General features: G+C 72.3%; 22 protein-coding genes and 1 pseudogene (1 of these 23 running past the window's edge). 14 read left to right on the top strand and 9 right to left on the bottom strand.

Features of this window, described 5'->3' with window-relative positions; all coding sequences use genetic code 11:
• Window positions 1–157 precede the first annotated feature (157 nt).
• Entirely contained in the window at window positions 158–703 is a 546-nt protein-coding gene (locus A5767_RS05195; protein ID WP_156665127.1) for a hypothetical protein, read from the top strand.
• Between the two features lie 16 nt (window positions 704–719).
• Here A5767_RS05195 and A5767_RS05200 read toward each other — a convergent pair whose 3' ends face one another.
• Both A5767_RS05200 and A5767_RS05205 read right to left on the bottom strand, forming a co-directional pair.
• Window positions 720–1,085 (bottom strand): HNH endonuclease, encoded by a 366-nt coding sequence (locus A5767_RS05200; RefSeq protein ID WP_024101068.1) that lies wholly within the window; start codon window positions 1,083–1,085, stop codon window positions 720–722.
• 69 nt (window positions 1,086–1,154) lie between these two features.
• On the bottom strand, window positions 1,155–2,225 hold the full coding sequence (locus A5767_RS05205; protein ID WP_019289578.1) for a class I SAM-dependent methyltransferase: 1,071 nt from the start codon (window positions 2,223–2,225) through the stop codon (window positions 1,155–1,157).
• Between the two features lie 206 nt (window positions 2,226–2,431).
• Here A5767_RS05205 and A5767_RS05210 point away from each other — a divergent pair, with 206 nt between their 5' ends.
• From A5767_RS05210 to A5767_RS05220, 3 genes are all read left to right on the top strand, one after another.
• Window positions 2,432–2,818, top strand: a complete 387-nt coding sequence (locus tag A5767_RS05210) for a TA system antitoxin ParD family protein (protein WP_019289577.1) — start codon at window positions 2,432–2,434, stop codon at window positions 2,816–2,818.
• Window positions 2,815–3,384 carry a zeta toxin family protein gene (locus tag A5767_RS05215; RefSeq protein ID WP_019289576.1) on the top strand — a complete coding sequence of 190 codons (570 nt, stop codon included), beginning with the start codon at window positions 2,815–2,817 and terminating at the stop codon, window positions 3,382–3,384. Before A5767_RS05210 ends, A5767_RS05215 begins: the two co-directional genes overlap by 4 nt.
• 219 nt (window positions 3,385–3,603) lie before the next feature.
• Window positions 3,604–6,615 (top strand): Tn3 family transposase, encoded by a 3,012-nt coding sequence (locus tag A5767_RS05220; RefSeq protein ID WP_017682184.1) that lies wholly within the window; start codon window positions 3,604–3,606, stop codon window positions 6,613–6,615.
• A 68-nt stretch (window positions 6,616–6,683) separates the two neighbouring features.
• Here A5767_RS05220 and merB read toward each other — a convergent pair whose 3' ends face one another.
• The 3 genes and pseudogenes from merB to merA all read right to left on the bottom strand — a co-directional run bounded on the left by merB (window position 6,684) and on the right by merA (window position 9,300).
• Entirely contained in the window at window positions 6,684–7,328 is a 645-nt protein-coding gene (gene merB, locus A5767_RS05225; protein ID WP_010596911.1) for an organomercurial lyase MerB, read from the bottom strand.
• 71 nt (window positions 7,329–7,399) lie between these two features.
• Entirely contained in the window at window positions 7,400–7,843 is a 444-nt protein-coding gene (locus A5767_RS05230; RefSeq protein WP_010596912.1) for a MerR family transcriptional regulator, read from the bottom strand.
• An 18-nt stretch (window positions 7,844–7,861) separates the two neighbouring features.
• A pseudogene (gene merA / locus A5767_RS05235) lies at window positions 7,862–9,300 on the bottom strand (mercury(II) reductase).
• Window positions 9,301–9,428: 128 nt separating this feature from the next.
• Here merA and A5767_RS05240 point away from each other — a divergent pair.
• The 6 genes from A5767_RS05240 to A5767_RS05265 all read left to right on the top strand — a co-directional run bounded on the left by A5767_RS05240 (window position 9,429) and on the right by A5767_RS05265 (window position 13,960).
• Entirely contained in the window at window positions 9,429–9,818 is a 390-nt protein-coding gene (locus tag A5767_RS05240) for an ArsR/SmtB family transcription factor (RefSeq protein WP_026138108.1), read from the top strand.
• A complete protein-coding gene (locus A5767_RS05245; RefSeq protein ID WP_010596915.1) occupies window positions 9,818–10,117 on the top strand; it encodes a hypothetical protein in 300 nt (99 codons plus the stop codon). Before A5767_RS05240 ends, A5767_RS05245 begins: the two co-directional genes overlap by 1 nt.
• Window positions 10,114–10,620, top strand: coding sequence for a TlpA family protein disulfide reductase (locus tag A5767_RS05250; protein WP_010596916.1), 507 nt, complete (start codon window positions 10,114–10,116; stop codon window positions 10,618–10,620). Before A5767_RS05245 ends, A5767_RS05250 begins: the two co-directional genes overlap by 4 nt.
• Window positions 10,617–11,513: a cytochrome c biogenesis CcdA family protein gene (locus A5767_RS05255; RefSeq protein WP_010596917.1), complete on the top strand. Its 897-nt coding sequence runs from the start codon at window positions 10,617–10,619 to the stop codon at window positions 11,511–11,513. Before A5767_RS05250 ends, A5767_RS05255 begins: the two co-directional genes overlap by 4 nt.
• Window positions 11,510–12,889, top strand: coding sequence for a dihydrolipoyl dehydrogenase family protein (locus A5767_RS05260; protein WP_064851845.1), 1,380 nt, complete (start codon window positions 11,510–11,512; stop codon window positions 12,887–12,889). The genes A5767_RS05255 and A5767_RS05260 overlap by 4 nt, the downstream gene beginning before the upstream one ends.
• Window positions 12,890–13,006: 117 nt before the next feature.
• Entirely contained in the window at window positions 13,007–13,960 is a 954-nt protein-coding gene (locus A5767_RS05265) for a tyrosine-type recombinase/integrase (RefSeq protein ID WP_017682183.1), read from the top strand.
• A 41-nt stretch (window positions 13,961–14,001) separates the two neighbouring features.
• Here A5767_RS05265 and A5767_RS05270 read toward each other — a convergent pair whose 3' ends face one another.
• Window positions 14,002–36,063 carry a non-ribosomal peptide synthase/polyketide synthase gene (locus tag A5767_RS05270; protein ID WP_064851846.1) on the bottom strand — a complete coding sequence of 7,354 codons (22,062 nt, stop codon included), beginning with the start codon at window positions 36,061–36,063 and terminating at the stop codon, window positions 14,002–14,004.
• Between the two features lie 543 nt (window positions 36,064–36,606).
• Here A5767_RS05270 and A5767_RS05275 point away from each other — a divergent pair.
• Complete coding sequence (locus tag A5767_RS05275) at window positions 36,607–37,194, top strand: hypothetical protein (protein ID WP_064851847.1); 588 nt, start codon at window positions 36,607–36,609, stop codon at window positions 37,192–37,194.
• Window positions 37,195–37,218: 24 nt separating this feature from the next.
• Here A5767_RS05275 and A5767_RS05280 read toward each other — a convergent pair whose 3' ends face one another.
• Entirely contained in the window at window positions 37,219–37,560 is a 342-nt protein-coding gene (locus A5767_RS05280; protein WP_006554803.1) for a hypothetical protein, read from the bottom strand.
• 232 nt (window positions 37,561–37,792) lie between these two features.
• Between A5767_RS05280 and A5767_RS05285 the strand changes: the two genes are divergently transcribed.
• Window positions 37,793–38,131, top strand: coding sequence for an RNA polymerase-binding protein RbpA (locus A5767_RS05285; RefSeq protein ID WP_006554802.1), 339 nt, complete (start codon window positions 37,793–37,795; stop codon window positions 38,129–38,131).
• An 82-nt stretch (window positions 38,132–38,213) separates the two neighbouring features.
• Here the strand turns inward: A5767_RS05285 and A5767_RS05290 are convergent, their stop codons facing one another.
• Window positions 38,214–38,552 carry an RNA polymerase-binding protein RbpA gene (locus tag A5767_RS05290; RefSeq protein ID WP_006554802.1) on the bottom strand — a complete coding sequence of 113 codons (339 nt, stop codon included), beginning with the start codon at window positions 38,550–38,552 and terminating at the stop codon, window positions 38,214–38,216.
• A 232-nt stretch (window positions 38,553–38,784) separates the two neighbouring features.
• On the opposite strand from A5767_RS05290, the gene A5767_RS05295 reads away from it, so the two are divergent.
• Window positions 38,785–39,126 carry a hypothetical protein gene (locus tag A5767_RS05295; RefSeq protein ID WP_006554803.1) on the top strand — a complete coding sequence of 114 codons (342 nt, stop codon included), beginning with the start codon at window positions 38,785–38,787 and terminating at the stop codon, window positions 39,124–39,126.
• A 24-nt stretch (window positions 39,127–39,150) separates the two neighbouring features.
• On the opposite strand, the gene A5767_RS05300 is transcribed toward A5767_RS05295, so the two are convergent.
• Window positions 39,151–39,738, bottom strand: coding sequence for a hypothetical protein (locus A5767_RS05300; protein WP_064851847.1), 588 nt, complete (start codon window positions 39,736–39,738; stop codon window positions 39,151–39,153).
• Between the two features lie 543 nt (window positions 39,739–40,281).
• On the opposite strand from A5767_RS05300, the gene A5767_RS05305 reads away from it, so the two are divergent.
• Window positions 40,282–57,671, top strand: partial view of a non-ribosomal peptide synthase/polyketide synthase gene (locus A5767_RS05305; RefSeq protein WP_064851846.1) — the 5' portion only. Its footprint extends 4,672 nt past the window's final position; the window shows 17,390 of its 22,062 coding nt (coding positions 1–17,390); the start codon lies at window positions 40,282–40,284; its stop codon lies beyond the right edge, outside the window.

Below are 57,671 nucleotides of genomic sequence, written 5' to 3' on the forward strand. Positions count from 1 at the left end.
TTCCGGGCCCGCCACCCTCGCACCCTGCCTGTCCGCCCAGCCGTCGTGAAAACGTCACTGTGACGTTTTCACGTGGTCTAGCGGGTCCCGCTGTGGACACCTATCTGCGTCGATATCATCGGCGCGGCAGTGACAACGCGATCCGGGAAGGTCGACCGTGACGCAACCACGGCTCCTGCGTTCCTGGGTGGTCTTCGCGATCACCACCGTCCCGTTCTATCTCTGGGGTGCACTCACCGACGGTGAATTCGACATCACCGGTGCGCGTCTGCCGGTCAGTGCGTTGATGTTCGTCTGCCCGGCACTTGCGGCCCTCGCCGCCGGCGGCGGGCGCGAGTCGGCCCGGCGGCGCATGTGCACGCTGCCGCGCGCGCTGTGGCTGATCGTCGCACTGTTTGTATCAGCTGCGCTGGTGCTGGTCGCATCCATCGTGGTCGCCGGTACCGGTCCGTCCGGCATCTCGGTCTCCCTCGTGGCGGTCGTCGGTGCGTATTTCGTTGCGGCGGTGTTCGAGGAACTCGGGTGGACGGTGGACGCTCCTGGCGGCGAGCGGGATCTGCTCGCCTGTCGCGTCCGCGGTGGCCGTCGGGGTCGCCGTGCTCGTCCTGACCTGTCTGCGGGTCGCGTCCCGCCGGGTCGAAGGTGCGGACTCCCCTCCTCCGCCTCGGACGATGAACCCAGAAACGTCACAGTGACGTATTAATCTCGCCTCCCGTGCATTATGACGCTCGCCGCAACCGCCGCAACTGCGCGGACAGATAATCCCGGGCACGGCGATGACCACCGACCCGGACGAGTTCGTCGGCGAGCTCCTCGAGCAGTCGTGACAGCAGCTCCTCGTCGGGTGACCAGCCCTCGCGCTGCCGGCACCGGTCGAGCCATTCGACCGGCGCGATGTGTCCGCGGTCGGCGTTGCAGCGTCGGCACGCGGCAACCTCGTTGGCGGTGATGCTCGGCCCGCCCTTCAGGCGCGGCACCAGATGATCGGTGGTCGGGGTGATCAGCCGCCCGAACTCCCGTCCACACCACAGGCACCGCCCATCCTGACGGTCCAGGGCGAGCGAGAGTCGGGTGACTCGGTCCATCCTCCGATCGTCGCCTATCGGCGCCGCCGTAGTCGCCGATGAGTCCGATCCGGTGTCCCGAAGACTGTTTCAGGGGCGTGCTTCGAGGACGAGGTTGAAGGGTGTTTCGGTGGCGCGGCGGAAGGTGCCGAATCCGGCTTCGGCCGCGACATCGGCGAGCCGTCGCTCCCCGGCCTGCGCGCCGAGCCCGAGCGCGACCGGCTGGTCGAGGGACGACGGGGTGCACAGCACCGTCGATGCGGCGTAGTACATCCGGCCGACCGGGTTGAGGTTCTCGGGCAGGCTGTCGCGGGCGAACGGTTCGACGAGCATCACCGCGCCGTCGTCGGCGAGCGCGCCGCGCGCGTACCGCAGTGCGCCGACGGGATCGCCCATGTCGTGCAGGCAGTCGAAGTAGCAGATCAGGTCGTAGTCGGATCCGGGGAAGTCGGTCGCGGAGGCGACGGTGAAGGTGGCGTTGTCGACGCCCTCCTCCGCGGCCAGTTCCGTCGCCCGCGCGATGGACGCGTCGTGGTAGTCGAAGCCGCGGATGGTGGACTGCGGGAACGCCTGCGCGAGCAGGGTCGTGGAGACACCGTGGCCGCAGCCGATGTCCGCGACGGTGGCGCCGGCGCGCAGTGTGTCGACGACCCCGTCGAGGGCGGGCAGCCACACGTCGACGAGGTTGGCGCGGTAGCCGGGGCGGAAGAACTGTTCGGTGCCGACGAACAGTTCGGGATCGTGTTCGTGCCAGCCGAAACCTTCGCCGTTGCGGATGCGTTCGGCGATGCGGCTGCGGTCCTTGTACACGGAGCCGATCAGGTGGAAGCCGCCGGCCAGGTAGACGGGGCTGTCCTCGCGGGCGAGGGTCATGGCGTGTTCCGGTGCCAGACTGAACGTTCCGGCGTCGGGATCGTAGGTGAGATAGCCGCTGGCGGTCTCGGCGGAGAGCCATTCGCGCAGATAGCGTTCGCGGATGCCGGTGCGGTCGGCGAGTTGTTCGCTGCTGACCGGGCCGGCTTCGTCGAGCGCGCGCCACAGTCCGAGTTCGGCGCCGATGAGCACCAGTGCGCCGTTCATGGCCGCACCCATGTCGACGACGAGTTGTCCGAGGGTCTGCTCGAGTCGTGCTTGGTCGGGTTCGTGCATCTCCGTGGTCATCACGCACCTCCTGGCGATGGGAGTACTCGCTCACGGTAGGTCGCGTGGCCGGTTCCGCGGCGACGGCTCGGGTTCGATCGGGTGTCGATCCGGGTGGCGGTGCGTAGCGGGAGGTCACGAACCGGGTGGTGGCGGGAGGATTCGGGGGTGCGTGGCGTGTTGCAGACAGCTACGCTTGTAGCAGACTGCAACATCAGGAGGCCGTCATGACGTCATCCACCGACAAGGTCACCCGCTTCGACGCCGAACTCGTCGACAGCGCCATCGCCGAGGGCGGCCGCCAGAACCGCACCGGACGCCAGCAACTCGAGTACTGGGCCCGCATCGGCCGCGCGATGACCGCCCACGAGACCGCCTCCCTGCACCGGGTGCACGAGGCGCTGGCCGGGACACGGGAGCTGAGCGAGCTCACCGCCGCCGAGGGACGGCTGTTCGACGCGGAGATCGATGCGCTCCTGGCGGACGGGCTGGCCCGCACCGACTACGCCGAGATTCTCGCCGCGCGTGGGGTCACCACGGTGGTGCTCGACGACGAAGGCCGGCTGGTCGAGCAGCGTCCCGACGGTAGTCGCCAGGTGCTCGACGACGCATGAGGCGTCTGGATCTGATCGTCGGTCCCAACGGTTCCGGCAAGTCGACGTTCGTCGAGTTGTCCCTCGCTCCCCTGCTGCCGCGCAGCGTGTTCGTCAATGCGGATGTGATCGCGCGGCAGCGCTGGCCCGACCGGGCGGAGGAGATGTCGTACGAGGCGGCGCAGCTCGCCGCGGCGGCGCGGGACCGGTTGCTGCGGCAGGGCCGGTCGTTCATTGCGGAGACGGTGTTCTCGCATCCGTCGAAGCTGGAGTTGATCGACCGCGCGCACGAGGTGGGGTTCACGGTGGTGCTGCACGTGATGCTGGTGCCCGAGGCGATGTCGGTGCTGCGTGTACAGCACCGGGTGGCCTCCGGTGGGCATGCGGTGCCCGAGGACAAGATCCGGGCGCGTTATCGGCGGTTGTGGCCGCTGGTGGCCGAAGCGATCGGCCGCGCCGATCAGGCGTCGGTGTACGACACGGCGTCCGGGACCCCGGTGGTGGTGGCGCGGTTCGCCGGCGGGGTGCCGGTGGGTGCGGTGCGCTGGCCGGGATGGGCGCCGGCGGCGCTCACCGGGCTCGGCTGAGAGATCCGGGCCCGGTGGGCGGATGCGTCGAGGTCAGTTCCGGCGGTCCCCGTTGCGTCCGGCGACCTGCAGGGGTCCCGGTAGTAATGGCGCAAAAAACAACGAGGTTCGCGTAGCGCCTGGTCGGCGGTGATTTCTCGGTTCGGGCTGCGGGCCGGGGTGGTTGGTGCTTGGCTTGGCTGCCGATGAGGTTGGTCGGCGTTTTGGAGGCTGGGGTTCGTGGCGACGCGGGTATTCGCGGACGAGGAGTTGCAGCGCCTGCGGGAGTTCCCGGAGATCAGTCGTGAGGAGTTGTTCCGGTACTTCACGCTGACCCCGGCGGATCTGGCGTTCGTTGCTCCGCAGGGCAGGGGCCCTGCGGTCCGTCTGGGCCTGGCGGTGGCGTTGTGCACCTTGCCGTGGCTGGGGTTCGTGCCGGACAAGGTGTCGTCGGCGCCGCCGGTGGCGGTGGCCCGGTTGGCGGATCAGCTGAATGTCGATGCGGTGCAGCTTCGTTCGTATGGCAAGCGGGCGCAGACGCGGACCGAGCATGTGCGGCTGGTGGCCCAGTATCTGGGGTGGCGGCCGGCCGGGTCGATGGAGTTGAAGGAGCTGGATGAGTTCCTTCTGGCGCGGGCGATGGAGCACGATTCGCCGACGCTGTTGTTCCGGCTGGCGTGTGAGTACCTGATCTCGGCGCGGGTGATCCGGCCGGGCCCGGACACGGTGGTCCGCCGGGTCGCGCATGCTCGCACGCAGGCGCAGCGGGAGACCTATGACCGGTTGGCGCGCGAGTTCACGCCGCAGCGGTGTAAGGAACTGGATGCGTTGCTGGTCGCCGACCCGTCTATCGGGATGTCGCGGTTGCGGTGGTTGTCGACCGGCCCGGTGGAGGCGTCGGCGACCGCGGTGAAGGCCGAGGTCGAGAAGCTGGTGTTCCTGCGCAACCTGGGCGCGGATGAGCTGGATATGTCGGTGCTGCCGGCGGAGCGGCGGCGGTTCCTGGCGACTGTGGGCCGACGCTTGACGGGCCAAGCCTTGGAACGCCGGGATCCGCAACGCCGCTACCCGATCCTGCTCACGGTGTTGGCTCAGTCGGCCACCGATGTGCTCGACGAGGTGGTGCAGCTGTTCGATCAGGCGATCTCGGCCAGGTTGAGCAAAGCCGAACGCCGGATGCGCGACGAGCTCGCCGAGCGCGGTAAGGCCGGAGAGGATCGGCAGGGGTTGCTCGACGACTTGCTGGCCATCATCACCGACACGCAGATCCCTGACGAGGAGATCGGCGGCCTGATCCGGGGCGATCGGATCGGATGGGAGCGGTTGCGGGCCGCGGTCGCGCAGGCCAAACCTCGGCTGCCGCGCGATCACGGGCACCTGGCCGCTCTGGACAGCTCGTACTCCTATCTGCGGCAGTTCACCCCGCAGGTGCTGTCGACAGTCCGGTTCGCCGGCGGCACCGCGGCGATCGAGCTGCTGATCGGGGTGCACATGCTGCGGGAGCTGAATGCGACCGGTACCCGCAAGGTGCCCGACGACGCGCCGACGGGGTTCGTGCCGACGAAGTGGCGCGGCTACCTCGACGAGGCCCGCAAAGCCGGCAACACCACCGCCTATCGGCACTACTGGGAGCTGTGCGTGCTGCTGGGGCTGCGGGACGGGTTGCGCAGCGGCGACGTGTTCGTGCCGGGGTCGCGCCGCTACGCCGACCCGGCCGCTTACCTGCTGACCCCGCAGGCGTGGGAGCCGCAGCGTGACGAGTTCTGCCGCCTGGTCGGCAAGTCCGCTGATCCGGCCCGCGCCCTGGCGACCGCCACCGACGAGCTGCACGACGCTATGAGCGAGTTGGAGAAGGTGCTCGCCGACGGCGACGGCCCGGTCCGTCTCGATGAGGCCGGTGACCTGGTGGTCTCGCCGCTGTCGGCAGAAGACGTTCCGGCCGAAGCGGTGGCGTTGAAGCAGGAGTTGACGGAGATGCTGCCGTTCGCGCCGATCGTGTCGCTGTTGATCGAGCTGGACAAACGCACCGGCTACCTGGACTGCTTCACCCACGCCGGCGGTAAGCAGTCCCGCACCCCGGAGTTGAAGCGCAACCTCATCGCGGTGCTGCTGGCCTACTCCACCAACCTGGGTCTCACCCGTATGGCGGAGGCCTCCGGCATCTCCTACGACATCCTGGCCTGGACTTCGGAGTGGTATGTGCGGGAGGAGACGCTGCGGGCGGCGAACCTGACGATCATCGACTACCACCAACGCCTGCCGCTGACCCCGATCTTCGGGGCCGGCACCCTGTCCTCCAGTGATGGGCAGCGGTTCCCGACCCGTGGCAAATCGGTCACTGCCAGAGCGTTGAGCCGCTATTTCGCGAACGAAGGACTGAGCACGTATACCCATGTCACCGATCAGCACGCCACCTACGGCACGAAGGTCATCGTCGCGACGAGACGTGAAGCTCACTACGTGCTGGACGAAATCCTCGGCAATGCAACGGATCTGCCGATCACCGAGCATGCGACCGACACGCACGGCGTCACCCTGGTGAACTTCGGGCTGTTCGACCTGCTCGGGTTGCAGCTCTCGCCCCGCATCCGGGACCTGGGCCGGATCACCCTGTACCGGGCGGCGCCGCGAGCCCAGGTCGAGTCCGCGTTCCCGCACGCGGGCCCGCTTTTGACCCGGCGGTGCAATCTCGATCTGATCGCCGAGCACTACGACGACCTGCTCCGGCTGGCCGGGTCGCTGAAGTTCGGGCACGCCACCGCGTCGCTGCTGGTCGGCAAGCTGTCGGCGTCGGGCCGGCAGAACGCCCTCGCGGCGGCGCTCAAGGAGTACGGGGCGCTGCGGCGCACGATCTACGCCGCCCGGTATCTGTCCGACCCGGGCTATCGACGCAAGATCTCCCGCCAGCTCAACAAGGGCGAATCCCTGCACGCGCTCCGCCGCGACCTGCTCTACGCGCATGAAGGAACCGTGCGCGCGAGGCACCTGGAGGGACAGACCGAACAGGCATGGTGCCTCACGTTGGCGACCAACGCCGTCATCGCCTGGACCACGGAGTATTACGGTCTGGCGACCGAACAGATGCGGCGGGCCGGGCGGCGCATCGATGACGAGGTGCTGGCGCACATTTCTCCGGCGCACAGCGAGAACATCAACTTCTTCGGCGCCATCGAGGTCGACATCGACGCCGAACTGGCCCAGCTCGGCCCCACCGGGTACCGGCCGCTGCGGGTCCGCGACACCCTCTTCTGACCGCCGGCTACCACCTTCCGGGAGAGGGTGCTGGGGCGTAGCTGGGCACATCGGTGGCCTGGGTTGGGTCAGCGACAGCGTGGTGGTTCGGTGGCGGTGAGGACGCGGTCGCTGATCGGGCGCAGCTGGGCGTAGGCGTCGGCGACGGGCAGCACGAGCCCGGTGGGGTGCCGGCTCTGCCAGTCGGCGGCCGCCACGGCGGTGGCGAAGTAGCGGCCGGGGTTGCAGGTGGTGGCGCGGACCCGGGTCGGGTCGAGTTCGTCGGGGCCGGGTACAGAGATGACCGCGGTGGCCGGGTCGAGGCCGCTGACCCCGGAGGCCGGGTCAACGGACAGTCGGATGGTGGTTCCGGTTGCGGCGCAGGTGGATTCGACGGTGGCGGGGCGACCGATGATGGCGGGGAACAGCAGGGTGTCGGCGGCGCACCAGGTGTAGAGCTGGTGGCCGTCGACGGTGAACCGGTGCGGGGTGGGATTGAGGGTCAGGCCCCAGCCGAGGATGCGGTGCCGGTCGTCGTATTCGATGTCCGCGGCGGCGGGCGCGTTCTCGACGTCGGCGACGCTGGCGCCGGCGGCGGTAGCGAGCTGTTCGATGGTGATCGGTTCACCGGCCGCGAGCAGCCGCATCGCGGTGCCCATCAGGTTCGTTCCCGTATTGGCGGTGGAGTCGAACAGTGTGTCGACGATGGTGGTGGCGAACGGGTTGGTCGTCATCGCTGGTGTCCCCTCGGAGCGTGTAGTCACGGGTGTGGGATCGAGTGTCGGGCTTGCCACCGCAGGGAAGGTCAAGCGCCGCAGCCGCATGTCCTCGGATCCGGCACCCACGGCGGGGCGGCGGCTCGGTCGTGGCTGGTCGCCCGGGTCAACGCGTCGTGGTGGTGGTGTTCGAACTCGTCGATGCGGCGGCGCTGCTCGTCGAGGTCGCGGATGCGGTCCTCGATCCGGGTCCGGGAGCGGGCCAGTAGTTCGGCCAGCTGCGGTCCGACCGGCCGGGCGCTGTCGTCGCAGGTGGCGGCGAGCTGACGGATTTCGGCCTCCGTGAGGCCGAGGCCGCGCAGGGTGGCGATGACCTCGACGCACCACAGCGCGTGTTCGTCGAAGAGCCGGTATCCGGCCCGGCTGCGGCCGAGGCTGTAGATCAGGCCCAGGTCGTGGTGGCGGCGTAGTACTTTCGCCGGCACTCCGGTGCGGCGGGCCAGGTCTCCGATGGTCATCACCGGTGTGTTCATGACGGCTCGATCCGGTCCTCAGCCCGCGCAGCAGGACAGCTTGGCGACATCGGCGGTGAAGGTTTGGGCGGTGAGTTTCAGCGCTTCGGCCATGGTCAGATACGGCGCCCAGGTGCGGGCGAGCTGGTCGACGGTCATGCCCGCGGTGATCGCGTACCCGGCGGCGGTGATCAGATCCCCGGCACCCTCGGCGACGGCGTGCACGCCTAGCACCCGCCCGGTCCCGGCCTCGGCGACGAGTTTGACCACACCACGGGTGTCCCGGTTGACCAGGGCACGCGGCACGTTCGCACCGGTGAGCAGCCGCGACTCGGTCCGTAATCCGGCTGCGGCGGCTTGGCTGTCGGTGTGGCCGACCGCGGCGATGGCCGGGCTGGTGAATGTCACCCGCGGCAGCGCCGTGTAGTCCAGGGTGCGGCCGGCGTGCCCGAGGGCGTTGCCGGCGGCGAGTGTGCCCTGCGCCGCCGCGACGTACACGAATTGGGGGCCGCCGGCCACGTCGCCCGCGGCCCAGATCCGCGGGTTGCTGCTGCGCTGGTGGGCGTCGACGACGACGGCGCCGCGGTCGTCGGTGCGTACCCCGACCGCCGCCAGATTCAATCCGGGGGTGTCGGGGCGGCGGCCGGTGGCGATGAGCAGCTGGGCGGCCCGCAGTTCGGTGTGGCCCCGTCGGCGGTGCGGACGGTGACGAGTTTCTCGCCGCCCTCGGCCAGTGCCTTGTCGAGGGTGGCGCCGGTGAGCACGGTGATGGCTTCGTCGGCGAACACCTGCGCGATGGCCCGGGAGATCTCGGGTTCCTCGAACGGCGCCAGCCGATCCAGGGCCTCGATCACCGTGACCCGGGTGCCGAGCCGGGCGAACAACTGTGCCTGTTCGAGACCGATGGCGTTGCCGCCCACCACGATCAGCGACCCCGGCAGGACGTCGAGCTCCATCGCGGTGGTCGAGGTCAGATACCCCGCCTCGGCGAGCCCGTCGGTCGGCGGCGCCCACGGCGCGGCGCCGGTCGCGATCAGGTACTGATCGGCGTCGATCACCCGCGGGCCATCGGCCCCCTGCTCGACCCGCAGCACCGGTGCGTCGGTGGTACCGGTGAAGACGGCGGTTCCCGAGACGATCTCCCAGCCGTAGTCGGCGGCCAGGTCGAGGTACTTCTCGCCGCGAAGCCGGTCGACCAGCGCGTTCTTGCCCGCGATCAGCTCGGCGAAGTCCACCGGTGCCCCGGTCGCCGCCAGCCCCGGGAACCGGTCGGCGCTCGCCGCGGTGTGCCGGGCCTCCGCGGCGGCCAGCAGCGCCTTCGACGGCACGCAGCCCACGTTCACGCAGGTGCCGCCGATCGCGGCGCGCTCGACCATCACCACCCGTTTGCCGAGGTTGACCGCGGCGATGGCGGCGGCGAACGCCGCCGAACCGGAACCGATGATCGCCAGATCGGCGCGCGGGGATGTCGTGGTCACGGCGGGTTCTCCTTGCTGGGGGACTCCGGTCACGGAACAGGTTGCTATTCGCGTTGACGAATATCTCCGGACATCATACTATGCGCTTATCCGAATAGTTCAACTTTCTTCTTGTGGAGGCGATCCCCTTGCCCCGGTCCACGACCGCCGCCGTCACCGCGCCCGGTGGCGAGACGGCCTGCACGCACCTGGATGCGACGGCGAAGTTCTTTCGCGCGCTGTCGGATCCGACGCGGTTGAAGCTGCTGGAGTTCATCTTGGCCGCCGAGCGCACCTCCGCGGAGTGTGTCGAGCATGCCGGGATCTCCCAGCCGCGGGTGTCGGTGCACCTGTCCTGCCTGGCCGACTGCGGTTATGTGACCGCGCGCCGTGACGGCAAGAAGCTGCGCTACTCCGTCGGCGACCCACGCGTCGCGGACCTGGTGATGCTGGCCCGCTCCCTCGCCGCCGACAACGCCGCCGCGCTGACCTGCTGCACCCGCATCGACACCGCTCGTGTGAACGGAGCAGGACATTGATGAACGTACGCAACAACTCCACGGGGATCGGCGGCCCGCTCGCGGTGGTGGGTGCCGCCGTGGCCATGATCGTGTGCTGCGCCGGACCGGCCTTGATCGCGGCCGGTGCGCTCACCGCCCTCGGCGGTGCGCTGCGCAGTTGGGGACCGATCGTGGCCGCCGCGGTGATGGTCCTCGCCGCCGTCGGCTACACCGCGCGCCGTCGTAAGCCGCCGCAGCGAGGGACAGTCCGCGGACTGCTGGGCACCCGCCGATCGCATCAGCCCAACGCGTCGACCGATCGGAGTTCCCAGCCGTGACCACGCCGATCACCCGACGCACGGTGAGCGCGGCGCTCGCCGCCCTGGCGGTCACGGTGCTGGCTGCCTGCGGCACCGACACCGCCTCGCCCCGCGCCGCCACCGACCCCGTCACGGTCACCGCGCTGTCCGGGGCGCCGGTGACCGTGCCCAGCGGCAAGCCGACGGCGATGTTCTTCTTTTCGGTCGGCTGCGGTGAATGCGTGGGCGGCGCGAAGTCGCTGTCGCAGGCTGCGCGACAACTCGGTGACACCGCCGCTTTCGTCCTGGTCGACATGGATCCGGCCGAACCTGCCCAGGTCGTCACCGACTTCCAGCAGCAAACCGGGACCGACACCGTGCCCGCGGTCATCGACACCGATGCGACCCTGACCAAGCGGTACTCCGTGGCCGCCCTGTCGACCCTGCTCGTCGTCGACCCCGGCGGTGCGGTCGCCTACCGGGCCGCCGACCCGTCCGCCGATCAGATCACCGCCGCGCTGGCGAAGGCCGGGGACCGGTGAACGGGCTGCTGGCCTTGGCGTTCACCGCGGGCATGCTCGCCCCGGTCAATCCGTGCGGTTTCGCGCTGCTGCCGGCCTGGATCACCCACACCCTCGGCGACACCGCCACCGAACCGCTCGGGGTACGCACGGCGCGGGCGCTGCGAACCGGCGTCGCTTTTACCCTCGGGTTCGCGGGCACCCTGGCCGTGGCGGGGCTGGCCATCAGCGCCGGTGCCCGCGCGCTGATCAGCGCCGCGCCGTGGCTCGGTCTGGTCGTCGGTGTCGCCCTGGTATTGCTCGGTGTCGTCATGTTCACCGGCCGCGTGCTCGGTCTGCGACTGCCCACCCGAGCGCTGCGCCCGGCCACCGGGCCGGGCGGCACAACCGGGATCGTCCTCGCCGGGATCGGCTACGCCGCGGCGTCGCTGTCGTGCACGTTCGGGGTGCTGCTGGCCGTCATCGCCCAGGCCCAGGCCACCGCGGGCTGGGGTGCGCTGCTCGCGGTGTTCGTCGCCTACACCCTCGGCGCCGCGACGATCCTGCTGCTGGTCAGCCTCGCCGCCGCGGCCGCCGGTACCGCGCTCACCCACCATCTCGCCGCCCTCGCCCGGCACGGCACCCGCATCACCGCGACCGTGCTCATCCTCACCGGCGCCTACCTGGCCTGGTACTGGCTGCCCGCCGTCACCGGCGACACCACCGGCACCAACGGATTCGCGGCCCTGTCCACCACCGCCAGCACCTGGCTGCAGAACCACACACCACTGATGGCGACGATCGCGGCACTGACCGTGCTCACCGCCGCCGTCACCGTCCTCGCTCACCGCATGATCCGGCGCCGCGTTACCGATGCCGCACCCGTCGACTGCTGCACCCCGACGACCGTCATCGAGGAAGGGCGCCCGCAATGACCGAACGCTACGACACCCTCGTGCTCGGCGGCGGAATGTCCGGGCTGCCACTGGCGCTGCGCGCCGCCCGCCACGGCCGGGTCGCCTTCGTCGAGAAGGAACTGCTCGGCGGGACCTGCCTGAACCGGGGCTGCATCCCCACCGAGACGATGATCGCCTCCGCCGCCGTCGCCCATCAGGCCCGCCGCGCCGCCGAGTTCGGCGTCCGCGTCGGCGGTCCGGTCACCGTCGACCTGGCCGCCGTGGTGGAGCGTAAGAACACCCTCGTCGATTCCATCCGGGCCGGATCGTATCGGGCCGTCGAAAAATCCGCCGACCTCGACTTCTACCACGCCGCAGGACAATTCACCGGTAACCGGCGCCTCACCGTCGACGGCACCACCCTGACCGCGGACCGGATCATCCTCGCGACCGGCACCCGCACCACCCTCCCGGCCATCGACGGCTTGGATGCCGTGCCCTACTACACCTCCCGCACGCTGCTCGACCTCACCGAACTACCCGCCCACCTGCTCGTCGTCGGCGGCGGCTACGTCGGCTGCGAATTCGCGCAGATGTTCCGGCGATTCGGCGCCGAGGTCACCATCGTCCAGCGCGCCGACCGGCTGCTGCCCGGGGAAGACCCCGACATCAGCGCCGCCGTCGCCGACGGCATGACTGCCGACGGCATCACTGTCGCGACCGCCACCACCTGTACTCACGCCGCCGGGACGGCCGGCAACATCCGGATCGGCTGCACCGGCACCGAGACCGCCGAGATCACCGGCAGCCACCTGCTGCTCGCCACCGGGCGCACCCCCAACACCGACGCCCTGGGCCTGGAACACCTCGACCTGCAACCCGACCCGCACGGCTTCCTCACCGTCGGCGACACCCTGAACACCTCCGCCGACAACGTGTGGGCGATCGGCGACCTGCGGGGCGGGCCGATGTTCACCCACACCGCCCGCGACGACGCCGACATCGTCTACCGCACCGTCTACCGCGACCAGGACCGCACCACCACCGGACGTGTCGTGCCGCACGCGGTGTTCACCGACCCCGAAGTCGGAGCCGTCGGCCTGACCGAACCCGCCGCCCGCGCAGCCGGCTACGACGTGATCATCGGCCGCCAGAACTTCACCGGCGTTGCCAAAGCACGCGCCATCGGCAACACCCGCGGCCTGGTCAAATTCGTCGCCGACGCCGCCACCGACCGGATCCTCGGCTGCCACATCGCCGGACCCGACGGCGGCGACCTCGTCCACGAAGCCGTCATCGCCATGACCTGCGGCGCCACCTACGGCCAACTCGCCGCCGCCATCCACATCCACCCCACCCTCGCCGAAGCCGTCAACGCCGCCGCCGGCGGCGTCCACCGACCCGCCGCCGACTGATCCCACAGATAACACCCTGTTATCTGTGGCACCATGAAACCCGGCCTGCGACGACTCCGCTCCGGCGGTGCGCGAAGCGGCCCTGTTATCTGTGGCAAGCAGGCCAGGGAGGTCACAATGTTGTCGTCCGGGATCACCGTCCGCGCCGCCGGCGACGGCTTCCTCGACTCGATCCGCTCCCCGAACACCCGCCGCTCCTACGCCATCGCCGTCGATAAGACCACCGCCAGGCTCGGCGAGGCCCGGCCGCTGGCCAATGTCGCCGACGACGAGATCGGCGAAACCCTGGAAACTTTGTGGGGCGAGGCGGCGGTCAACACCTGGAACGCCCGCCGCGCCGCGGTCGCGTCTTGGCTGGCGTGGTGCCGCGAGCACGGACACCTCGCCCCGGCGGTCCCCGCGTGGGTGAAACGCTCCACCCCGCCGGACTCGGCCACCCCGGTGCGCTCGCGCACCGCGATCGACCGGCTCATCACCCGCCGCGACATCGACCTGCGGGATAAGACGCTGTGGCGGATGCTCTACGAAACATGCGCCCGCACCGAGGAACTGCTCCAGGTCAACATCGAAGACCTCGACCTGGCCGGGCGGTGCTGCCCGGTGAAGTCCAAGGGCGCCAAGCCCCGCACCCGCCGCCGCGGCGCCGCCCATCACGAGTACGCGCACGAGCTCGTGTACTGGGACGCGGGTACCGCCCGGCTCCTGCCACGCCTCACCAAGGGCCGCACCCGCGGACCGCTGTTCGTCACCCACCGCCGACCCGGACCCCGCAAAGCCGTCGCCGACCGCGACATCTGCCCCGACACCGGCCTGGCCAGGTTGTCCTACGGCCAGGCCCGCGCCCTGCTCGATGCCGCCACCGCCACCAACGGACCCGGCACCGGCTGGGACCTGCACGAACTCCGGCATTCTGGCCTGACGCATCTCGGCGAGGCCGGAGCCAGCCTGCTCGAGCTAATGGCCAAGTCCCGCCACCGCAAACCCGACAACCTGCGCCGCTACTTCAAACCCTCACCGGCGGCCATGCGCGGCATCACCAGCCTCCTCGGTCCCGACCGCGGCCACCGATAGCGGCCACCAACAACGACTCGTCCGTCTACCCGGACCAGGCGCTACGCGAACCTCGTTGTTTTTTGCGCCATTACTGCCGGGACCCCCTGCACCGCGACTCGTCCCCACCGGCGCAGCGCCGCGTCGCTCTCGGTCAGCCGGGCCGAGAGCACCGCGACGATCGTCTCCACCGCCCGGGCACTCACCATCTCGTGGTGATCGCAGTCGAGCCGGTACTGGTGGATCTCGCCGGCGATCACGTTGTGCCAGGCCGCCACCGCCGGGACCGGGGTCTCCGAGCGGGCCGCGGTGAAGAACAACGCGTCCCCGTCGAAGGTGTCCGGTTCGTGCCGCCGCGCGGCGCGGGCGGTGTCGGTCGACCCGGCGTGCAGCCGTTCGAGGTGGGCGGCGGTCAGGCCGGTGCCGCCCCCGAACGCCTCGTCGAGCACCGCGGCGGCGTGTTCGAAGCTCGGCTCACCGTCGTCGACGGGAAGCCCGAGATCGCGCAGCATGTCGCGGGTGCCGACGGCCGGGGACGCCCCGACCATCAGGTGGCTGTCGAGCAGGGCGAGGGTGTCGACGATCTCCCCGTCGCGGCGCAGTTCGACGGCGACGGCGTGCGCGACCACCCCGCCGAGCGACCAGCCCAGCAGGTGATATGGGCCGTGCGGCTGCACCCGGCGGATCTCCCGCACGTAGTGGCGGGCCAGCGCGGTGATGGTGTCGTGCCGCGGACCACCGGACAGGGCCGGCAACTGCAGACCGTAGACCGGCCGGTCGTCGTCGAGGCGGTGCGCGAGGGCGCTGTACGGCCAGGCCAGCCCCGCGGCGGGATGGATGCAGAACAGCGCGGTGCCGGTGCCGGGGCGCAGCGGCACGAGCACCCGGAACGCCTCGTCGATGCCGTTGCTCTCCTCGGACTCGCCGCTGCTCAGGTGTGCGGCGAGTTCTGCCGGGGTCGGATGGGTGAAGATCGACGCGATCGGCACCCGCCGCCCGAGTCGTTCCCCGAGCGCCGGTAGCAACCGGGTCGCCAGCAGCGAGGTGCCGCCGAGGTCGAAGAAGTCGTCGTCGACACCGACCCGGTCGAGGCCGAGATGCTCGGCGAACAGGTCGGTGACGAGCTTTTCGAGGTCGGTGCGCGGCGCCCGGTAGTCCCCGACCGGGGCGGTGAAATCCGGGGCGGGCAGCGCGGCGCGGTCGAGTTTGCCGGCCGGGGTGAGCGGGATGTCGTCGAGCACGGTGATCACCGCCGGCAGCATGTGCGGCGGAAGATGCTGCGCGACGAACGTTTTCACCTCGGCGGCGGTGATGTCGGTATCAGGGGCGAGGCGGAGGTAGGAAACCGGCACGGCCTGCCCGGACGGGGCGGTGTGGCCGAGGGTGTGGGCGAAGACCACCTGCGGGTGCGCGGTCAGCGTGGCGTCGATCTCGCCGAGTTCGACGCGGAAGCCGCGGATCTTGACCTGGAAGTCGGTGCGGCCGACGTAGTCGAGGCGATGATCGGTGGTCCACCGCACCAGATCCCCCGTGCGGTACATCCGCTCCCCCGAGCCGGTGGGATCGGGCACGAACCGGGCGGCGGTCAGCGCGGGCCGGTCGTGGTAGCCGCGGGCCAGACCCGGCCCGGCGACATATAGTTCCCCGGCCACCCCGGCCGGGACGGGTTGCAGCCGCCCGTCGAGGACCAGGGCGTGGAAACCGCGGCTGGGGGTGCCGATGGTGACGGGTTCGCCGACGGTGAGCGGCTCGCCGAGGGAGGTCATGATCGTCGCCTCGGTGGGACCGTAGGCGTCGATCACCCGCCGCGACGGCGCCCAGCGTGCCACCAGCTCCGGTGGGAGTGCTTCGCCGGCGACGAGCAGGGTGTGCAGTTCGGGGACGGTGTGCGGGTCGAGCGAGGCCAGCGCGGTGGGGGTGATGAAGGCGTGGCTGACCCGCTGTGCGCGCAGCACAGCGGCGAGCTCGTCGCCGCCGTAGACGTGCGGCGGCACGATCACCAGCGTCGCCGCGGCGCACAGCGCCATCATCTGCTCGAAGATCGACGCGTCGAAGCTCGGCGACGCCAGATGCGACACCCGGGCCGCGGCGGTGACCTGCAGACGGTCGCGTTCCTCCCGGGCGAGGGAGGCCAGGCCGCGGTGGGTGACCACCACGCCCTTGGGGCGGCCGGTGGAGCCGGAGGTGTAGATCAGGTAGGCCGGATGATCCGGGCGCAGCACCGTCGGCCGGTCCGCGTCGTCGATCGGTGCGAGCGGCCCGGCGGTGAGGTCGAGGTCGTCGAGGACGAGCCAGTCCACCTCGTCGGGCAGCGCGTCGCGGTGCGCGGCGACGGTGATGCCGATGCGCGCGGCACTGTCGTCGAGCATGAAGGCGATGCGGTCGGCCGGATAGGTGGGGTCGACCGGCACGAATGCCGCGCCGCTGCGCACCGTCGCCCACACCGCGGTGACCGATTCGAGCGAGCGCGGGATCGCCAGGGCGATCACCTGTTCGGGTCCGGCGCCGCGGTCGAGCAGGCGCCGCGCGAGCCGGTGCGCGCGGGCGTCGAGTTCGCGGTAGGTGACCTGCCGGTCGTCGTCGACGACCGCGACCGCGTCCGGGGCGGTGGCAACGGCGGTGTCGAGCAGGTGCGGCCACAGCACCGCCGGTTCGGCCTGCGGTCCGATGGCGGGCACCAGCGCGGTGTGTTCTGCGGCGGTGAGCAGGTCGAGATCGCCGACGGGACGGTGCGGGTCGGCGGCGATCGCGTGCAGCAGCCGGGTGAACCGGTCGGCGAAGCCACGCACCGTCTCGGCGTCGAACAGGTCGGTGGCGTAGACGAAGGCGGCGTCGAGGCCACCTTCGGCGTTCTCCCCGATGAGCAGTTCGAGGTCGAAGTTGCACACCGTCGGGTCGAGGGCGACGCCCTGCACGCTCAGGTGCGGCAGTTCCACCGCGGGCAGTTCGGCGGTGTGGAATTCGATGGAGACCTGGAACAGCGGTGAGTGTGCGGTCGAGCGGGTCGGGGCGAGCGCGTCGACGACCCGGTCGAAGGGCAGGTCGGCGTGCGCGAAGGCATCGAGGTCGCTGTCGGTGACGGCGGTGAGCAGCTCGGTGAACGACGCTTGCGCGGGCACCGCGGTGCGCAGCACGACGGTGTTGACGAACATGCCCACCAGATCGTCGAGGGCGCGGTGTCCGCGACCGGCGACCGGCGAGCCGACGGCGATGTCGTCGCTGCCCGACAGGCGGGCGAGCAGCACCGCGAACGCCGCGTGCACGGTCATGAACACGGTGCTGTGCCGGACGGCGGCGAGCTGCTGCAGCCGGGCGAGCAGATCGGCGTCGACGGTGAAGCGGGTGATGTCGCCGCGGAAGGACTGCTGCGGCGGCCGGGGTCGGTCGGTGGGCAGCGGCAGCACCTCCGGCAGCCCCGCGAGGCGCTGCTGCCAGTAGGTGGTCTGGTCGGCGGCGAGGGTGCCGGGGTCGTCCGGGTCGCCGAGCCGGTCGAGTTGCCACAGGGTGTAGTCGGCGTACTGCACCGGCAGCGGCCCGAACGCCGGGGTCTCGCCGCGGCTGCGGGCGGCGTAGGCGATCATCAGGTCGCGGGCGAGCGGGCCGGTGGAGCCGCCGTCGGCGGCGATGTGGTGTACGACCAGCACGGCGAGATGGTCGTCGCGGCCGAAGGAGAACACCCGCGCCCGCACCGGGATGTCGACGGTGACGTCGAATCCGGCGCCGAGGAAGTCGGCGATGGCGGTGTGCACGGTGTCCTCTCCGGCGGGCACCACGTCCAGCGGCAGCGGGGCGTCGGCGGCGGCGAGGATCCGCTGGTGCGGTCCGGCCGCCGACGCCGGGTAGATGGTGCGCAGGCTCTCGTGCCGGGCCAGCACGTCGTGCAGGGCGGCGCCGAGCGCGGCCGGGGACAGATGCCCGGACAACCGGATCGCCAGGGGGATGTTGTAGGCGGCGGAGGTCGGATCGAACTGGTTGATGAACCACAGTCGTTGCTGCGCCGGGGAGAGCGGGATGTGCTCGGGGCGCGGTCCGGCGATCGGGCCGGAGGTGGTGTCGGCGGTGGGTTCCTCGACCTCGGTGGTGGGCCGGTCGTCGAGGTGTGCGGCGAGCGCGGCGACGGTGGGGGCTTCGAACAGGGCGCGCACCGGCACGGGTCGGCCGAGCCGGTCGCCGAGGCGGGCGACGGCGCGGGTGGCGAGCAGTGAGTTACCGCCGAGGTCGAAGAAGTTGTCGTCGACGCCGAGTCGGTCGAGGCCGAGCACGTCGGCGAGTTCGTCGGCGACGAGCGACTCGAGCGGGTCGGTGGGTGCCGGACGGTCGCCGGTGCCGGCGGTCAGGTTCGGTGCGGGCAGGGCGGCGCGGTCGAGTTTACCGACGGGGGTCAGCGGGATCTCGTCGAGCACGCTGATGACGGTGGGCACCATGTGCGCCGGGAGATGCTCGGAGACATGGTATTTCACAGCGGCGTGGTCGATGTCGGCGCCGGGTGCGGGGTGCAGGTGGGCGACGAGGACCGTCTCTCCGCTCGGGGCGCGGTGCGCGACGGTGGCGGCGAATCCGACGGCCGGGTGGGCGGCGAGCACGGCGTCGATCTCGCCGAGTTCGACGCGGAAACCGCGGATCTTGATCTGGAAGTCGCTGCGGCCGACGTATTCGATGCGCAGATCCCGCCGGTCGAGGTCACCGACCCAGCGCACCAGGTCCCCGGTGCGGTACATGCGTTCGCCGGGGGCGCCGTAGGGGTCGGCGACGAACCGGGCGGCGGTCAGCGCGGGCCGGGCGTGATAGCCGCGGGCCAGGCCCCAGCCGGCCAGGTACAGCTCACCGACGGCACCGAACGGCACGGGTCGCAGCGCGGTGTCGAGGACGACGGCGTGCACCCCGCGCAGCGGACCGCCGAGGGTCAGTGGGTCGTCGACGCCCAGGGGGTCGCTGATCGCGGCCATGATGGTGGTCTCGGTGGGCCCGTAGGCGTCGACGAGACGCCGCCCGGGCGCCCAGGTGGCCTGCAGGTCCGCCGGCCACGCCTCCCCACCGACCGCGAGATCGGTGAGGTCGGTCGGATCCGCCGGGTCGAGGGAGGCGAGCGCGGCGGGGGTGATGAACCCGTGGGTGACCCGCTGCTCGCGCAGCAGCGCGCCGAGTTCGGCGCCGCCGACGATGTGCGGGGGCACGATCACCAGTTCGGCGCCGGACCCGAACGCCAGGAGGTATTCGAAGATCGACGCGTCGAAGCTCGGCGACGAGACGTGCATGACCCGCGCGCCGGGTCCGGCACCGAAGCGGCTGCGCTGGTCGCGGGCGAAGTTGTCCAGGCTGCGGTGGGTGGTGATCACACCCTTGGGGCGGCCGGTCGAGCCGGAGGTGTAGATCAGGTAGGCGGGATGATCGAGCCGCAGCGCAGCGGGGCGGTCGGTGTCGTCGATCGTGGTGGTGTCCTCGCCCGCGGCGTCGCGGTCGAGGTCGTCGAGCAGCAGCCACGGCACCGTGTCCGGGAGCCGGTCGCGGTGTGCGGTGGTGGTCACACCGACGGTGGCGCCGCAGTCGTCGAGCATGAATGCGACGCGTTCGGCCGGATAGCGCGGGTCGACGGGCACGAACGCCGCCCCGGTCTTGGTGATCGCCCACATCGCGGTCACCGACTCGACGGAGCGGGCGATGCCGAGGGCGACGAAGGTCTCCGGTCCGGCGCCGCGGCGCAGCAGCACCCGCGCCAGCCGGGTGGAGCGTTCGTCGAGTTCGCGGTAGGTGAGCACCCGCTCCCCCTCGCGCAGGGCCGGCCGGTCCGGGTGTGCGGCGGCGGTCGCGGCGAGCAGTTGCGGCAGGGCGACGTCGCTGCCCCCGGCCGGGCCGTGCACCGGCAGCAGCGCGTCCTGCTCGGTGGCGGTGAGTGCCGGCAGCGCGGTGATCGGGGCGGCCGGGTCGCCGGTGAGTGCGTCGAGCACAGCGGTGATGCGCGCGGCGATCGCGGCGACGGCGTCGCGGTCGAAGACCTCCGGCAGGTATTTCATGCGCAGGTGCACCGCGGTGTCGGTGTGCACGACCACCGACAGCGGGTAGTGCGCGGCGTCGCGGCCGGTGATGTCGGCGACCCGCATGCCGCCGAGGTCGGTGTCGCGGTCGAGACCGGCGCGTTCGACCGGGTACGACTCGAAGACGGTGAGGGTGTCGAATCGCACGGCGGCCCCGAGGTGCCGGTCGAGGGTGCCCAGGTCGAGATGGTGGTGATCGAGCAGGGCGACCTGTTCGGCCTGCACCCGGTCGACGAGCGCACCGACGGTGTCGTCGGGCCGCACGGTGATGCGCACCGGGACGGTGTTGATGAACAACCCGACCATCGCCTCGATGCCGGGGATCTGCGGTGGCCGCCCGGAGACGGTCGCCCCGAACACCACGTCGGTGCGGCCGGTGAGGGCGCCGAGCACCACACCCCAGGCGGTCTGCACGAGGGTGTTGACGGTGACGCCGCGGGCGGTGGCGGTGTCGTGCAACCGCACCGACAGAGCGGTGTCCAGGTCGAGGTCGAGGTCCTCGGAGATCCCGACGGTGGTGCCGGGGCGGTGCTGCGGGGCGAGCAGGGTCGGTTCGTCCACCCCCGCGAGGGCGCGGCGGTAGGCGTCGAGGGAGGCTTCCGGGTCGCGGTCGGCGAGCCAGGTGAGGTAGCTGCCGTAGTGCGGCGCCGGGGGCAGTGCCCGCTGGTCCGCGTCGGTGGCGTAGAGCATCAGCAGTTCCCGGATCAGCACCGGGGTGGACCAGCCGTCGAGCAGCAGGTGATGGTTCGTCAACGCCAGCAGGTGCCGGCCCGGGCCGGTGTGCACGACGGTCGCGCGCAGCAGCGGCGTGGTCTCGGTGTCGAAGCGGGTGCGTCGATCGAGGGCGAGCAGTTGCGCGGCGGCGTCGTCCGGGTCGGGGTCGTCGCTGGTGTCGGCGACGGTGAACGGCACTTCCACGTGGGTGGGGATGACCTGGACGTGTCCGTCGCCGGCGGCGGGGAACGCCGCGCGCAGCGCCGGATGCCGGTCGAGCAGCAGTTGCAGGGAGCGGCGCATCCGGCTCGCGTCGACCTCGCCGCGCAGGTCGAGGACGAGCTGCACGATGTAGGCGTCGGGGCGGTCCCCGGCGAGCAGGGCGTGGAAGAGCAGCCCGGTCTGCAGCGGCGCGGTCGGCCACACCGTGTCCAGGGGCCCGTAGCGTTGCTCGAGACGTTCGATGACGTCCTGGTGCAGTCGCACCAGCGGCAGATCCGAGGGGGTCAGGCCACCGGCGTGCGGGCTGCGGGTGTGCCGGGTCAGTGCGGTGGCGGCGGTGGCGAAGTGGTGCGCGAGGGCGGTGACGTCGGTGTCGTCGAGCAGCCCGGCCGGGTACGACCAGTGCACCTCGAGTACCGGCCCGGTGGGGGTGTCGGTGGTGACGGCGTTGATGTCGAGCACCGCGGCGGCGGGCATGTTCGGGCTCTGTGCCCCGCCGTGGGGGAAGCCGTCGATGGGCAGCCAGGGGGTGTCGGTGTCGGTGACCCCGGCGGTGGGGCGGCCGAGATAGTTGAAGCTGACCTGCGGCGTCGGTGCGTTCGCGAGTTCGGTGGCGGTGTCGGGGTCGAGATAGCGCAGCAGCCCGAAGCCGGTGCCGTGGTCGGGGACGGCTGCGAGGTGTTCCTTGACGGTCTTGACGGCGCGACCGGCGGCCGGGCCGGCGGCGAGCGCGTCGTCGAGGTCGATGCCGGTCAGGTCCAGGCGCAGCGGGTGGATGGTGGTGAACCAGCCGACGGTGCCGGACAGGTCGGCGCCGGCGGCGGCATTGCTGTCGCGGCCGTGCCCTTCGAGGTTGAGCAGCAGCTGGGCCGGGTGGTGGCCGCGGTCGCGGCGCCACGCCGCCACCGCGAGGGCGAGTGCGGTGAGCAGGCCGTGGTCGACGGCGCCGTGGAAGGCGTTGGGCACGGCGGTGAGCAGCGCCTCGGTGACGGAGGTGGGCAGTTCGGTGGCGACGGTGATGACGGTGGCGTTGGTGTCGCGGACCGGATCGAAGGGGCGGTGCCCGAGCGGCGGGTTCGGTCCGTCGAGCATGGCGCGCCAGAAGTCGAGTTCGGTGCGGCGGGTGGGGGCGGCGTCGCGCAGGGCGTGGGCCCAGCGGCGCACGCTGGTGCCGGTGTGGGGGGGCAGCAGCGCACCACTCGTGGCGCCGTCGGCCGCGGCGGCCGCCCACGCGGCGGCCAGGTCGGGGACGAGGATGCGCCAGGACACCCCGTCGACGGCGAGATGGTGGATGACGATGAGCAGTCGGCCGGCGCCGCTGGTGGCGTCGAACCACACCAGCTGCACCACCCGCCCGCTGTGCGGGTCGAGGCGGTCGGCGGCGGCGTCGAGTTCGGCGGCGGCCAGGGCGAAGAAGTCGTCGCTGTCCGCGGCGCTGGTCACCGGCACCCGGTGGATGACGGTGTCGACGTCGACGCTGCCCGGGGCGGGCACGTGCAGGACGTGCCCGCCGGGGACGTCCGGCACCGCGTGCAGGTGCACGCGCAGCATGTCGTGCCGGTCGAGGACCGCGGTGACGATCGCCCGCAGCGTCGCCGCGTCCAGGCCGGTGGGCAGGCGCAGCAGCAGCGCCTGCGAGTAGCGGCCGATGCTGCCGCCGCGGTCGAGCATCCAGTGCGCGATCGGCGGTAGCGGCATGTCCCCGACCCCACCGCCGGGCAGCTCCGCGAGCGTTTCGGTGGGGGTGGCGGTGCCGACGACGGCGGCGAGCGCGGCGGGGGTCTTGTGTTCGAACACCTCGCGCGGAGTCAGGTCCAGGCCGGCGGCCTTCGCGCGGGAGACCAGCTGGATGGACATGATCGAATCGCCGCCCAGGGCGAAGAACGAATCGTCCACCCCCACCGTCGGCAGACCGAGGACCTGCGCGAACAGTTCCACCAGCACCGTTTCGTGGCCGCGCGCGGGGGCGCGGGAGACGGTGGTGCGGGCGGCGAAGTCGGGGGCGGGCAGCGCGCGCCGGTCGAGTTTGCCGGTTGCGGTGACCGGCAGCGTGTCGAGCACCATCAGGGTGGACGGCAGCATGTACGCGGCGAGTTCCCCGGCGGCATGCTCGAGCACCACGTCGACGTCGAGGTCGTGGCCGGGTTCGGGTACCGCGTAGCCGACGAGCCGGTCGGTACCGGAGGCCGGGTCGGTGTGGACGACGACCACGGCGCGGCCGACACCGGGGGCGCGCAGCAGCGCCGCTTCGATCTCGCCGAGCTCGATGCGGAAACCGCGCAGCTGCACCTGGAAGTCGGCGCGGCCGAGATATTCGATCTCGCCGTCGCGGGTGCGGCGCGCCAGGTCCCCGGTGCGGTAGATCCGGTCGCCGGGGGCGCCGTGCGGGTCGGCGACGAACCGGGTGGCGGTCGGATCGGGGCGGTGCAGGTAGCCGCGGGAGAGCTGGGCGCCGGAGACGTACAGTTCGCCGATCACCCCGGTGGGCACCGGATGCAGCCGGTTGTCGAGGATGTGCAGGCGCAGCGACGGCAACGGTGGGCCGATCAGGCTTGCCGCGGCGGTGGCGGCGAGTTCGCGGGTGATGGTGCGGGCGGTGACGTGCACGGTGGTCTCGGTGATGCCGTACATGTTCACCAGCGTCGGGGCGGTGTCGTCGTGGCGCCGGTACCAGCGGTCGAGCTGCCCGAAGTCGAGGGCTTCCCCACCGAAGATCACCCGGCGCAGCGCCGGCAGGTCGGTGCCGGCGGCGCGGTCGGCGTCGATGAGCTGGTAGAAGGCCGTCGGGGTCTGGTTGAGCACGGTGACCCGTTCGCGGCGCAGCAGTGCCAGGAATTCCTGCGGGTTGCGGGCGGTGTGGTAGTCGACGACGACGAGCCGGCCACCGTGGGCGAGGGCGCCCCACAGTTCCCACACCGAGAAGTCGAAGGCGTAGGAGTGGAACAGTGTCCACACATCGGAGGCGTCGAAACCGAACATCTCGGTGGTGTCGGTGAGCAGGGTGACGACGGTGCGGTGCGGGACCATCACGCCCTTGGGGCGGCCGGTGGAGCCGGAGGTGTAGATGACGTACGCCGCCGCCTCCGGGTGCACGCGTGGCAATCCGTCACCGCCGCTGGGCATCTCGTCGAGGCGGGTGCGCACGGCCGGGTCGTGCAGGTCCACGATCGGCGGGGTGTGCGGGGGCAGAGCGGTGGCGTGGTCGGCGGTGGTGAGCAGGCACACCGGGGCCGCGTCGTCGAACATGTACGCGAGCCGGTCCGGGGGGAACGCCACGTCGATGGGCAGATAGGCGGCGCCGCTGTGCAATACGGCGAGCAGCGCGACGATCAGGTCGGTGCCGCGCGGCAGGGCGACGGCGACGAGCCGGTCGGGTCCGGCGCCGTGCTCGACGAGCAGCCGCGCCAGGCGCTGCACCCGGTCGGTGAGCTCGTCGTAGAGCAGCGTCCCGTCGGGGGCGGTGACCGCGATCGCCGCCGGGTCGAGTCCGGCGCCGCGGGCGTACAGATCGAGCAGCGACGCCGAGGCGGAGCCGAGCACGCTCGCCGTGGCCGGGCGCAGCGGCGCCGGGGCGGTGGGACGTTCGTCGTCGGTGAGCAGGTCGACGTCGCCGATGGGGCGGTGCGGGTCGGCGGTGACCGCGTCGAGCAGCCGCACCAGCCGCTGCGCGAAGGAGGCGACGGTGTCGGGATCGAACAGGTCGGTGGCGTAGGTGAACGCCGCGGGCATTCCGTCGCTCTCCCCTGTTCCGGTCGGGTCTGGATCCTGCAGGGTCAGTTGCAGGTCGAACTTGGCGACGGGCAGCTCCGGGTCGAGGGCGTCGACCTCGAGTTCGGGCAGCACCAGGTGGGCCCGTTCGGTGTTGCCGTATTCGAGCACCACCTGGAACAGCGGGGACCGGTCGGTCTCGCGGGCCGGGGCGAGCACGTCGACGAGGGTCTCGAAGGGCAGCTCGGTGTGCCCGAAGGCCGCGAGGTCGATCTCGCGGGTGCGGTGCAGGTGGTCGGTGAACGACAGCGCCCCGTCGACGGGGGTGCGCAACACCACGGTGTTGACGAACATGCCGACCAGGTCGTCGAGGGCGCGGTGGCCGCGACCGGCGACCGGGGAGCCGATGACGATGTCGGATGTGCCGGTCAGGCGGGCCAGCAGCGCCGCGAACGCTGCGTGCACGGCCATGAACACGGTGGTGTCGTGCTCGGCGGCCAGCGCCTCGAGGCGCCGCTGCACGTCGGCGGGCACGGTGAAGCGGTGCAGGGCACCGTGGAAGCTGCGCTGGGTGGGGCGCGGCCGGTCGGTGGGCAGCGGCAGCAGTTCGGGGGCGTCGGCGAGGGTGTCGCGCCAGAACCGCAGCTGCGCGGCGGCGAGGGAGGTCGGGTCGTCCGGGTCGCCGAGCAGCCGGCGCTGCCACAGGGCGTAGTCGGCGTACTGCACCGGCAGCGGCGACCGATCCGGGTCCGTCCCGCCGGTGCGGGCGGTGTAGGCGAGCATCAGGTCGCGGGCCAGCGGCGCCATCGACGAGCCGTCCGCGGCGATGTGGTGCACCACCACCGCCAGGACATGAGCGTGCTCGTCCAGGCGCCACAGCCGTAGCCGCACCGGCACCGCCGCGGCCACGTCGAAACCGGCACCGACGAAGTCGGCGAGGTCGGTGGGCAGGTCGTCGCCGGTGACCGGCCGCGCCGTGAGCGCCGGCAGCACCCGGTCGGTGTCGACGACGACCTGGCGCGGGCCCTGTTCGTCGCCGGGATACCAGGTGCGCAGGCTCTCGTGCCGGTCGAGCACGTCGCGCACCGCTCCGGTCAGTGCCGCGACGTCGAGGCGGCCGGACAGGCGGATGGCGAGCGGAATGTTGTAGGCGGCGGAGGTGGTGTCGAACTGGTTGACGAACCACATGCGTTGCTGGGCCGGGGACAGCGGCAACCGTTCGGGCCGGTCGGCGGCGACCAGCGGCACCCGTCCGTGCCCACCGTGATCGTCGAGGATCCGCGCGGCCAGCGCCCGCACTGTGGGCGCCTCGAACAGGGCACGGACCCCGGCGTCGGTGCCGAGCGCGGCGTTGAGGCGGGCGACGACGCGGGTGGCGATCAGCGAGTTGCCGCCGAGATCGAAGAAGTTGTCGTCGACGGAGACCTGCGGGTGCCCGAGGACCTCGGCGACGATCTCGGCGACGGTTGCCTCGAGGTCGGTGCTCGGGGGACGGTAGTCGCCGCCGAGCCGTGTCAGGTCCGGCACCGGCAGGGCGCGGCGGTCGAGTTTGCCGACCGGGGTCAGCGGCAGCTCATCGAGCACCACCACCGCGGCGGGCACCATGTGACCGGGCAGCCGCGCCGCGGCCCAGGCGCGCAGTGCCCGCGGATCGATCTGCGTGGCGGTGGTGTCGGTGGTGTCGGGCAGTATGTAGGACACGAGCACAGTGTCGCCGCTGGGTGCGGGGTGCCCGATGGTATGGGCGAAGACGATCGCGTCGTGGGCGGTGAGCGCGGCGTCGATCTCGCCGAGTTCGATGCGGAAGCCGCGCACCTTGACCTGGAAGTCGGAGCGGCCCAGATATTCGACGGTGCCGTCGTGCCGCCAGCGCACCACATCCCCGGTGCGGTACATGCGTTCGCCGGGGATGCCGTAGGGGTCGGCGACGAACCGGGCGGCCGTGAGGTCGGGGCGGCGATGGTAGCCGCGGGCCACGCCCGGCCCGGCGATGTACAGCTCGCCGGCCACCCCGACGGGGACGGGCCGCAGTCGGTCGTCGAGGACGGTCTGGTGGAAGCCGACGGCGGGGCCGCCGATGGTGACGGTGTGCCCGGGCCGCAGTTGCGGGCTGACGCTGGTCTCGATGGTGGCCTCGGACGGGCCGTAGCCGTTGAACATGCGCCGTCCCGGCGCCCAGCGCGCCACCAGTTCCGGTGGGCAGGCCTCGCCGGCGACGACGAGGACCTCGAGGTCGTCGAGTCCGGTGGGGTCGAGGGAGGCGAGCGCCGTGGGGGTGATGAAGGCGTGGGTGACCTTCTCCTCGCGCAGCAGCCGGGCGAGTTCGTCGCCGCCGTAGACGTCCGGCGGCACGATCACCAGGGTGGCGCCGGCGCAGAACGCCTTGGTGAACTCGAAGATCGACGCGTCGAAGCTCGGCGACGCCAGGTGCGAGACGCGAGCCTGGTGGGTGATGGTGAAGTGGCTGCGCACCTCGGCGTTGAGGTTGGTCATGCCGCGGTGGGTGACCACCACGCCCTTGGGGCGGCCGGTGGAGCCGGAGGTGTAGATCAGGTAGGCCGGGTGGTCGAAGTGCAGCGCGGCGGTGCGGTCGGCGTCGGTGATGGGTGCGTCGCTCGTCGCGGCGATCCGGGCGGCGACGGCAGGATCGTCGAGCACCAGCCACGGCACCTCGGCGGGCAGCGCGTCGCGGTGCGCGGCGGTGGTGATGCCCAGGGCGGCAGCGCTGTCGGTGAGCATGTAGCTCACCCGCTCCGGTGGGTAGGCGGGGTCGACGGGCACGAACGCCGCACCGGTCTTGGTGACCGCCCACACCACCGCGACCGATTCGAGCGAGCGGGTCAGCGCGAGCGCGACGACGGTTTCCGGGCCGATCCGGTGCTCGTCGACGAGCAGCCGCGCCACGCGGGTGGACCAGGCGTCGAGTTCGGCGTAGGTGATCTGCCGGTCGGCGAAGCGCAGGGCGACCGCGTCGGGCAGGATCGCGGCGATCGAGGTGAGCAGTTCCGGCCACAGTTGCGGTGAGACCGGTGGCAGGCCCCGCGCCGGGGCCAGGTCGGCCAGTTCCCGGTCGGTGACGATGTCGATGTTGCCGACCGCGATGTCGGGGGTGTCGGTGATCGCCTCGACGATGCGCACGAACCGGTCGGCGAACGAGGCGACGGTGGCGGCGTCGAACAGGTCGGTGGCGTAGGTGAACGACGCGCGGATGCCGGCGGGGCCGTCGGCGTCGGTGGTCTCGGCGATGGACAGCTGCAGGTCGAACAGCGCCAGCATCGGGTCGAGGTCGATCACCCGCACCGACAGGTCGGGCAGTTCGATCTCGGGGCGTTCGGTGTCCTGGAATTCGAGCAGCACCTGGAACAGCGGGGTGTAGGCGGTCGAGCGGGGCGGGTCGAGGACCTCGACGAGCCGCTCGAAGGGCACCTCGGTGTGCCCGAAGGCGGTCAGGTCGCCGGTGCGGATGCGGTCGAGCAGCGCGGTGAACGGCTCGTCGTCGTCGACGCGGGCGCGCAGCACCACGGTGTTGACGAACATGCCGACCAGGTCGTCGAGGGCCCGGTGGCCGCGCCCGGCGACGGGGGTGCCGACGACGATGTCGTCGCTGCCGGACAGGCGGGCGAGCAGCACCGTCAGTGCGGCGTGCACCAGCATGAACACCGACGCGTCGTGGGCGCGGGCGATGTCGAGCAGCCGGCGGTGCGCGGCCGCGTCGAGGGTGAACGGGATGCGGGCGCCGCGCCGCGACGGCTGCACCGGGCGCGGCCGATCCAAGGGCAGTTCGAGCAGTTCCGGGGCGCCGGTGAGGGTTGCGCGCCAGAACCGGAGCTGTTCGGCGGCCAGGGAATCGGGGTCGGTGTCGTCGCCGAGCACCCGGTGCTGCCAGAGGGTGTAGTCGACGTACTGCACCGGCAGCGGGGTCCACGGCGGGGTCTGCCCGGCGTGGCGGGCGCTGTAGGCGGCGATGACGTCGCGGGCCAGCGGCCCCATGGAGAAACCGTCGGCGGCGATGTGGTGGGCGACGAGCACGAGCACGTGCTCGTCCTCGGCCAGGGCGAGCACCCGGATGCGGGTGGGGATCTCGGTGGCCACATCGAATCCGGCCGCGAGGATCGGGGTGAGCTCGCTGTCGAGGGCGGTGCCGTCGTCGACGGTGAGCATCACCAGATCGGGGACGGCGGCGCCGGTGGGCACCACGACCTGCACGGGCCCGTCGTCGGTGAGCGGATAGCGGGTGCGCAGCGATTCGTGCCGGGCGACGACGTCGCCGATGGCGTGCTGCAGCGCCGCCTGATCGAGCCTGCCGCTCAGGCGCAGCGCGACGGCGATGTTGTAGGCCGGGGAGGTGGTGTCGAACTGGTTGATGAACCACATCCGCTGCTGCGCCGGGGACAGCGGGACCGGGTCGGGGCGCGGCCCGGCCACCGGGGCGCCGCGCCCGGCGCCGGTGCGGTCGGGCTGGTCGAGATGCGCGGCGAGATCGGCGACGACCGGATGGTCGAAGATCTCCCGGATGCCGAGCTCACCGCCGGTGTCCGCGGCGAGCCGGGCGGCGGCGCGCATCGCGAGCAGGGAGGTGCCGCCGAGGTCGAGGAAGTGGTCGTCGGCGCCGACCCGGTCGACGCCGAGCAGGTCGGCGAAGACGGTGGCGACGAGCTGTGCGGTGGGGGTGCGCGGCGCCCGGTAGCCACCGGCGGCGGTCGGTGCCGGCGGAGCGGGCAGCGCGTTGCGGTCGAGTTTGCCGTTGGCGCCGACCGGCAGCGCGTCGAGGACGACGAGGGCGGCGGGCACCATGTAATCCGGCAGGTGCGCGGCGAGATCGGCGGTGACCGCGGCGGTGTCGATGCTGCGGCCCGGGGTGGGCACGAGATAGCCGGTGAGCCGGTCGTCGGCGCCGTGGTGGACGAGCACCACCGCCTGCCCGATCTCCTCGCGGGCGCGCAACACCTGCTCGATCTCCCCGAGCTCGATGCGCAGACCGCGGACCTTGACCTGGAAGTCGGTGCGCCCCAAGTACATCAGGGCACCGTCGGCGCGGCGGGTGGCCAGATCCCCGGTGCGGTACATCCGCTCCCCCGGCGCCCCGAACGGGTCGGCGACGAACCGGTCGGCGCTCAGGCCCGGGCGGTCGAGATAGCCGCGGGCGAGCTGGATCCCGGCCAGATACAACTCGCCGGCGGCGCCGGCGGGCACCGGATGCAGCCGCGCGTCGAGCACGTAGGTGCGGGTGTTCCACACCGGGCGCCCGATCGGCACCGACCCGGCATCGGTGTCGGTGGTGGTCCAGGCGGTGACGTCCACCGCGGCCTCGGTGGGCCCGTACAGATTGTGCAGGGCGGTGTGCGGCAGCGCCTCGCGTAGCGCGGCGGCGGTCTCGGCGGGCAGCGCCTCCCCCGACGCGAACACGTGCCGCAGCGCGAGCGGCTCCCGGCCGCGGCCGTGCAGGGCGTCGACGAACACCGCGAGCATCGACGGCACGAAATGCGCCACGGTGACCCGCTCCTCGGCGAACAGCCGCAGCAGGTAACCGGGATCGCGGTGCCCGCCGGGGGCGGCGACGGCCAGCCGCGCCCCGACCTGCAGCGGCCAGAAGAACTCCCACACCGACACGTCGAAGGTGGCGGGGGTCTTCTGCACCACCGTGTCGTCGGCGGTCAGCGGATAGGTGTGCTGCATCCAGCGCAACCGGTTGACGATCGCGGCGTGCGGCACCGCCACCCCCTTGGGGCGGCCGGTGGAGCCGGAGGTGAAGATCACGTAGGCGAGATGCGCGCCGGTCGGCTCCGGTCGATCCGCCGAGGTGAGGGCCGCCGGGGATTCGTCGGCGAGGTCGAGGCGGTCGATGCGCAGCACCTCGGCGCCGGTGTCGGGCAGGGCGTCGGCGACATCGCTGGTGGTGAGCACCGCGCGCGGGGCGGCGGTGTCGAGGACGTAGCGCAGCCGCTCGGCGGGATGCTCCGGATCCAGCGGCAGGTAGGCGGCACCGCTCTTGACGATCGCGTACATGCCGACGAGCAGATCCAGCGACCGCGGCGCGGCGAGGGCGATCACCCGGTCCGGTCCGGCGCCGGCGCGCAGCAACCGCCGCGCGAGCCGGTTGGTGACCGCGTCGAATTCGGCGTAGCCGAGGGTGTGGCCGTCGACGGTGACGGCCGGGGCGTGCGGGGTCGCGGCGACCTGCGCGGCGAACAGTTCCCCGAGGGTGGTGGCGGGTCCGGTGTCGGCGGTGGTTGCGTTCCACGTGTCGAGAACGGTGCGGCGTTCGTCGGCGGTGAGCAGCTCCACGTCGCCGACCGGCACCGCCGGATCCGCGGTGACCGTCTCGAGCAGCCCCACGAGGCGCTGCCCGATCGCGGCGGCGGTGGCGGGATCGAACAGGTCGGTGGCGTAGGACAGCGCGCCGCGCAGTGCGTGGGTGCGGCCGTCGCCGTCGGCGACCGCGCCGAGCTGCAGATGCAGGTCGAATTTGGTGGTGTGCGTGTCGATTTCGGCGATGTCGACGTCCAGGCCGGGCAGGGTCAGGTGCGCGCCGGTGGTGTCGGAGAAGGCGAGCATCACCTGGAACAGCGGCGAGTAGGCCGCCGAGCGGGCGGGCACCACGGCGTCGACGAGCCGGTCGAACGGCAGGTCGGTGTGCGCGAAGGCCGCCAGGTCGGTGTCGCGCACCGCGGCGAGGACGTCTGCGAAGGACAGGTCGGCGGGTACGGCGGTGCGCAGCGCGACGGTGTTGACGAACATGCCGACCAGGTCGTCGAGGTGGCGGTGGCTGCGCCCGGCGACGGGGGTGCCGACGACGATGTCGTCGCCGCCGGACAGGCGGGCCAGCAGCACCGCCAGGGCGGCGTGCACGACCATGAACTCGGTGGCGGTGTGGGCGTGGGCGAGCTGCCGGATCCGCCCGTACAGCTCCGGGGCGATCTCGACGTCGACGCTCGCGCCGCGGAAGGACTGCTGCGGTGGGCGCGGCCGGTCGGTGGGCAGCGCCAGCAGGTCGGGGGCGCCGGTGAGGATCTCGCGCCAGTACTCGAGTTGCCGGGCGGCGCGGGAGGTCGGGTCGTCGACGTCGCCGAGCAGATCCGCGAACCACAGGGTGTAGTCGGCGTACTGCAGCGGCAGCGGCGCCCAGTCCGGGGCGGTGCCCGCGGCGCGGGCGGCGTAGGCGGTGACCAGATCCCGGGACAGCGGCGCCAGCGACGCGCCGTCGGCGGCGATGTGGTGCACCACCACGGCGAGCACGTGCTCGTCGCCGGCGACGCGGAACAGCCGCATCCGCAGCGGCGGGTCGACGGTGACGTCGAAACCGGCCGCGACCACCGCCGCGACGTCCGCGTCGAGATCGTCCGTGACCGTGGGGGTCAGATCCAGGGCGAGCGCGTCGACGGGCAGCACCTGCTGGATCGGCCCGGCCGGGGTGGCCGGGTAGACGGTGCGCAGCGCCTCGTGCCGGTCGAGCACATCGCGGGTCGCCGCGACCAGCGCCGCGTGGTCGAGGGCGCCGCGCAGCCGCAGCGCGATCGGGATGTTGTAGGCGGCCGAGGACGGGTCGAGCTGGTCGACGAACCACAGGCGTTGCTGGGCGGCGGAGACCGGGATGCGGTCCGGGCGCGGCAGCACCGGCGCCGGGGCGGGCCGGTCGACGTCGTCACCGGCGGGCAGGTTCGCCGCCAGCGCCCGCACGGTGGGGGCCTCGAACAGCGACCGCACCCCCAGATCGGTGCCGAAGGCGTCGTTGATGCGGGAGATCACCCGGGTGGCGACCAGCGAGTTGCCGCCGAGCTCGAAGAAGCTGTCGTCGGCACCGACCTCGGCGACGCCGAGCTGGTCGGCGAAGATCGCGGCCAACGCGGTCTCGGTGGGCGACATCGCCGCCGCCCCACCGGCGCCGCCGAAGACCGGCTCGGGCAGTGCCGTGCGGTCGAGTTTGCCGACGGCGGTCAGCGGGATCTCGTCGAGAACCATGATCGCGGCGGGCACCATGTGGGCGGGCAACCGCGCCGCGAGCGCCGCGGACAGCTGCTCCGGGTCGAGGGTGCAGCCGGCATCGGGCAGCACATAGGACACGAGCATCTGTTCCCCGGAGGGCGCGGCGCGGCCCAGGGTGACGGCGAAGGCGACGTCGGGGCGGTCGCTGAGGGCGGCGTCGATCTCGCCGAGTTCGATGCGGAACCCGCGGATCTTGACCTGGAAGTCGGAGCGGCCGAGATATTCGACGGTCACCGAGCGGGCGGGACGGTGCGGGTCGCGGATGCGCCAGCGGGTGACGTCACCGGTGCGGTACATGCGCGAGCCGGGAGGGCCGAAGGGGTCGGCGACGAAACGGGTGGCGGTCAGGCCCGGCCGGTCGTGATAGCCGCGGGTGACGCCCGGCCCGGCGATGTACAGCTCCCCGGCGATCCCGACCGGCACCGGGTGCAACCGGCCGTCGAGGATCAGCTCGTCGATACCGCACACCGGGTGGCCGATGGTGACGGTCTCCCCCGGCACCAGCATGTCGGTGATATTGCAGACGATGGTGGTCTCGGTGGGCCCGTACGCGTTGTACATCCGGCGGCCGGGTGCCCAGCGCGCCACCAGTTCCGGTGGGCACGCCTCGCCCGCGACGGTGACCGCCTCGCATTCGACGCCGGTCGGGTCCACCGACGCCAGCGCGGCCGGGGTGGAGAACAGGTGGGTGACCTGTTCGCGGCGCAGCAGCGCCGCCAGTTCGTCGCCGCCGTAGATGTGGGCGGGCACCACCACGAGGGTCGCGCCGATGGCGAAGGCGGTCATGTACTCGAAGATCGACGCGTCGAAGCTCGGCGAGGAGAAGTGCGAGACCCGGGCCGCCGGGGGTGGGGCCAGGCGGGTGTGCAGGGTCGCCGACAGGTTCGCCAGGCCGCGGTGCGGCACCACCACACCCTTGGGGCGGCCGGTGGAGCCGGAGGTGTAGATCAGGTAGGCGGGATGGTCGAACAGCAGGGTGGCCGGCCGGTCGTCGTCGGTGATCGGCTCATCGCTCGCCTGCGCGATCCGCGCGTCGAGATCCGGATCGAGGACGAGCCAGGGCACCGTGTCGGGCAGCTCGGCGCGGTGCGCGGCGGTGGTCAGGCCCAGGATCGCCCCGGAGTCGGTGAGCATGTATTCGATGCGTTCGGCCGGATATTTCGGGTCGACGGGCACGAAGGCGGCCCCGGACTTGGCGATCGCCCAGATCACCGCCACCGATTCGAGGGAGCGGGCGATGCCGACCGCGACGAACGTCTCCGGTCCGGCGCCGGCGTCGATGAGGACGCGGGCGAGCCGGTTGGACCAGGCGTCGAGTTCGCCGTAGGTCATACGCCGGTCCTCGCACACCACCGCCTCGGTGTCCGGCACCACCGCGGCGACCGCGCACAGGATCTCCGGCAGGGTCTGCGCGGAGCGGGCCGGGTCGCCGTGCGCCGGGACCAGACCGGCGACCTCGTCGCTGCCGACGAACGGCAGATCCCCGATGGGCAGGTGCGGGTCGGTGAGCACCGCGGTCAGGGCGCGGCCGAGTCGCCGGCCGGTGGTGGTGGCGGTGTGCGCGTCCACCCGGTCGGGCCGGTAGCCGGTGCGGACCTGCAGGGCGGTGCCGGTGGTGTCGATCGTCACGCGCAGCACCGCGTCCGCGGGGGCGGAGGTCGGGTCGTCGAGGGTGAGCACCACCGGGCAGGCGGGGGCGAGGCCGGCGAGCACGGCCGGGTCGACCTCGGCGTGGGCGGCGAGATCGGCGCCGAGGGTGCGCACGCGCCGCACCAGCTCGGCGAAGGGCTCGGCCGGGTCCACCTCGACGCGCAGCGGCAGCACCCGCCCGTCGCGGGCCACGCCGACGAGGACGTCGTCGTGACCGGTGAGCCGGGCGATGAGCGCCGCCGTGGCGGCGTGCAGCACGGCGGCGACGGTGGTGTCCGGGGCGTCGCCCTCGGTGGTGGCGAAACGCGCGGCGAGCGCCGCGGCCGTGACCGCCAGGCGGTCCTCGACGTCGGCGGGGGTGTCGTCGGCGGGGGCGGTGACGGGGCGGGGCAGTTCGAGGCGTTCGGCGGCGTCGGCGAGCTGCTGCCGCCAGAAACCGGCGTCGGCGGCGGCGCGGCGGCGCTGCTCGCCCAGGGTCACGCTGGCCGGATGGATCACGGCGACCGCGCGGTCGGGGGCGCTGCGCAGGAAATCGTCGAGCAGTTCGACGAACCGGTCGTGGTGGGCACGGAGTTCGTCCTCGTCGTAGCGGTGCGGGTTGCCGCGGAAGTCGAGGAAGGTCCGGGCCGGGTCGCCGCTCTGATAGATGTTGACCAGCAGGTCCTCGACGGGACCGGAGGTCATGATGTGGAACTCGCCGCGGATGTCGCCGAGCACGATCTCCTGCCGGAACAGCATGACGTTGACCATCGGCCCGGCATAGCGGTACGGGTCGCCGGCGGCGCCGGTCTCGCGGCGGATGTCCTCGAGGCTGAATCGCTGGTGGCGCAGCGCCCCGGTGAGTTCGAGCTGCACCCGCCGCACCAGGTCGGTGCGGGTGTCGTCCGGTTCGAGAAAGATGTGCAGCGGCGCGGTGTTGACGAGCATGCCGCCGGAGCGGCGGGCCATGGCGGTGGTGCGGGCGAAGACCGGCAGGTTGATCATCACGTCGTCGCGGCCGGTCATCCGCGCCAGATAGCACGCGAACGCCGCGATGACCGCCGCCGTCGACGACAGTCCCGGTTCGTCGTCGACCGCGGTCAGCGCGTCGACGAGGTCGTCGGGGAGGGTGTGGCTCGACAGCAGCGACACCGCCGCGGTGGGGGCGTCGCGTTGCGCCAGAGTCGAGCCGTCCTCGAGTCCGGCGACCCGCTCGATCCAGTAGTCGCGGTCGGTGCGGTAGCGCTCGGAGTTGCGGTACTCGCGGTCCCAGTCGTACAGGGCGCGCAGGTCGGCGGCTTTCGACGGTTCCGGCTCGCGGCCGTCGATCTCCGCGGTGTAGAGGGCGGCGATGCGGTTGACCATGGTCATCGCCGCGAATCCGTCGAGGGCGACGTGGTGGATGCGGGCGTACCAGAGGAACCGGTCGTCGGCGACCTGCAGGATCGTCATGTTCACCAGCAGGTCGTTCGCCAGGTCCACCGGGGTGGCGTAGTCGGCGGTCATCCACTCGTGCGCCGCGGCCATCGGGTCGGGTTCGCCGCGGAAGTCGAGCAGCGGGATCTCGTTGCGGTCCTCGACGGTGGGGTCGACGTACTGGACGGGTTCACCGTCGACGTCGACGACCCGCAGATAGGCGGACTGGAACTCGGCGCCGGCGCGATATCCGCAGCGTCGCAGCAGATCCAGATCCGGGGCGCCGCGCAGATCCACATACTGCGCGATGCACACGGGTACCTCGGGCGCGAGCTGCTGCGCGAACCAGATGGCCCGTTGCGCAGACGACAGCGGGAAAGCGCCGGCCGGTATCTGCGGACGACGGTGTCGCAGCGACATATCCCCTCCGAAAGCGATGTTGTTGGCCGTGATCGGCGTGTGTCCCCCGACATCGCGTGCAGGAGCCGATCCCGGTGCCGCGCTGGGCGTGCGGCGCCGCGATCGGACCCCCGTTCGATCGTGTGACCCCGTGTGACCGGGGCCACACAACAAGCTAGACCACCTGTACGACCGGTACGACCGGATTGCGGCGACGACCGCAGCACCGCCCGCCGCTGCGCCCCACAGGTCGCCCCTCTACCGTCGCGGCAGCGGTGCGGAACCGCGGGTGACCTCGGAAATCGTTCCCCCGCAGGCGATTAATCGCGTTTCGATAACGTTTTCCCGACCGTCGGGAGGAATGTCCTGTTCGTGACCGGCGTGACGAATGAGGTCGCCTCCGAAGCCGGATCGGGCTCGCCGGAAACGCCCCGAAACCGGACAGCTCTCCTTATTCTCGAAGCGGCCGTCACCTTCGTGCCCCCGTGCCGCGACCCGTGCGTGATCGGATCGCGACCGGATCGTCTCGTCCCGCCCGCTCGACCCGATTCGAAGGAGCCCGAGATGTTGCGTCGCCGATCCGCCCCGCTCGCCACCGCCCTGCTCGCCGCGGCCCTGCTCGCGGCCCCCGCCCAGGCCGCCGCCGACACCGCCCCGCCGGGGGTGCCGCTCGATCAGCTGCGCGCGGAGGTCGCCGACTCCCCCGAGACCCTCGCCGCGCTCGAGCGGCTCGTCGCCGACTCCGGCTCGGCGGATCCGTTCGCGCCGCCGCCGAAGAACATCCCGCAGCCGTTCTCGTCGCCCGCACCCACCGTCGGTCCGGGCTGCGGCGGCGGTTTCGTGCCGTTCGCGATGACCACCGCGTGGGTGCATCCCGGCCCGCACGGTCAGGTGCCGTTCGGGTCGATCGAGGTGATCGTCGAACCCACCGCCGGTGCGCCGGTGACCGCCTCGGACCTGAAGTTCGTGTGGATCAACATGGAGAACATCCGGGCCGGGGTCGCCACCCTCGACAACAACGGCGGCGGATTGCAGTCCACAGTGATCGACAGCGGTCCCGGTGCGGTGCTCGGCGCCCTGTTCGGCTCGCTGCAGTACGCCAACGGTGCGTTCTGCCAGGTGATCTACACCATGGGTGGCTTCTTCGCCTGAGCCCGCGCTCCCCGATCGGGGCGGTCAACGCAGCCGTTCGGCGTCGCGGGCCAGATCGAGCAGCTCCGCGCACAGGGCGGTCAGCTCGTCGGCCGCGGCGCCCTCGGCGACCGCGGTGGCGACGTCCTCGGCGGCGCAGCGCGCCCGGAACGCGCGGTCGGCGAGTGCCTCGACCTCGCCGGCGGTGAGCACCACCGAATCCTCGGGCAGTCCGGCGCGGCGGGCGCTGCTGCGCTGCTCGTAGGCGCGTTGCCGACACGACTGGCGGCAGTAGCGGCGTCGCCGCCCGGTGCCGATCTCCGGTACCGGGCGCCCGCACCACAGGCACGTGCTCGCTCGGGTGTCACGTCCGGTCACGAGCGTCACTGTACTGCCCACCTGCACCCCTGGCGGGGCGGCGGGAACCCCGGACGCACGGGCCGGTGCGGGCACCGTGCGCGCGGCGGTGCGGCGGGTCGGTAGACTGGTCCCTCGGCTCCTCGGTGGGCCGCGGGAACGGAATCGGCTCCGCAGACGTTGAGCACAGTGGACGTCGAGCCCGGTGTCGATGCCGCACGGCATCGTCACCCGGGCGGAGCACACAAGGAAGGACACCACCATGGCAGATCGTGTACTGCGAGGCAGCCGACTCGGGGCGGTGAGCTACGAAACCGACCGCGACCACGATCTGGCGCCGCGGCGAATCGCGCGCTACCGCTGCGACAACGGCGAGGAATACGACGTGCCGTTCGCGGACGACGCGGAGATCCCCGGCACCTGGATCTGCAAGAACGGCCTCGAGGGCACCCTGGTCGAGGGCGCCGCACCGGAGCCGAAGAAGGTCAAGCCGCCGCGCACCCACTGGGACATGCTGCTCGAGCGTCGCTCCGTCGAGGAACTCGAGGACCTGCTCAAGGAGCGCCTGGACCTGCTCAAGGCCAAGCGCCGCGGCGCCTGACACCCGCGCCGCCGAACACGTACGTGTGCCGCCCCGGACGATCGTCCGGGGCGGCACACGTACGTGTTCGGCGGCGCGGGTGTCAGGCGCCGCGGCGCTTGGCCTTGAGCAGGTCCAGGCGCTCCTTGAGCAGGTCCTCGAGTTCCTCGACGGAGCGACGCTCGAGCAGCATGTCCCAGTGGGTGCGCGGCGGCTTGACCTTCTTCGGCTCCGGTGCGGCGCCCTCGACCAGGGTGCCCTCGAGGCCGTTCTTGCAGATCCAGGTGCCGGGGATCTCCGCGTCGTCCGCGAACGGCACGTCGTATTCCTCGCCGTTGTCGCAGCGGTAGCGCGCGATTCGCCGCGGCGCCAGATCGTGGTCGCGGTCGGTTTCGTAGCTCACCGCCCCGAGTCGGCTGCCTCGCAGTACACGATCTGCCATGGTGGTGTCCTTCCTTGTGTGCTCCGCCCGGGTGACGATGCCGTGCGGCATCGACACCGGGCTCGACGTCCACTGTGCTCAACGTCTGCGGAGCCGATTCCGTTCCCGCGGCCCACCGAGGAGCCGAGGGACCAGTCTACCGACCCGCCGCACCGCCGCGCGCACGGTGCCCGCACCGGCCCGTGCGTCCGGGGTTCCCGCCGCCCCGCCAGGGGTGCAGGTGGGCAGTACAGTGACGCTCGTGACCGGACGTGACACCCGAGCGAGCACGTGCCTGTGGTGCGGGCGCCCGGTACCGGAGATCGGCACCGGGCGGCGACGCCGCTACTGCCGCCAGTCGTGTCGGCAACGCGCCTACGAGCAGCGCAGCAGCGCCCGCCGCGCCGGACTGCCCGAGGATTCGGTGGTGCTCACCGCCGGCGAGGTCGAGGCACTCGCCGACCGCGCGTTCCGGGCGCGCTGCGCCGCCGAGGACGTCGCCACCGCGGTCGCCGAGGGCGCCGCGGCCGACGAGCTGACCGCCCTGTGCGCGGAGCTGCTCGATCTGGCCCGCGACGCCGAACGGCTGCGTTGACCGCCCCGATCGGGGAGCGCGGGCTCAGGCGAAGAAGCCACCCATGGTGTAGATCACCTGGCAGAACGCACCGTTGGCGTACTGCAGCGAGCCGAACAGGGCGCCGAGCACCGCACCGGGACCGCTGTCGATCACTGTGGACTGCAATCCGCCGCCGTTGTTGTCGAGGGTGGCGACCCCGGCCCGGATGTTCTCCATGTTGATCCACACGAACTTCAGGTCCGAGGCGGTCACCGGCGCACCGGCGGTGGGTTCGACGATCACCTCGATCGACCCGAACGGCACCTGACCGTGCGGGCCGGGATGCACCCACGCGGTGGTCATCGCGAACGGCACGAAACCGCCGCCGCAGCCCGGACCGACGGTGGGTGCGGGCGACGAGAACGGCTGCGGGATGTTCTTCGGCGGCGGCGCGAACGGATCCGCCGAGCCGGAGTCGGCGACGAGCCGCTCGAGCGCGGCGAGGGTCTCGGGGGAGTCGGCGACCTCCGCGCGCAGCTGATCGAGCGGCACCCCCGGCGGGGCGGTGTCGGCGGCGGCCTGGGCGGGGGCCGCGAGCAGGGCCGCGGCGAGCAGGGCGGTGGCGAGCGGGGCGGATCGGCGACGCAACATCTCGGGCTCCTTCGAATCGGGTCGAGCGGGCGGGACGAGACGATCCGGTCGCGATCCGATCACGCACGGGTCGCGGCACGGGGGCACGAAGGTGACGGCCGCTTCGAGAATAAGGAGAGCTGTCCGGTTTCGGGGCGTTTCCGGCGAGCCCGATCCGGCTTCGGAGGCGACCTCATTCGTCACGCCGGTCACGAACAGGACATTCCTCCCGACGGTCGGGAAAACGTTATCGAAACGCGATTAATCGCCTGCGGGGGAACGATTTCCGAGGTCACCCGCGGTTCCGCACCGCTGCCGCGACGGTAGAGGGGCGACCTGTGGGGCGCAGCGGCGGGCGGTGCTGCGGTCGTCGCCGCAATCCGGTCGTACCGGTCGTACAGGTGGTCTAGCTTGTTGTGTGGCCCCGGTCACACGGGGTCACACGATCGAACGGGGGTCCGATCGCGGCGCCGCACGCCCAGCGCGGCACCGGGATCGGCTCCTGCACGCGATGTCGGGGGACACACGCCGATCACGGCCAACAACATCGCTTTCGGAGGGGATATGTCGCTGCGACACCGTCGTCCGCAGATACCGGCCGGCGCTTTCCCGCTGTCGTCTGCGCAACGGGCCATCTGGTTCGCGCAGCAGCTCGCGCCCGAGGTACCCGTGTGCATCGCGCAGTATGTGGATCTGCGCGGCGCCCCGGATCTGGATCTGCTGCGACGCTGCGGATATCGCGCCGGCGCCGAGTTCCAGTCCGCCTATCTGCGGGTCGTCGACGTCGACGGTGAACCCGTCCAGTACGTCGACCCCACCGTCGAGGACCGCAACGAGATCCCGCTGCTCGACTTCCGCGGCGAACCCGACCCGATGGCCGCGGCGCACGAGTGGATGACCGCCGACTACGCCACCCCGGTGGACCTGGCGAACGACCTGCTGGTGAACATGACGATCCTGCAGGTCGCCGACGACCGGTTCCTCTGGTACGCCCGCATCCACCACGTCGCCCTCGACGGATTCGCGGCGATGACCATGGTCAACCGCATCGCCGCCCTCTACACCGCGGAGATCGACGGCCGCGAGCCGGAACCGTCGAAAGCCGCCGACCTGCGCGCCCTGTACGACTGGGACCGCGAGTACCGCAACTCCGAGCGCTACCGCACCGACCGCGACTACTGGATCGAGCGGGTCGCCGGACTCGAGGACGGCTCGACTCTGGCGCAACGCGACGCCCCCACCGCGGCGGTGTCGCTGCTGTCGAGCCACACCCTCCCCGACGACCTCGTCGACGCGCTGACCGCGGTCGACGACGAACCGGGACTGTCGTCGACGGCGGCGGTCATCGCGGCGTTCGCGTGCTATCTGGCGCGGATGACCGGCCGCGACGACGTGATGATCAACCTGCCGGTCTTCGCCCGCACCACCGCCATGGCCCGCCGCTCCGGCGGCATGCTCGTCAACACCGCGCCGCTGCACATCTTTCTCGAACCGGACGACACCCGCACCGACCTGGTGCGGCGGGTGCAGCTCGAACTCACCGGGGCGCTGCGCCACCAGCGATTCAGCCTCGAGGACATCCGCCGCGAGACCGGCGCCGCCGGCGACCCGTACCGCTATGCCGGGCCGATGGTCAACGTCATGCTGTTCCGGCAGGAGATCGTGCTCGGCGACATCCGCGGCGAGTTCCACATCATGACCTCCGGTCCCGTCGAGGACCTGCTGGTCAACATCTATCAGAGCGGCGACCCGGCCCGGACCTTCCTCGACTTCCGCGGCAACCCGCACCGCTACGACGAGGACGAACTCCGTGCCCACCACGACCGGTTCGTCGAACTGCTCGACGATTTCCTGCGCAGCGCCCCCGACCGCGCGGTCGCCGTGATCCATCCGGCCAGCGTGACCCTGGGCGAGCAGCGCCGCCGCGCCGCCGCCGACGCCGGTTTCTGGCGGCAGCAGCTCGCCGACGCCGCCGAACGCCTCGAACTGCCCCGCCCCGTCACCGCCCCCGCCGACGACACCCCCGCCGACGTCGAGGACCGCCTGGCGGTCACGGCCGCGGCGCTCGCCGCGCGTTTCGCCACCACCGAGGGCGACGCCCCGGACACCACCGTCGCCGCCGTGCTGCACGCCGCCACGGCGGCGCTCATCGCCCGGCTCACCGGTCACGACGACGTCCTCGTCGGCGTGGCCCGCGACGGGCGGGTGCTGCCGCTGCGCGTCGAGGTGGACCCGGCCGAGCCCTTCGCCGAGCTGGTGCGGCGCGTGCGCACCCTCGGCGCCGATCTCGCCGCCCACGCCGAGGTCGACCCGGCCGTGCTCGCCGGCCTCGCCCCCGCCTGCCCGGTGGTGCTCACCCTCGACGACCCGACCTCCGCCCCCGCGGACGCGGTGCTGCGCGTGACGATCGACACCACCGGCACCGCCCTGCAGGTCCGCACCGGCTACCGGCCCGACCGGGTGGACGCGCACACCGCCACCACCACCGGCCGGCGACTCGGCCGCGCCCTGACCGCGGTGCTCACCGACCCGCACCTGCCCATCGGGGATCTGCCGTTCGTCGGCAGCGACGAGGTCGCCGGTCTGGTCCCGGCGCACGGCGACCCGGCCCGCTCCGCGCAGACCCTGCCGGAGATCCTGTGCGCGGTCGCCGCGGTGGTGCCGGACACCGAGGCGGTGGTGTGCGAGGACCGGCGTATGACCTACGGCGAACTCGACGCCTGGTCCAACCGGCTCGCCCGCGTCCTCATCGACGCCGGCGCCGGACCGGAGACGTTCGTCGCGGTCGGCATCGCCCGCTCCCTCGAATCGGTGGCGGTGATCTGGGCGATCGCCAAGTCCGGGGCCGCCTTCGTGCCCGTCGACCCGAAATATCCGGCCGAACGCATCGAATACATGCTCACCGACTCCGGGGCGATCCTGGGCCTGACCACCGCCGCGCACCGCGCCGAGCTGCCCGACACGGTGCCCTGGCTCGTCCTCGATCCGGATCTCGACGCGCGGATCGCGCAGGCGAGCGATGAGCCGATCACCGACGACGACCGGCCGGCCACCCTGCTGTTCGACCATCCCGCCTACCTGATCTACACCTCCGGCTCCACCGGCCGCCCCAAGGGTGTGGTGGTGCCGCACCGCGGCCTGGCGAACCTGTCGGCGACCCTGCACACCCGCCTGGCCCCACCCCCGGCGGCCCGGGTCTCGCACTTCTCCTCGCCGAGCTTCGACGCGTCGATCTTCGAGTACATGACCGCCTTCGCCATCGGCGCGACCCTCGTGGTGGTGCCCGCCCACATCTACGGCGGCGACGAACTGGCGGCGCTGCTGCGCCGCGAACAGGTCACCCACCTGTTCTCCACCCCGGCCGCGCTGGCGTCGGTGGACCCGACCGGCGTCGAATGCGAGGCGGTCACCGTCGCGGGCGAGGCGTGCCCACCGGAACTGGTGGCGCGCTGGGCACCCGGCCGCCGGATGTACAACGCGTACGGGCCCACCGAGACCACCATCGTCTGCAATATCACCGACATGCTGGTGCCGGGGGAGACCGTCACCATCGGCCACCCGGTGTGCGGTATCGACGAGCTGATCCTCGACGGCCGGTTGCACCCGGTGCCGGTCGGGATCGCCGGGGAGCTGTACATCGCCGGGCCGGGCGTCACCCGCGGCTATCACGACCGGCCGGGCCTGACCGCCACCCGTTTCGTCGCCGACCCCTTCGGCCCTCCCGGCTCGCGCATGTACCGCACCGGTGACGTCACCCGCTGGCGCATCCGCGACCCGCACCGTCCCGCCCGCTCGGTGACCGTCGAATATCTCGGCCGCTCCGACTTCCAGGTCAAGATCCGCGGGTTCCGCATCGAACTCGGCGAGATCGACGCCGCCCTCAGCGACCGCCCCGACGTCGCCTTCGCCGTCACCCTGGGCCGCGCCGCGCCCTCCGGGGAACAGATGCTCGTGTCCTATGTGCTGCCCGATGCCGGCTGCACCCTCGACCCGGAGCAGCTGTCCGCGGCGCTCGCGGCGCGGTTGCCCGCCCACATGGTGCCCGCCGCGATCATGGTTCTCGACGAGATCCCGCTGACCGCCGTCGGCAAACTCGACCGCACGGCACTGCCCGAGCCGGTCTTCGGCGGCGCCGGTGGGGCGGCGGCGATGTCGCCCACCGAGACCGCGTTGGCCGCGATCTTCGCCGACCAGCTCGGCGTCGCCGAGGTCGGTGCCGACGACAGCTTCTTCGAGCTCGGCGGCAACTCGCTGGTCGCCACCCGGGTGATCTCCCGCATCAACGACGCCTTCGGCACCGATCTGGGGGTGCGGTCGCTGTTCGAGGCCCCCACCGTGCGGGCGCTGGCGGCGAACCTGCCCGCCGGTGACGACGTCGACCGGCCCGCCCCGGCGCCGGTGCTGCCGCGCCCGGACCGCATCCCGGTCTCCGCCGCCCAGCAACGCCTGTGGTTCGTCGACCAGCTCGACCCGTCCTCGGCCGCCTACAACATCCCGATCGCGCTGCGGCTGCGCGGCGCCCTCGACCACGCGGCGCTGGTCGCGGCGACCCGCGATGTGCTCGACCGGCACGAGGCGCTGCGCACCGTCTACCCGGCCACCCCGGCCGGGCCGATCCAGCAGGTGCTGCCCGTCGACGCGCTCGCCCTGGATCTGACCCCCACGGTCACGGACGATCTCGACGCGGACGTCGCGGCGGTGGTCGCGGCCGGTTTCGACGTCACCGTCGACCCGCCGCTGCGGATGCGGCTGTTCCGCGTCGCCGGCGACGAGCACGTGCTCGCCGTGGTGGTGCACCACATCGCCGCCGACGGCGCGTCGCTGGCGCCGCTGTCCCGGGATCTGGTCACCGCCTACGCCGCCCGCGCCGCGGGCACCGCCCCGGACTGGGCGCCGCTGCCGCTGCAGTACGCCGACTACACCCTGTGGTTCGCGGATCTGCTCGGCGACGTCGACGACCCGACCTCCCGCGCCGCCCGGCAACTCGAGTACTGGCGCGAGATCCTCACCGGCGCCCCCGACCTGCTGGCGCTGCCCACCGACCGGCCGCGCCCACCGCAGCAGTCCTTCCGCGGCGCGAGCGTCGACGTCGAGATCGCCCCGGAGCTGTACGGGCGGATCCGGCAGCTCGCCCACGCCCACACCGCCACCGAGTTCATGGTCGTGCACGCCGCCCTGGCGGTGCTGCTGGCCCGCCTGTCCGGCGGCGACGACATCGTCGTCGGCACCCCCGTCGCCGGGCGCAGCCACCGCCACCTCGACGACCTGGTCGGCATGTTCGTCAACACCGTCGCGCTGCGCACCGCCGTACCCGCCGACCTGTCCTTCGCAGACGTCCTCGCCGCGGTGCGCGACACCGACCTGGCGGCCTTCGCGCACACCGACCTGCCGTTCGACCGGCTCGTCGACGCCGTGGTGCCCGCCCGCTCGGCGGCCTACTCGCCGCTGTTCCAGGTGATGCTCGCCTTCTCCGACACCACCGGCGCGCACCTGACCCTGCCCGGCCTGGACGTCGACATCGCCGAAATCGACACGCACACCACCAAATTCGACCTGCATCTGCAGCTCGGCGCGGTCGCCGACGGCGACGGCCGCACCCACGCACTGCGCGGCGCGCTGTCCTACGCCACCGACCTGTTCGATCCCGCCACCGCCGCCGCGATCGGGCAGCGCCTCGTGGGGCTGCTCGAGACGGTCACCGCGGATCCGGCGGTGCCGGTCGGCGACGTGGAGCTGCTCACCGCCGACGAACGCCGCACCGTTCTCGACACGTGGAACGCAACCACCGCCGACACCGGACCCGCCACCACCCTCGGGGAACTGTTCGCCGCGCAGGTCGCCGCGACCCCGCACGCCCCGGCCGTCACCGTCGACGGCCACACCCTCGGCTACGCCGAATTCGACGCGGTCACCAACCGGCTCGCGCGGCGGTTGCTGCGCGCCGGCGCCGGACCGGACCGGGTGATCGCCCTCGCCGCGCCGCGGTCGCTGGATCTGCTCGTCGGCATGTACGCGATCGTCAAGAGCGGTGCCGCCTACCTGCCGCTGGATCCGGAGCATCCCGCCGAGCGGCTGCGCTACGTCCTCGACACCGCCGCCCCGCGCGCGGTGCTCACCACCAGCGATGTCGCCGACGCCCTGCCCGACACCGGCGCCGAGGTGCTGCGCATCGACCGCCTCGACCTCGCCGACGAATCCCCGGCGGCCCTCACCTCGGCGGATCGACCGGAGCCGACCGGCGCGCATCTCGCCTACGTGATCTTCACCTCCGGCTCCACCGGCCGCCCCAAGGGGGTGGCGGTGCCGCACGCCGCGATCGTCAACCGGTTGCGCTGGATGCAGCACACCTATCCGCTGACCGCCGACGACACGGTGGTGCAGAAGACCCCCGCCACCTTCGACGTGTCGGTGTGGGAGTTCTTCTGGCCGCTGCAGGTCGGGGCGCGGCTGGCCGTCGCCGCCCCCGGCGGGCACCGCGATCCCGGTTACCTGCTGCGGCTGTTCGCCGAGGAGCGGGTCACCGTGGCGCATTTCGTGCCGTCGATGCTCGCGGTGTTCGTCGACGCCCTGCACGGCCGCGGCCGGGAGCCGCTCGCGCTGCGGCACGTGTTCGCGTCGGGGGAGGCGCTGCCCGCCGAGACCGCCGCCGCGCTACGCGAGGCGCTGCCGCACACCGCCCTGCACAATCTGTACGGGCCCACCGAGGCCGCGGTGGACGTCACCGCCTGGACCACCACCGACACCGATGCCGGGTCGGTGCCGATCGGGCGCCCGGTGTGGAACACCCGCACCTACGTGCTCGACGCGCGGCTGCATCCGGTGCCCGCCGGCGCCGCCGGCGAGTTGTATCTGGCCGGGATCCAGCTCGCCCGCGGCTATCTCGACCGCCCGGGCCTGAGCGCCGACCGGTTCGTCGCCGACCCGTTCGGGGCGCCGGGGGAGCGGATGTACCGCACCGGGGATCTGGCCACCCGCCGCGCCGACGGTGCCCTGATGTACTTGGGGCGCACCGACTTCCAGGTCAAGGTCCGCGGTCTGCGCATCGAGCTCGGGGAGATCGAGCAGGTGTTGCGCGCCCGCGAGGAGATCGGGCAGGCGGTGGTGCTCGTCCACCACGGCGCCGACGACCGGCTCACCGGCTATCTCGTGCCCACCCCGGGCCGCAGCATCGACACCGCCGCGGTCACCGCCGATCTCGCCGCGCACCTGCCGGATTACATGGTGCCCGCCGCCCTCGTCGTCCTCGACGCGCTGCCGGTCGGCGCCAACGGCAAACTCGACCGCAACGCGCTGCCCGCTCCGCCGGCACCGACCGCCGCCGGTGGCTACCGGGCGCCGCGCACCCCCACCGCACAGCTCGTCGCCACCGTCTTCGCCGACCTGCTCGGCGTCGACCGGGTCGGCGCCGACGACCACTTCCTCGACCTCGGCGGCACCTCCCTGCTCGCGATGCGCGCCGCCGCCCGGCTCGCCGCGGACACCGGCGGTGAGCTCGGCATCCGGGAGATCTTCGACCATCCGGTCGTCGCCGATCTCGCCGCGCATCTCGACCAGCCCGACCGCACCGGCGCCGGGCGCGGCGCCCCGGTGGCCGGGCCGCGCCCCGACCCGGTCCCGCTGTCCCCGGCGCAGCAGCGGATGTGGTTCATCAACCAGTTCGACACCACCTCCCCGGCCTACAACATCGCCGTCGCGCTGCGCCTGAGCGGCAGGCTCGATCAGGCGGCGCTGCAGCACGCCATCGGCGACGTCGTCGCCCGGCACGAATCGCTGCGCACCCGCTATCCGCTCACCGACGACGGGCCCGTGCAGGTCGTGGTGCCCACCGGCGCCGCCGTCCCCGATCTGGTGATGCTCACCGTCGACGACGGCACCGCCCTCGACAGCGAGCTCACCCCGATCCTCGCGGCCGGATTCGATGTGGCCACCGAGATCCCCACCCGCATCCGGGTGCTCGCCCTGGCCGAGGACGAGCACGTGCTCGTGCTCGTCGCCCACCACATCGCCGCCGACGGTTTCTCCATGGGGCCGCTGGCCCGCGACGTCATCGCCGCCTACAGCGCCCGCCACGCCGGGCAGACCCCGCCGTGGACCCCGCTGCCGGTGCAGTACGTCGACTACACCCTCTGGCAGCACCGGGTGCTCGGCGACGACACCGACCCCGATTCCCTGGCCGCCGAACAGCTCCGGTTCTGGCGCGCAACCCTCACCGGCGCCCCGGAACTGCTCGAACTGCCCTTGGATCGGCCGCGCCCGGTGCAGCCGTCGCGGCGCGGCGCCCGCATCCCGTTCACCCTCGACGCGGCCGCGCACCGCCGGCTGCTCGACATCGCCCGCGCCCACGACGCGTCGGTGTTCATGCTGGTGCACGCCGCACTGACGGTGCTGCTCGCCCGCCTGTCCGGCAGCGACGACATCGTCGTCGGCACCCCCGTCGCCGGGCGCGGCCACCGGGCCCTCGACGACCTGGTCGGCATGTTCGTCAACACCGTGGTGCTGCGCGCCCGCGTCGACGACGACGAGCCGTTCACCGCGCTGCTCGACCGCATCCGCACCGGCGACCTGACCGCCTTCGGGCACACCGAGGTGCCCTTCGAGCGGCTCGTCGAGGTCCTCGACCCGCCCCGCTCGACCGCCTACACCCCGCTGTTCCAGGTGCTGCTCGAATTCCAGGACACCGAACGCCCCGAGATCGAACTGCCCGACCTGTCGGTGCGGGTGATCGACCTCGACCCGATGCTGGCGCTGTTCGACCTGCAGCTGTCCATCGCCGAGACCACCGACGCCGACGGCCCCGCCGGCATCCGCGCGTCGTTCACCTACGCCACCGACCTGTTCGACGCCGCCACCGTCGCCTCGTTCGCCGACCGGTTCGTGCGCATCGTCGAGGCGATCACCGACACCCCCGACATCGCGGTCGGCAACATCGACATCGTCACCGACCGGGAACTGGCCGACCTGGCCCCGGCGCGGGGCCTGCCACCGGTCTCACCGCAACTGTGGCCGGAACTGCTCACCTCGATCGCCGCGATCCTGCCCGACGCGGTCGCCCTGCGCTTCGCCGACCGGCAGATCACCTACGCCGAACTCGACGCCTGGTCCACCCGCGTGGCGCGGCTGCTCGTCGACGAGCACCGGATCGGCCCGGAAACCGTCGTCGCGCTCGCGCTGACCCGCTCGCTCGAATCGGTCGCGGTGGTGTGGGCGGTCACCAAGACCGGTGCGGCGTTCGTGCCCGTCGACCCCGCCTACCCACCGGAGCGGGTGAGCTACATGCTCACCGACAGCGCTGCCGCCCTGGGCATCACCACCGCCGCGCACCGCGACGCGCTGCCCGCCGAGGTGCCGTGGCTGGTGCTCGACGATCCTGCCGTCGCCGCCCGGATCGCCGCGACGAGCGACGCACCCATCACCGACGCCGACCGCACCGCCGCGCTGCACTTCGACCACCCGGCCTACCTGATCTACACCTCCGGCTCCACCGGCCGCCCCAAGGGCGTGGTGGTCACCCACCGCGGCATGACCAACCTCAACGCCGAGGTGCGCAGCCACTTCACCATCACCCACCAGGCTCGCGTCTCGCACCTGGCGTCGCCGAGCTTCGACGCGTCGATCTTCGAGTTCACCAAGGCGTTCTGCGCCGGCGCCACCCTGGTGATCGTGCCGCCGGACGTCTACGGCGGCGACGAACTCGCCCGGCTGCTGCGCGAGGAGAAGGTCACCCACGCCTTCATCACCCCCACGGCGCTCGCCTCCCTCGACCCCACCGGACTCGACGACCTCGAGGTCCTCGTCGTCGCCGGCGAGGCCTGCCCACCGGAACTGGTGGCGCGCTGGGCGCCGGGACGGCGCATGTTCAACGGCTACGGCCCGTCCGAGGCCACCATCGAGACCAGCGTCAGCCCGCAACTGCGGCCCGGGCACACCGTCACCATCGGCGGCCCCGCCGTCGGCTTCCACCAGACCGTCCTCGACGACCGACTGCGGCCCGTCCCCGTCGGGGTGGCCGGCGAGCTGTACATCGCCGGGCCGGGCGTGGCCCGCGGCTACCATCGCCGCCCCGACCTCACGGCCGCCCGGTTCGTCGCCGACCCCTACGGCATCCCCGGCGAACGCATGTACCGCACCGGGGATGTGGTGCGCTGGCGGCACGACGGCACCGTCGAATATCTGGGCCGCTCCGACTTCCAGGTCAAGGTGCGCGGCTTCCGCATCGAACTCGGCGAGATCGACGCCGCGCTCACCGCCCACGACGCGATCGTCTTCGCCCATACCATCGGGCACCCCGCACCCAGCGGCGACACTGTGCTCGTGTCCTACATACTGCCCGACACCACCGACACCACCGCCACGCAGATCGATCCGCGGGCACTGCGCGCCTGGGCCGCGGCGCGGCTGCCCGGTCACATGGTGCCCGCCGCGGTGGTGGTGCTCGATGAGCTGCCGCTGACCCCGGTCGGCAAACTCGACCGCCGCGCCCTGCCGGTGCCGGACCTGACACGGCTCGGCGGCGACTACCGTCCCCCGAGCACCGACCTCGAGGCAACCGTCGCCGAGATCGTCGCCGAGGTCCTCGGGCACCCGCAGGTCTCCGTCGACGACAACTTCTTCGATCTCGGCGGCAACTCGCTGATCGCCACCCGCGTCGTCGCCCGCCTCAACGCCGCGCTCGGCACCGACGCCGGGGTCCGTGCCCTGTTCGAGGCGCCCACAGTGCGGGCGCTGGCCGCGCGGATCCTCGACGATCACGGTGGGCACGGACGGGTGCCGCTGGTCGCCGCCGACCGGCCCGAACGGTTGCCGCTGTCCCCGGCCCAGCAACGCATGTGGTTCGTCAACCAGTTCGACACCACCTCCGCCGCCTACAACATTCCGCTCGCCATCCGCCTGTCCGGCCGCCTCGACGTCGCGGCACTGACCGGAGCGGTGCGCGACGTGCTCGACCGGCACGAGAGCCTGCGCACCTGGTATCCCGGCGACGAACAGGGCCCGCGCCAGGTCGTCGTCGACACCGACCGGGTGCTGCCGGCGCTCACGGCGCGGCCGGTCACCGGCGACGACCTGCCCACCGACCTCGCCGACTTCGTCGGTGCCGGTTTCGACGTGGCCGCGGCGGTGCCGGTGCGGCTACGGCTGTGGCGCCTGGACGAGCACGCTCATGTCCTGGCGGTGGTGGTGCACCACATCGCCGCGGACGGCTCGTCGATGGCGCCGCTGGCCCGCGACCTGATGCTCGCCTACACCGCCCGCACCGGCGGGACGGACCCGGATCGGTCGCCGCTGCCGGTGCAGTACGCCGACTACGCCCTGTGGCAGCGCCGGCTGCTCGGCGACCCGGACGACCCGACCTCCCTCGCCGCCGCGCAGCTGCGGTTCTGGCGCGACACCCTCGCCGACGCCCCCGAACTGCTGCCGCTGCCCACCGACCGGCCGCGCCCCACCCAGCGCAGCTTCCACGGTGCCCTGCACCGCTTCACCGTGCCCGCCGACGTGCAGCGGCGCCTCGAGGCGCTGGCCGCCGAGCACGACACCACCGTGTTCATGGCCGTGCACGCAGCGTTCGCGGCGCTGCTGGCCCGCCTGACCGGCACATCCGACATCGTCATCGGCTCCCCGGTCGCCGGTCGCGGCCACCGCGCCCTCGACGACCTGGTCGGCATGTTCGTCAACACCGTGGTGTTGCGCACCCCCGTCGACGGGGCGCTGTCGTTCACCGACCACCTGCACCGCACCCGCGAGATCGACCTCGCGGCCTTCGGGCACACCGAGCTGCCCTTCGAGACCCTCGTCGACGTGCTCGCCCCGGCCCGCGAGACCGACCGGTCCCCGCTGTTCCAGGTGGTGCTCGAATACGGCAACACCGAACGGGCCCACCTGGTGCTGCCCGAACTCGAGGTCGACGCCCTCGACCCGGAGCTGCCCGTCGCCAAGTTCGACCTGCAACTGACCCTGCAGGATCCAGACCCGACCGGAACAGGGGAGAGCGACGGAATGCCCGCGGCGTTCACCTACGCCACCGACCTGTTCGATCCCGACACCGTCGCCTCCTTCGCGCAGCGGCTGGTGCGGCTGCTCGACGCGGTCACCGCCGACCCGCACCGCCCCATCGGCGACGTCGACCTGCTCACCGACGACGAACGTCCCACCGCCCCGGCGCCGCTGCGCCCGGCCACGGCGAGCGTGCTCGGCTCCGCCTCGGCGTCGCTGCTCGATCTGTACGCCCGCGGCGCCGGACTCGACCCGGCGGCGATCGCGGTCACCGCCCCCGACGGGACGCTGCTCTACGACGAGCTCACCGACCGGGTGCAGCGCCTGGCGCGGCTGCTCGTCGAGCACGGCGCCGGACCCGACCGGCTCGTCGCCGTCGCCCTGCCGCGCGGCACCGACCTGATCGTCGCGCTGCTCGCCGTATTGCACAGCGGCGCCGCCTATCTGCCCATCGACGTGGCGTTCCCCCCGGACCGGCTCGCGTACATGTTCGACGACGCGGCCCCGGTGTGCCTGCTCACCACCGCCGACCACGCCACCGCTCTGCCCCCGCACACCCCGCCGATCGTGGACCTGCACGACCCGGCCGTGCGCACCCGCCTCGACGAGATGCCCAGCGGCGGTGACGGATTGCCACGCGTGCACCCGGAGGCGGCGGCGTACGTCATCTACACCTCCGGCTCCACCGGCCGCCCCAAGGGCGTGATGGTCCCGCACCGCACCGTCGTCACCCTGCTCACCGACACCACCGAGATGTTCGGTTTCGACGCCTCCGATGTGTGGACACTGTTCCACTCCTACGCCTTCGACTTCTCGGTGTGGGAACTGTGGGGCGCCCTCGCCCACGGTGGCCGGCTCGTCGTCGTCGACTACCACACCGCCCGCAACCCGCAGGAATTCCTGGCACTGCTGCGCCGCGAACGGGTCACCGTGCTCAACCAGACCCCGACGGCCTTCTACCAGCTCATCGACGCCGACCGCGCCGCCGGCACCGACCTGCCGGCGCTGCGCCGGGTGATCTTCGGTGGGGAAGCCCTCGACTTCGGGCAGCTCGACCGCTGGTACCGGCGCCACGACGACACCGCCCCGACGCTGGTGAACATGTACGGCATCACCGAGACCACCGTGCACGTCACCGCCCGCACCATCACCCGCGAACTCGCCGCCACCGCCGCGGCAAGCCTGATCGGCCCACCGTTGCCGTCGCTGCGCCTGCACATCCTCGACAACCGGCTGCATCCGGTGCCCACCGGGGTGATCGGCGAACTGTACGTCTCCGGCGCCCAGCTCTCCCGCGGCTACCTGCACCGCCCCGATCCGACCGCCACCCGGTTCGTCGCCGACCCGCACGGCGCCCCCGGCGACCGGATCTACCGCACCGGGGACCTGGCGCGCCGCACCCGCGACGGCGAGATCGAATATCTCGGCCGCGCCGACTTCCAGGTGCAGCTGCGCGGTTTCCGCATCGAGCTCGGCGAGATCGAAGCGGCGCTGCTGCGCGCCCCCGGTGTCGGCCGCGCCGTGGTCGTCGTCCACACCGACCCGGCCTCCGGTACCGACCGGCTCGTCGGCTACGCGGTACCCGAACCCGGCCACGACCTCGACGTCGACGTGGTGCTCGAGCATGCCGCCGGGGAACTCGCCGCGTACATGCTGCCGTCCACCCTGATGGTGCTCGACACGCTGCCGGTCACCGCAACCGGCAAACTCGACCGGCGCGCGCTGCCCGCCCCCGACTTCGCCGCCCGCACCACCGTCTCCCGCGCCCCCGCGCGCGGCCACGAAACGGTGCTGGTGGAACTGTTCGCGCAGGTCCTCGGTCTGCCGACGGTGGGGGTGGACGATTCGTTCTTCGCCCTGGGCGGCGATTCGATCATGTCCATCCAGCTGGTCTCCCGCGCGAAGGCCGCCGGCCTGGACCTGACTCCGCGCGAGGTGTTCGAACACAAGACCCCCGCCGCGCTCGCCGCCGTCGTCGGCACCGCCACCCCCACCGAAACGCTCGCGGAGCTGCCCGGCGGTGGGGTCGGGGACATGCCGCTACCGCCGATCGCGCACTGGATGCTCGACCGCGGCGGCAGCATCGGCCGCTACTCGCAGGCGCTGCTGCTGCGCCTGCCCACCGGCCTGGACGCGGCGACGCTGCGGGCGATCGTCACCGCGGTCCTCGACCGGCACGACATGCTGCGCGTGCACCTGCACGCGGTGCCGGACGTCCCCGGCGGGCACGTCCTGCACGTGCCCGCCCCGGGCAGCGTCGACGTCGACACCGTCATCCACCGGGTGCCGGTGACCAGCGCCGCGGACAGCGACGACTTCTTCGCCCTGGCCGCCGCCGAACTCGACGCCGCCGCCGACCGCCTCGACCCGCACAGCGGGCGGGTGGTGCAGCTGGTGTGGTTCGACGCCACCAGCGGCGCCGGCCGACTGCTCATCGTCATCCACCATCTCGCCGTCGACGGGGTGTCCTGGCGCATCCTCGTCCCCGACCTGGCCGCCGCGTGGGCGGCCGCCGCGGCCGACGGCGCCACGAGTGGTGCGCTGCTGCCCCCCCACACCGGCACCAGCGTGCGCCGCTGGGCCCACGCCCTGCGCGACGCCGCCCCCACCCGCCGCACCGAACTCGACTTCTGGCGCGCCATGCTCGACGGACCGAACCCGCCGCTCGGGCACCGCCCCTTCGATCCGGTCCGCGACACCAACGCCACCGTCATCACCGTCGCCACCGAACTGCCCACCTCCGTCACCGAGGCGCTGCTCACCGCCGTGCCCAACGCCTTCCACGGCGCCGTCGACCACGGCCTGCTCACCGCACTCGCCCTCGCGGTGGCGGCGTGGCGCCGCGACCGCGGCCACCACCCGGCCCAGCTGCTGCTCAACCTCGAAGGGCACGGCCGCGACAGCAATGCCGCCGCCGGCGCCGACCTGTCCGGCACCGTCGGCTGGTTCACCACCATCCACCCGCTGCGCCTGGACCTGACCGGCATCGACCTCGACGACGCGCTCGCCGCCGGCCCGGCCGCCGGTCGCGCCGTCAAGACCGTCAAGGAACACCTCGCAGCCGTCCCCGACCACGGCACCGGCTTCGGGCTGCTGCGCTATCTCGACCCCGACACCGCCACCGAACTCGCGAACGCACCGACGCCGCAGGTCAGCTTCAACTATCTCGGCCGCCCCACCGCCGGGGTCACCGACACCGACACCCCCTGGCTGCCCATCGACGGCTTCCCCCACGGCGGGGCACAGAGCCCGAACATGCCCGCCGCCGCGGTGCTCGACATCAACGCCGTCACCACCGACACCCCCACCGGGCCGGTACTCGAGGTGCACTGGTCGTACCCGGCCGGGCTGCTCGACGACACCGACGTCACCGCCCTCGCGCACCACTTCGCCACCGCCGCCACCGCACTGACCCGGCACACCCGCAGCCCGCACGCCGGTGGCCTGACCCCCTCGGATCTGCCGCTGGTGCGACTGCACCAGGACGTCATCGAACGTCTCGAGCAACGCTACGGGCCCCTGGACACGGTGTGGCCGACCGCGCCGCTGCAGACCGGGCTGCTCTTCCACGCCCTGCTCGCCGGGGACCGCCCCGACGCCTACATCGTGCAGCTCGTCCTCGACCTGCGCGGCGAGGTCGACGCGAGCCGGATGCGCCGCTCCCTGCAACTGCTGCTCGACCGGCATCCGGCGCTGCGCGCGGCGTTCCCCGCCGCCGGCGACGGACACGTCCAGGTCATCCCCACCCACGTGGAAGTGCCGTTCACCGTCGCCGACACCAGCGACGACCCCGACCCGGACGACGCCGCCGCGCAACTGCTCGCCCTCGATCGACGCACCCGCTTCGACACCGAGACCACGCCGCTGCTGCGCGCGACCGTCGTGCACACCGGCCCGGGCCGGCACCTGCTGGCGTTGACGAACCATCACCTGCTGCTCGACGGCTGGTCCACCCCGGTGCTGATCCGGGAACTGCTGATGCTCTACGCCACCGACGCGGACCAGCGGGCACTGCCCCCGGCGCCGCACTACGGCAGCTACCTCACCTGGCTCGCCGACCGCGACCCGGAAGCCTCCCTCGACGCCTACCGCCGCGCCCTCGCGGGGGTGGACGAACCGACCCTGCTCGCCCCGCAGCACCGCCCCGGCACCACCGTCGGGATCTCCGAGGACCTCGACCTCGACCTGGACACCGCTCTGTCGGTGCGGTTGCACGACACCGCCACCGCCCGCGGCGTCACCGTCAACACCCTCGTGCAGACCGCCTGGGGTGTGGTGCTCGGCGCCCTCACCGGCCGCACCGACGTGGTGTTCGGGGCGACCGTCTCCGGGCGGCCACCGCAGATCCCCGGCATCGAGGCGATGGTCGGGTTGTTCATCAACACCGTCCCGGTGCGCATCACCGTGCGGCCCGACGACACCGTCGGTGCGCTCGTCGACCGGGTGCAGGCCGAACAGGTCGCCCTGCTCGATCACCACCATCTCGACCTGGGCACCCTCGACCGGCACCTCGGGGCCGCCGTGCGATTCGACACCCTCACCGTCTTCGAGTCGTACCCGGTCGAACGCGCCGGTCTCGACCGCGACACCGACCTCGGCGGCATGCGGGTCGCCGACATCACCGGCCGCGACGCCGCGCACTACCCGCTGTCGGTGGTCGTGCACACCGACACCGCGGTGCACCTGCGCATGAAATACCTGCCGGAGGTCTTCGACCGCGACGCCGTCGCCGCGATCGCCGCGCGCATCACCGCTGTGCTCGACGCACTCACCGGCGACCCGGCCGCCCCGATCACCGCGCTGCCGGCACTCACCGCCACCGAGCAGGACGCGCTGCTGCCGGTGCACGGCCCGGCCGGGGGCAGCGACGTCGCCCTGCCGCAACTGCTCGCCGCGACCGCCGCCGCACACCCGGACCGGCCGGCCCTGCGCGAGGGGGAGCGGGTGCTCACCTACCGCGAACTCGACGAACGCTCCACCCGGCTGGCGCGGGTGCTGCTGCGCCGCGGCGCCGGACCGGAGACCTTCGTCGCCCTCGGCATCGCCCGCTCCGTCGAGTCGGTGACCGCGATGTGGGCGATCACCAAGACCGGGGCGGCGTTCGTGCCCGTCGACCCGCGCTATCCGGCCGAACGCGTCGCATTCATGCTCGACGACTGCGGCGCCACCGTCGGTGTGACCACCACCGCACACCGCGACCGGCTCCCGGACACGGTGCCGTGGCTGCTGCTCGACGACCTCGACCGCGACGCCGCGGGCGAGGACACCACCACGATCGACGACACCGACCGCCCCGCTGCGCTGCGGCTCGATCATCCCGCCTACCTGATCTACACCTCCGGCTCGACCGGCCGCCCCAAGGGTGTGATCACCACCCACCGCAGCCTGGACAACTTCGCCCGCGACCAGCGCAGCCGCTTCGGTGCCGGACCCGGCGCGCGGGTCATGCACGTCTCGTCGCCGAGCTTCGACGCGTCGATCTTCGAATACCTCCTGGCGTTCGGGTCCGGCGCCGAACTGGTGATCGTGCCCCCGCACATCGTCGGCGGCGCCGAACTCGGCGCGCTGCTGCGCGAGCAGCGGGTCACCCACGGGTTCATCACCCCCGCCGCGCTCGCCTCCCTCGACCCGGCGGATCCGACCGACCTCACCGATCTCGCGGTCGGTGGGGAGGCGTGGCCGGCGGACCTGCAGGCCACCTGGGCGCCCGGGCGGCGTCTCGTCGACGCCTACGGGCCCACCGAGACCACCATCATGGCCGCGATCAGCGACCCCCTGGGCGTCGACGACCCACTGACCCTCGGCGGTCCGCTGCGCGGGGTGCACGCCGTCGTCCTCGACACCGCGCTGCGACCCGTGCCGTTCGGTGCCGTCGGTGAGCTGTACCTGGCCGGCTGGGGCCTGGCCCGCGGCTATCACGCCCGGCCCGCGCTGACCGCCGCCCGGTTCGTCGCCGACCCCTACGG

The organism is Rhodococcus sp. 852002-51564_SCH6189132-a (genome assembly GCF_001665495.1).
In the GTDB taxonomy this organism is placed as follows: Bacteria; Actinomycetota; Actinomycetes; order Mycobacteriales; family Mycobacteriaceae; genus Rhodococcus; species Rhodococcus pyridinivorans.

Coding starts and splice junctions, on each gene's coding strand:
- A5767_RS05200 (WP_024101068.1), bottom strand. CDS start 1,085: ATGGACCGAGTCACCCGACTCTCGCTCGCCCTGGACCGTCAGGATGGG.
- A5767_RS05205 (WP_019289578.1), bottom strand. CDS start 2,225: ATGACCACGGAGATGCACGAACCCGACCAAGCACGACTCGAGCAGACC.
- A5767_RS05210 (WP_019289577.1), top strand. CDS start 2,432: ATGACGTCATCCACCGACAAGGTCACCCGCTTCGACGCCGAACTCGTC.
- A5767_RS05215 (WP_019289576.1), top strand. CDS start 2,815: ATGAGGCGTCTGGATCTGATCGTCGGTCCCAACGGTTCCGGCAAGTCG.
- merB (WP_010596911.1), bottom strand. CDS start 7,328: ATGACGACCAACCCGTTCGCCACCACCATCGTCGACACACTGTTCGAC.
- A5767_RS05230 (WP_010596912.1), bottom strand. CDS start 7,843: ATGAACACACCGGTGATGACCATCGGAGACCTGGCCCGCCGCACCGGA.
- A5767_RS05245 (WP_010596915.1), top strand. CDS start 9,818: ATGAACGTACGCAACAACTCCACGGGGATCGGCGGCCCGCTCGCGGTG.
- A5767_RS05260 (WP_064851845.1), top strand. CDS start 11,510: ATGACCGAACGCTACGACACCCTCGTGCTCGGCGGCGGAATGTCCGGG.
- A5767_RS05265 (WP_017682183.1), top strand. CDS start 13,007: ATGTTGTCGTCCGGGATCACCGTCCGCGCCGCCGGCGACGGCTTCCTC.
- A5767_RS05270 (WP_064851846.1), bottom strand. CDS start 36,063: ATGTCGCTGCGACACCGTCGTCCGCAGATACCGGCCGGCGCTTTCCCG.
- A5767_RS05275 (WP_064851847.1), top strand. CDS start 36,607: ATGTTGCGTCGCCGATCCGCCCCGCTCGCCACCGCCCTGCTCGCCGCG.
- A5767_RS05285 (WP_006554802.1), top strand. CDS start 37,793: ATGGCAGATCGTGTACTGCGAGGCAGCCGACTCGGGGCGGTGAGCTAC.
- A5767_RS05290 (WP_006554802.1), bottom strand. CDS start 38,552: ATGGCAGATCGTGTACTGCGAGGCAGCCGACTCGGGGCGGTGAGCTAC.
- A5767_RS05300 (WP_064851847.1), bottom strand. CDS start 39,738: ATGTTGCGTCGCCGATCCGCCCCGCTCGCCACCGCCCTGCTCGCCGCG.